Origin of the sequence: Clostridium polynesiense, from assembly GCF_000820705.1 — a bacterium.
GTDB classification, from domain to species: Bacteria; Bacillota; Clostridia; order Clostridiales; family Clostridiaceae; genus Clostridium_AA; species Clostridium_AA polynesiense.
This window is the reverse complement of record NZ_CCXI01000142.1, coordinates 1-57,671: the sequence shown is the minus strand read 5'-3', so window position 1 is coordinate 57,671 and position 57,671 is coordinate 1. Positions and strand designations below refer to the sequence as shown.

Here is a 57,671-nt window from a genome sequence, read left to right as displayed (position 1 = left end):
TGTTTTAAAAGGTGAAAATATGAAAATCGTATTAAATAAAAATGAAAATAAAAATAAAATAATAGCTTTTTTACTGTTAAGCTTGTTTCTTATCCTTCTTATTTATCTCAGCATAACTCTGGGCTTTCTTAAAACCACCTACAAGACCGTTATAGAGGCTCTTACCTCCTTTAATGGTTCTCAAGAACACATTATTATAATGACCTCCAGAATACCAAGAACCATAACAGCCTTTCTTGTAGGAGGGGCGTTGGGGCTTGCAGGACTGCTTATTCAGGCAATTACAAGGAATCCATTAGCTTCCCCCAGCATATTAGGAGTTAATTCTGGCGCGGTGTTTACTTTGGTTATTGCCATAATATTTCTGCCGGAAGCACCTATCACTATTATGATATTTATAGGCTTTCTAGGAGCTTTAGGAGCTGCATTTTTTGTTTATATACTTTCAGGAGGACTTAACGGAGATGTAAGACCAATGGAGTTAACTTTGGCGGGAACAGCACTATCTGCTCTTCTCTTTTCCCTAACACAGGGAATGCTGTACAAAAATGAAGCTGCTTTAGAAGAGGTTATGTATTGGATGATAGGCTCTGTAGAAGGCAAAAGCTTAGAGGTTATAGTGAACTATATACCTATCATTATTTTAATTATGATCCTTACGGTCTTTCTCGGTAAGAAGCTCAATGTGCTTTCCTTAGGTGAGGATATGGCCAAGGCCTTAGGTATTAATACCTTGTATTTAAAGGTTGTGATTATAATTTTTGTATCTGTGCTTTCAGGAGTATCCGTGGCTTTAGCAGGACCTATTGCCTTTATAGGACTTTTAACTCCCCATGTGGTAAAGAAAATGGTAGGTACTGATTATAGATGGCTCATTCCTTTTTCTATACTTACGGGAGCTTTAGTTCTTATATCCTCGGACATTTTATCGAGATTTATAATATTTCCAAAGGAAGTACCTGTGGGGGCTATAACAGCTCTTCTGGGAGGACCGTTCTTTATATATATAGCTAAGAGGGGGGATTGATTTTGAAGTTAAATAAAAGCTCCTTCGGAGTTTCGTGGATTTTAATCATTATAACTTTAATTATAATGCTTCTGTCCCTGTCTCTGGGAGAAATTATGGTGGGGCCTGTATCTATATTGAAAAGTATATTTGGAATAGAGCAGGGCTTTGCTGCGGTGGTTATAAATGAAATAAGATTACCAAGAACCCTTATTGCTTTTTTTGTAGGAGCCTCCCTATCCCTCTCAGGAGCAATACTTCAGGGGGTAATAAAAAACCCTTTAGCTTCACCTAATATTTTAGGTATTGTAGATGGTGGAGCGGTGGGGGCTTTGGTTTTCTTAACAATATTTACAGATCCTAAAAATAATTCTCTGACCACTTCAGTATTTTATATGCCTGCTTTTATATTTTTCTTTTCCTTTCTGGCTTTACTGCTTATTTATGGATTTGTAGGAAGGAGCTATTCCAGAAATAAAATAGTGATTATAGGCATAGGTGTTTCCGCAATATTTAAAGCTCTGACAAATATACTTATAGTTAACGGTCCTGTGGTATTTATAAAGGAATCCTCCATATGGATGACAGGAAGTATATATGGAGCAAACTGGAGTCAGGTAGTGCTCATATCTATATGGTTTCTAGTCTTTGGGGCATTAACCCTCTTAGCTGTAAAGGAGCTTAATGTCCATCAGCTGGAGGATGAAGTTATAAAGAGTCTTGGAAGCAATGTAAAAAGAAGCAGAATACTGCTTTTAAGCTTATCAGCTGCTTTAGGAGCAGGGGCTGTAACCATCGGAGGAGGTATATCCTTTGTAGGATTAATAGGACCTCATATATCGAGAAAGCTCTGTAATTCTAAATTTGAAAATATGATCCCAATATCTATATTAGTGGGAGGAATAATAACCTTGCTGGCAGATTTGACATCTAAATGGATGTTTTATCCTCAGGAGCTACCCATAGGAGTGTTTACTGCTGCTATAGGAGCACCATATTTTATATATCTGCTGATAAAAAACAGAAGGGGGCAGGTGTAAGAAGCTATGCTGGAATCAAAAAATTTAACCTTAGGTTATAGTGATAAAATAGTTTTAAAGGATATTGATGTAGAAATAGAAAAAGGAAAGATAACCGCTCTCATAGGAGCAAACGGCTGCGGAAAATCAACCTTTTTAAAGGCTATTTCCAGAATATTAACTCCTAAAAAGGGAGAAGTTCTGTTAAAGGGAGAAAATATATTTAACATATCCACCAAAGAGGTAGCTAGAAGGATGGCAATGCTTCCACAGAATACCTCGGCACCGGAGGATTTAACCATATATGATTTGGTTAAGCAGGGCAGATACCCCTATCACAGCTTATTATCCACATGGAAAACTCAGGATGAAGAAATCGTTCAGGAGGCTTTAAAAAGCATGGGTCTTTTAAAGATTAAGGATCAAAAGCTTGGGAAGCTATCCGGCGGGCAGCTTCAGAGGGCTTGGATTGCGTTAGCATTAGCACAAAACACTGAGTATTTGCTTTTAGACGAGCCTACAAACCATCTGGATATAAAATATCAGCTGGAGATTTTGTATCTCCTTAAAGAACTAAATGAGAAGGAAAAGAGGACTATCATCATAGTTCTCCACGACATAAACCACGCCTTGAAATTTGCTCATAATATAATAGCTTTTAAGGATGGTAAAATATTTGCAAAGGGCAACAAGGATAAGATAGTGGATGAGAATTTAATAGAAGAGGTCTTTGGAGTAAAGAGCAGCATAATTTTTTCTCCTTTAGGGGATAGTAGAATATGCATTCCATATATGAACTAGGTGCCAGGCACGTGACAAGTGACATAAGCTCAGCTTATGTCACTTGTCACGTGCCTGGCACCCATCCGTTGAAGAACGAAGTATAAGAGAGGGCCTTAATAAAATCTTGCTTATAGCTACGCCGTGAAGCAGATTATCAAGGAGAGAAAAAGCACTTTTACCTAAGTTTAATCTGTCCTGACGGATAGTTGTCAAAGGGGGATTTAGCTTCGAAGCTAAAGGAATATCGTCAAAGCCTACCACGCTTACTTCCTTTGGACATGAAACAGAGCTCAGCTTTAACTCATTAATTACTCCGCTGGCAATCATATCAGAGGCGCATACAATTGCAGTGGCTCCGCTTTTTAGAAATTTTGGGACATAATCCTTAGCGCAGTCAGGAACAAAGTAACCATAGGCTGTAAGGGCAGGATTTACCTTAAGCTTATGCTTTTTCATAGCTCTTTTAAAGGCAAAATAACGATCATTTGAAACCATGGAATTCTTGTCTCCATTTAAAAATGCAATTTTTTTATGCCCAAGATCTAGAAGATGGGAAATAACCATATCAATTGCCTCATAACTGTCAGTCCCAACATATCCTACAGAGGAATTAGGTACAAAGTTATCAAGGAGAACCGTAGGAACCTTAGTTTTTTTCAGCTGATGCATATAGTTATCCTGCATGGTAAATCCCAGTAGAAAGGCTCCGCTATACCCGTTTTTAAGCATAAATATATCGTAGTCTTCCGTAGACTGCATGATTGAATCTACAGGAATAACCGTTACCTCCCAATGTCTGCGGGCAGCGGCCTGTTTAAAACCTAAAACTATATTATAGCCAAACTGATTTGAATTTTCATAATCCATATTAGCAATGAGAATACAAAGCTTACGTTCGTTATTGGTTTTTAGTTTTTTTGACGCATAGCCCATTTCAATAGCGGTATTCAAAACAAGCTGACGCATATCATCACTGATGTCACTGGCATTATTTAATCCTTTTGATACAGTGCTTACAGCAACTCCTAATCTTTCTGCAATATCTTTTATTGTAGGCAATTAAAACACCTTCTAACTTAATTTTACTTTATAGCAGATTTAAAATTAAATAATATCTCTTAATAAATTATTCGAAAGTTATCGAAAATAATTTAACCGTTGAATTATATATATCAGCATAACCTATAGTATCTGTTTTTTCAATAGAAATATTGAGTAAATGAGTTTATTACATTGAAAATGTAAGTTTTTTAAAGAATTTTTTTTGTTTATATAATGCATTTGTGTTAAAAAATGTATTGACAGATATAGTAAATAATATTATGATTAAAATACATTATTCGAAAATTATCGAAAATTTCTTTGTAGAACAGGACGGTTGTTGTGATTATGGAAAGTAGTCGTTCGGCAGGTATATTACTTCCGGTAAGCAGCTTACCTTCACCTTATGGCGTTGGAAGTCTTGGAAAAGCCGCCTATTCCTTTATAGATTTTTTAAAAAAAGCAGGACAAAAATACTGGCAGGTGCTTCCTATTGGTCCTACAGGCTTTGGTGACAGTCCATACCAATCCTTCTCGGCCTTTGCAGGTAATCCATATTTTATAGATTTGGACTTTTTAGCAGAAGAGGGATTGCTTAAGCCTGATGAAATCATTGATTCAAAGGATAATGATGAATTTGTAAACTATGGCAGGCTTTATAAGGAACGGTTTTTAGTATTAAGGAAAGCAAGCTTGAGGTTTAATAAGGATACAGATGAATTTAAAGCCTTTAATGAAGAAAATTCCTCATGGCTTGAGGATTATGCGCTTTATATGGCGTTAAAAAATCATTTTGGACAAAAGGATATGCAATATTGGGATAGAGTCGCAAGGATGAGAGATCCGCAGACTATAGAAATGTATAAAAGTCTTCTTAAAAATGAAATCGATTTCTGGAAGTTTTGTCAATATGAATTCTATAAGCAGTGGATGGCGTTAAAGGAGTATGCAAATAAAAAGGGTATTGAAATTATAGGAGACATTCCTATATACGTATCGGGAGATAGTGCTGATGTATTTGCAAATCCTCAGTTGTTTTTACTGGACAAGGAAAGGAGACCAACCTGGGTTGCAGGGGTTCCTCCGGATTACTTTTCAGAAACGGGACAGCTTTGGGGAAATCCTATTTATGACTGGAAGGCTATGGAGGAGGATGACTTCCGCTGGTGGAAAATGAGGATAAGAAGCTGTGCAAAGCTTTATGATGTGATAAGAATAGATCATTTTATCGGAATTGCCCGTTATTATGCAATAAAGGCAGGAAGTGAAAACGCAGTTAAGGGCAGATGGAGAATAGGACCTGATATAAAGCTTATAAATGCCATTAATGAAGCCAAGGGAAAGGTGAAGATCATAGCAGAGGATTTAGGTGTTCTCCATCCCAGAGTAGAAAAGCTCCTTAAAAGGTCCGGATATCCGGGAATGAAGGTTTTGCTTTTTGCAGCAGAAAACACTGCGGAAAACAATCATATACTTTATAAGCATGGGAAGAATTCCATAGTGTATGTAGGCACCCATGATAATGATACTGCAAGGGGATTTTGTGACAGGGAAAGTGAAGAAAATCTAAGGTTCTTAATAGATTATTTTTCAGTATCCAATAAGGAAGAGCTTCCCAAGGCTCTGATTAAAGGAGCTTATGCCAGCGCTGCTGATACCGTTATCATACAGATGCAGGATTGGCTTTTGAAGGATAATTCAGCCAGAATGAATGTTCCATCCACCATAGGCTGTAATTGGCGATGGAGAGTACAAGCTAAGGATTTAACAGATAAGCTGGCTTTTGATATAAGAAAAACTTCAGAAATTTATGGAAGGATTAACGAGTAATTCTAATCCATAGCAGAAAATAAATCTTATAGGAAGGTAGCATGATGAATAGAATAACCTCTCAGAATATTGAAACCTTTTTACTTCAGAATTATGGAAAAAGCATAAAGACAGCTAGCACTATAGAGCTTTACAATGCTGTATCCCGTGTGGCCTTAGGATGTGTTGCAGACAAGATGTATAGCAACAGCGGCAAAAAGCGAGCGGGATACCTTTCCGCTGAGTATTTAGTTGGAAGAGTTATTTATGCAAATCTCTATAATATGGGAGAAATTGATACTGTAAGAAAGATTTTAGAAGAAAAAGGTATAGACCTTGAAAAATTCGAAGAAATTGAAGACTTAGCCCTGGGAAATGGCGGGCTTGGAAGACTAGCCGCTTGCTTTCTTGATTCCGCTGCCACCTGCAGCATTCCTCTTGATGGCTACGGGATAAGATACAGATATGGACTTTTTAAACAGAGTCTTGTAGATGGCTTTCAAACAGAAGGGGCAGATGACTGGCAGAGATTTGGAGATCCCTGGTCTATAAGACGGGAGGAGGATGTTGTAGAAATTGTATTTGGAGATCAGGAAGTGAAAGCAGTTCCTTATGATATGCCTATCATAGGCTACGGAGGGGATATGGTAAATACCTTAAGACTTTGGCAGAGTGAACCAAAGGTACCCTTTGATTTTATAGCCTTTAACGATGAGAAATACAGTGATGCTGTTAAGGAAAAGAACCGGGCAGAAGATATAAGCCGCATACTGTACCCAAAGGATGACACCTATGAAGGCAAAAAGCTGAGGCTCAAGCAGCAGTACCTTTTCTCCTCCGCTTCCCTTCAGGATATAGTGAGAAAGCTTAAAAGGGCAGGTCGTTCACCAAAGGATATAGGGGAGTATTATTCCTTACAGCTTAATGATACTCACCCGGTAGTTGCAATTCCGGAGCTTATAAGGATTTTGGTTGAAGAGGAGGAGTTATCCTTTTCCACTGCATTAAAGATAGCAGAAAAGGTTTTTGCCTATACAAATCACACTATAATGCCTGAAGCCTTGGAAAAATGGGATGTAAAACTATTTAAAGCAGTGCTTCCAAAGGTTTATCCCTATGTCAGGAAAATAAACTCATCCCTTAAAAATCAATTGAAAAAGCTTAATATTCCTCAGGAAGAGCTTAAAAAGTATTCCATCATTGAGGATAACAAAATATTTATGGCAAGGATGGCTATATATGCAACTCATTCCATAAACGGAGTAGCGCAGATTCATACAGAAATTCTAAAGAATACAGCCCTTCCGGAATGGTATAAGATATACCCCCAGCGCTTTAACAATAAGACAAACGGAATCACACAGAGAAGATGGCTGGCGCTGGCAAACCAGGAGCTAAGCAGCTTAATAAGCACTAAAATAGGAGAAGGCTGGATTACAGATCTTTCTCAATTAAAAGCCTTAGAAAAACTCAAGGGAGATGAGGAATTTCTTCATCAATTAAGGGAAGTAAAGCAGTTAAAGAAAAATCAGCTGGCAGCTTATATAGAAAAAAATGAAGGCATAAAAATTGATACAAGCTTTATATTTGATGTTCAGATTAAGAGGCTTCATGAATATAAAAGACAGCTGTTAAATGCTTTTTCCATTCTTGATACTTATTACGGAATAAAGGAGGGGAGAATTAAAGACTTTAAACCTACAGTTTATATATTTGGAGCAAAGGCGGCTCCGGGGTATTTTCGTGCCAAAGGAATCATAAAATTAATTAACGAAATATCCAGGCTAATCCGTGAGGATCCTGTGGTTAATAAATTTATGCAGGTAGTATTTATATCAAATTATAATGTTTCCTATGCAGAAAAGATTGTGCCTGCAGCAGATATTTCTGAGCAGATTTCTACAGCAGGAACAGAAGCCTCCGGTACAGGAAATATGAAGCTTATGCTGAACGGAGCACTGACTATTGGAACCTATGATGGTGCAAATGTAGAAATAGTACAGCAGGCAGGAGAGGAAAATAACTATATTTTTGGCGCAAGGGTTGAAGATATTGCAGAGATTGAAGCAAGCTATAATCCTAGTGCTTTAATAGAAAAAAATCCTCGGTTAAAGGTTGTAGTGGAAGCGCTGATAGATGGAACCTTAAGGGATGAAGGCACAGAGATGTTTCAAGAGCTATATGATTCTATCACAGAAGGAGCATCCTGGCATAAGCCGGACCATTACTACTTAATGCTTGATTTTATAGATTATTGTGACACCAGGCTTAGAGCAAATCAGGATTTTAAAGATCCCAGGCTCATTGCTGAAAAAAGCCTCATGAATATAGCTAATGCAGGAAGCTTTTCCAGCGACAGGACTATTAAGCAGTACGCGGAAGAAATCTGGCAGCTGGGTAATAAATAAAAGTAAAAAGTCAATTTTAAATAAGCTTTAATATGTACCTTGGTATATAAGATATTAAATTTATAGTGAAAAGGAGAATTATGATGAAAAAGACAAGAAGAGTTTTATCAGCTATATTAGCTGGAGTTATGGTTTTAGCATTTACCGCTTGTGGTAATGGTGAGAAAAAAGAGCCAGGAAAAGGCGGCGGAGCTAAGGAAACTGTTAATCTGAAGGTGTGGGGAGCCCAAGAGGATCAGCAGCTTTTAGGTGAATTAATCACAAGCTTCAAAGAAGCAAACAAAGAAAAGAATTACAATATCACCCTAGGTGTTGTAGGAGAAAATGATGCTAAAACAAAAATATTGGAGGATCCAGATGCAGCTCCTGACGTATTTGCCTTTGCAAACGATCAATTAGTTGATCTTGTAAAAGCCGGTGCACTGTATGAAATTACCCGTAATAAAGAAGCGGTAATAAGTGCAAACCTTCCTGCTACCGTTGAAGCTTCAACAGTTAACGGTAAATTATATGGTTATCCAATGACTGCGGATAATGGCTATTTCTTATATTATGATAAAAGCGTTATAAGCGAAGAGCAGGTTAAGACCTTAGATGGCATTTTAGCAGCAGCTAAAGGCAAAAATAAAAAGGTATTTATGGATGTTTCTAACGGCTGGTATATAGCTTCCTTCTTCTTAGGCGGCGGCGGTACCCTTAAAATCGATGCTGATGGAAAACAGATTGCAGACTTTAACAATGAAAAAGGATTAGCAGTAGCTGAGGCTATAAAAGCCTTCACAGCACACCCATCCTTCCTGACTGGAGATGATGCTGTATTAACAGGAGGTATGGGAGATACCATTGCTGCCGGTGTATCAGGAACCTGGAATGCTGATGCTATAAAAGCTAAATTAGGTAATAATTATGCAGCTGCGAAGCTTCCTACTTTTACCGTTAACGGAAAACAAACTCAAATGTTTACCTTCAGCGGAAGCAAGCTTGTGGGAGTAAGTAAAGGAACAAAGGCTCCTGTAGATGCTATGGCATTTGCAGAGTGGATCACAAATGAAGCAAGCCAGGCAAAGCGTTTTGCAAAAAGAGCTTTAGGACCTTCCAACAAAAAGGTTGCTGAAAGTGCTGAGGTTAAAGCTAATGTAGCATTGTCAGCTTTAGCTGCACAAATACCATTTTCACAGCCACAAAACAATGTTTTAGGTACTTATTGGGCTCCTGCAGAAGCTTTTGGCGCTCAAATGGAGGCAAAGGATTACTCAAAGACCCTTCAAGAGCAGTTAGATGCCATGGTTAAGGCAATCAAGGGATAAAAATTAATAATCATCTTAAATTGCGCAATAACTTTTGAAATAGGGGCAGGCTTTATAATCTGCTCCTATTTTAAAATTATAAGCTATGTGGGAAGAAGAAATAAGGGTTTGATATTTTGTAAAAAGGAGAGGTGGTAATGGATAACCGTAATTTGTATGAGATTAATTCTATAAAACCAGAAATGCACGGTGGATCAGATGGAGTTAAAAAATTTTCGGGGTTTTCTGCTTTGAAAAAACTTTGGGAAAAAACATGCTTGCTTTTTACTTATATCTTTGTGCAGATTAAGGAAATTACCTCTGCCTTTAGATTTGGGGGATTCAGAAGCAGGTTAAGCTTTATTATAATGGGCTTTGGAAATATGGTAAATGGTCAGCTTGTTAAAGGTATAATCTATTTAGCTTCACAGATAGGTTTTATTGCTTATTTTGCAGGTTTTGGGTGGAAGTACTTAAAAGATATTACTACCTTAGGAACTAATGTAACCGGTGAGGTTTTTAATGAAGAACTTCAGATTTATATGTACACTCATGGTGATAATTCCATGAAAATATTGTTGTTTAGTGTTTTGACTATTTTCATAACTCTGGTATTTATCTACTTATACTTTTCTTCTATAAAGTCCTCTTACAAGGGGTATGTTTTAATAAGGCAGGGGAAAAGACCCCTTACCTTTTTACAGGAGTTCAATGAATTAAAGGATAAAAAGTTTCACAAGACCCTTTTAGCAGCGCCTATCATAATGGTAACGGCCTTTACTATTTTACCTATAGTATTTATGGTTTTGATTGCCTTCACCAATTTTGATAAAAGCCATCAGCCTCCGGGAAATTTATTCACCTGGGTCGGATTAAATAATGTTATGGATTTAATGTTTAATGATCCCATGAAGTCCAGAACTTTTTTCGGGATATTGGGGTGGACCTTTGTTTGGGCAATCTTTGCAACCTTCAGCAATTATATTTTAGGTATGATTATTGCACTTATGATAAATAAAAAGGGTATTAAGTTTAAAAAAATGTGGCGTACGCTTTTTGTAATATCTATTGCAGTGCCTCAATTTGTTACCTTAATGCTCATGTCTCAGCTTTTGCAGGATCAGGGAGCGGTTAATACCTTTCTTAAATCCGTGGGGATAATCAATCAGAGCATTCCTTTTTTAACGGATGCAAACCTCGCACGAATTACTGTAATTGTTATAAATATGTGGGTTGGTATTCCCTATACTATATTAATTACCACAGGAATACTCATAAACATTCCTGAGGAGTTATATGAAAGTGCAAGGATTGACGGAGCTACTCCCGTTGATACCTTTTTAAAGATAACTATGCCCTATATGATATTTATAACTACTCCTTATTTAATCACTCAATTTGTTGGAAATATCAATAACTTTAATGTTATTTATCTTTTAAGCAGAGGAAATCCTCTGACTACAGATTATTTCCAGGCAGGAAAGACAGATCTTTTGATTACCTGGCTGTACAAGCAAACTGTAAATGAGCAGAACTACAATCTTGCCGCCACCATAGGTATTTTAACCTTTATCATCATGGCAGTAATGTCACTGCTGGTTTATAATACTTCAAACTCTGCCAGGAAGGAGGGGGAATTCCAATAATGAAAAGCTATAGCTTTAAAAAGAAATTGTCAAACGGATTAATATATTCAATTTTGTCCCTTCTATCTATAATATGGATTGCACCTATAATATGGCTTGTAATTATATCCTTTAGAGGAGATGATACGGGACCTTATCCTTCAAAGGTTCTTCCCCAGTCCTTTACCCTGGATAATTATATTAAGCTGTTTACAGAAACCAGTCTTTTTAATTATCCAAGGTGGTATTTAAATACCATAACTGTAGCGATATTTTCCTGTATTATAAGCACTATTTTAGTCCTGATGATCGGCTATGCCTTCAGCAGGCTTAGATTCCCTTCAAGAACAAAGCTTATGAATATAGGATTGATTTTAGGGATGTTTCCAGGTTTTATGACAATGATAGCTATTTATCATGTACTAAAGCTTATTGGTCTCGACCAGTCCCTCATTGCATTGATTTTAGTATATTCAGGAGGTTCCTGCCTCTCGTACTTTATTGCAAAGGGCTTTTTTGATACTATTCCTCTTGCTTTAGATGAAGCGGCAACAATAGATGGAGCTACTAAGTCTCAGATTTTTTGGAAGATAACACTGCCTATTTCCAAGCCCATAGTGGTTTATACAGTGTTAACCTCCTTCATTGCTCCTTGGATAGACTTTATCTTTGTCAGCGTTATCATGAGGGATAATTATAATAACTATACTCTTGCCTTGGGATTATTCCAGATGATATCCAGGGAAAATATCTCTAAGTACTTTACCCAATTTACTGCAGGGGCTGTGTTGGTAGCCATCCCTATAACCCTTTTGTTTGTTAAAATGCAGAAATACTATGTGGAGGGGGTTACCGGAGGTTCTGTTAAAGGATGATATAAAGGCTGTGACGCTATAAGTTGCAGCCTATGATTTTATAGTTGAAGGAAAGGTAAGATTTTCATGGTGAAGAAAAAGAAAAGTATCATAAGGATAACCTATACTGCACTGCTTTTTATTATTTTTTTAACCTCCTGTTCACCAAAGACATATAATTATCCTGCGGATAGTTACAGGACTTATTATGAAGTGTTTTTAAGAAGCTTTTATGATTCAAATAATGATGGAATAGGAGACATAAGTGGATTGATAGGGAAGCTTGATTATATTGGAGGCAGCAAAGGAGGGAATAATTCCTTAGGCTGTAGCGGTATATGGCTTATGCCCATTATGCCATCTCCAAGCTACCATAAATACGATGTGACAGATTATTATAACATTGATCCTATTTACGGAACTATGGAGGATTTTAATAGGTTGATTAAAGAAAGTAAGGAAAAAAATATTTCCTTAATAATAGATTTAGTTTTAAACCACACGTCGATAATGCATCCTTGGTTTCAATCTGCAGCTAAAAGCATAGGTATTCCTCCCTGCGGCAATGAGGTATGCTCTGTAAAGGAGCTCTGCAGGGAGCATAATCCTTACTGCGGTTATTATAACTTCAGTTCAGAATCTAAAAAGAATTATGTTAAAACACCCCTTTATTCTGATTGGTATTATGAATGTGCCTTTGATAAGAATATGCCGGATTTGAATCTTGATAATCCTGCTTTAAGGAAGGATATTACAGACATCATGAAATTTTGGCTTGATAAAGGGGTTTCCGGTTTCCGCCTTGATGCCACTACCCATTATTATGATCAAAATACTTCAAAAAACGTGGAGTTTTTAAGCTGGTTGAATAAAGAAGCAAAAAAGTATAATCCTGAAGTTTATATAGTAGGTGAGGCATGGACAAGTAATAATGTGGTTTTAGATATGTATGAAAGTAAAATACAAAGTTTTTTCAATTTTGATTTTGCAAAAAATGACGGACTTTTTGTCAGTGCTGCCCGTTCCGGTATGGGCACAGGGGTAGCAGAAAAGCTTGCTGATCAGCAGAAGGAAGCTGCTTCTAAAAATGAAGCTGCCATTGATGCTTTATTTTTATCAAACCATGATCAGGCAAGGAGTGCAGGCACCTTAAGCAATAATGAGAGCTTTATGAAGATAGCGGCAGCTTTATATATACTTGCTCCGGGAAACTCTTTTATTTATTATGGTGAAGAAATAGGAACCCTGGGTTCAGGAAAAGATGAAAATAAAAGGCTTGCAATGCTCTGGAGCAATAGTAATAAAACCGGAATTCCTCATAATCCTTCTAATGCTGATTACAGTAAGAAACCGGAATTTGGAGTAGAGGAACAGTTAAAGGATAAAAGCTCACTTCTAAGACACTATATGAAGCTTATTTCAATAAAAAACAATTATCCTGCCATAGCCAGAGGAGTAATTACTCCTATTGAGTCTAAGGAGGAGATAGTAGCTTTTTCTGTTTTATATAAGGAGGAGAAGCTTGGAATATTTCATAATGTTTCTGATAAGGAGATAATAGTGGAAATACCGGAAGGGTATTCTAAGGTAAAGCTTTTAGAGTCTGTAGCTTCAGAGGGTAAAAAGGTTGCTTTTAAAAATAAAACGGTTAAAATGCCACCCTACTCATCTGCAATACTTGACTTAAAGAATGAAAATTAATTTGTGCACCTTAGAAAACTTTAGATTTATTCTATGATAGAAATTATAAAGCCTCTATTGATTTATTTGCTTTAATATGATATGATACAAAAGGTTAATATGTATTGATATTTATAGTTCACACATTTCTAAGGATTATATTTTCGAACATATAATCCTTAGAAATGTGTGAACTTTTCTTTTATAAGGATAAGGATCAGCATGTTAAAGTAATTTTTTTGGAGGTATTTTTTATGAATCAAGGAACAGTTAAATGGTTTAATGCAGAGAAAGGTTTTGGCTTTATCGAAGTTGAAGGCGGAAAGGACGTATTCGTTCACTTTTCAGCAATAGCTGGAGATGGCTTCAAGTCACTTCAAGAAGGTCAAAAAGTTAGCTTTGATATAGTTGAAGGACAAAGAGGAGAGCAAGCTGCTAACGTAGTTGTTCTATAAGAATTAAAAAAGCTGTTGAGTTAACTCAACAGCTTTTTTTCATCCAAATTTTTATCTAATAAATCGCTGGCCTGACTGCTGGAGATATCCTTAATTAAAGCTATCTCTCCCACTAAAAGTTTTTTTGCTTTTTCTAAAAGCTGCTTTTCTGTGGAGCTTAATGGCTTTTTATCATTTAAAATCATTAAGTCTTTTATTACCTCAGCATTCTTTTTGAAAGAGCCTGACTTGATCTTGTCAGAAAAAAGCTGATTGCGCTGTCTTGTAGGCGGGAGGATTTCAGAAAAAGATTCCTTGTTATTTAAAATGGAAAAAATATTTTTCAAGTCATCTTCATCGCTTATACGCCTTAAATCTGAACCATCAATTTTTTCTTTAGGAATCATAATTTTCATGCTATTGCTTATTATTTTTACTATATAATATTGCTTCATGCTTCCTAAAAACTCTTTTTCTTCTAAGGATTCTATAATTCCAGCTCCATGAACAGGGTAAACAACCTTATCACCAATATTAAACAAACTATCCGCCTCCTGAGTTTATAACTTCACTGCTTTATTGTATCATAATAATTGTTTTTTTGCAAAAATAATATCATACCACAGAAAATATATTGGTGTCAATAAAAAAATAAAAGAGATTTCTTATATATAAATATTACAATTAAGGTGATTATATGTTTAAAAATTTTGCCTTATTAATAATTTTATAGAAAATAAATGTTAAAATTTATAAAAAAGTACAGCTGTTATTAATAAATTGTTGACCTTTTGGTATCTTACGTGTTAATATATAATAAATTTTAAAATATCTTTATAAATTTAAGTATGAAGTAACTTATTTTAATACAACTTTTATCCATAGGAGATTTGTTTATGAAAAATCTATCTTTAAATTCAGCTAAAAAATTAAATAATTCATTCTTTAGCTTTAGCTTTTTTAGATAGGTTTGTATTTATGATTAACTAAGTATCATAGATGCAAACCCTGAAGGAAAACTTCAAGTTTTGTATCTATGATGGCTAAAGTAAATTTGTTATGCAGTTAATGGTCGCGTAGATATCACTATGCGGCTTTATTTTATTTTCCTAGGTAAATAATTAAGGTCGCTGGTGAAAAACTGTGCGGCCTTTTAATTTTATTAAGGGGGAAGAAAAATGAAAGAAAAAATTAACGTAAAAGGTTCAAAGGTGAGAGAGCAGTTTTCAGGAAAGTTAGGTCTTGTTCTAGCTTGTGTAGGAGCTGCCGTTGGTTTAGGAAACATATGGATGTTTCCCTATAAGCTTGGTCAATATGGAGGCGCTGCTTTTTTAATACCTTATTTCATCTTTGTATTTATTTTGGGTACAGCAGGAATTATGGTAGAAATGGCCTTCGGGAGATATTATAAAAAAGGCTCTATGAGTGGTATAAGGCTGGCGTTTAAAGAAAAAAACATAAGAGGCGGCAGTATATTAAGTGCTGTACCTACTCTTGGTCTTGCAGGAATATTTGTATTTTATACTGTAGTTGTAGGATGGGTTTTAAAGTATTTCACAGTTAGTTTATCAGGACAGTTATACAAAATTGATACCGAAGTATTTTTCAATACCTTTACAGGGAGCAATGAAAGCATATTATGGCATGGGGCCGCTGTGCTGCTTACCGTGTTTATAGTTACAGCAGGAGTTTCAAAGGGAATTGAGAAAATTAATAAGATAATGATGCCCTGCTTATTTATAATATTTATACTTCTGGCATTAAGATCACTTTCCCTTCCTGGGGCTGTTGAGGGGGTTAAGTATCTTTTATATCCTAAATGGGAGCTTTTATTATCACCTAAAACCTGGATAATGGCTTTGGGACAAGCTTTCTTTACCGTTTCTCTAACAGGCTGTGCATTGGTTGTATATGGAAGCTATGCAGATGAAAAGGTGGATTTACCCTCTGCAGCTATACAAACAGCTTTATTCGATACCCTTGCAGCTATATTAGCGGCCTTTGTAATAATCCCTGCAGTATTTGCTTATGGGTTAGATCCTGGTGCAGGTCCTGCACTGCTTTTTGTCACAGTTCCAAGCATATTTAAGGCCATGCCTATGGGAGCATTAATAAGTGCGTTATTCTTTTTAAGCATCATCTTTGCCTCTTTATCCTCCTGTATTGTAATGCTGGAAGGACCAGTGGAGGCGGCTATGAGCGAATTAAACCTAAATAGAAAAAAGGCAGCGGTTATTATAGCGGTCATATGCTTTTTAATAGGGATACCTATGGATTTAAATACAGAATTATTCAGCAAATTCTCCGATTTTATAACTATATATATAACCCCAATAGGAGCTTTAATAGTTGCAGTTACCTTCTTTTATATTGTAAATCCTAAAACCGCTTTGAAGGAAATAAACGTAGGAGCAGGATGGTCTGTAGGAAACTATTTTATTCCTTTTATTAAATACGGTTTTACCTTAATAACTTTAGCAGTGATAGTATTAGGAGTAATTTATGGAGGTATAGGTTAGGAATAAGGATTATAGTATATTAAAAAACATTTTAATAAAAAATATTAATATGTATTATTAATGATGAGAATAATAAATAAAGCATAAACTTAAAGGATTGATAAATATATTGATGGTTAAGTAAATATTTTCCTTATGATTCCTTTAATAATTGATAGTTTTTCAATAAAAAATCTGAGATATGAACCAATTATTATTTATTAACAAATTTATAATCTTAAATTTGCCATATATAAAATGCTTTATATGGAATTATTATAGTAAATAGTGATAATATATAGATATCTATGATGATACCAAATTCACTGTAAAGTATATGGATGTTTCCATAGCTGTAATTAAAACTATAGTTTAAAAGAAAGGATGTAGATTATATGAATTACAGAGAATCTTATGATAGTTGGTTAAACAATCAGTATTTTGATGAAAAAACAAGAGAAGAGCTTTTATCCATTAAAGAGGATGAAAAGGAAATAGAGGATAGGTTTTATAAGGATTTAGAATTTGGAACTGCGGGACTTAGAGGTAAAATAGGAGCAGGAACAAACAGAATGAACATATATATAATATCCAGAGCTACTCAAGGGCTTGCAGATTTTATAGTGGAAAAAGGACAAAAGTATATGGACATGGGGGTAGCTATAGCCTACGACTCCAGACATTTTTCAAAGGAATTTGCTAAAAGAGCGGCTTTAGTGTTGGCAGGAAATAACGTAAAGGCCTATCTCTTTGAGAGCCTAAGACCAACCCCAGTGCTGTCCTTTACCGTAGGACATCTTAAAACTGCATCAGGTATAGTGGTAACTGCCAGTCACAATCCAAAGGAGTATAACGGATACAAGGTATACTGGGAGGATGCAGCTCAAATAGGTCAGGAATATGCTGACGCTATAACAGAAAAAATATTAAGCATCAAAAATTTTGAAGATATTAAGATTATGGATGAGCAGGAAGCCTTGGATAAAGGACTCCTTAATATACTGGGCTCAGAAATAGATGATATATATGTATCTAAGGTGAAAGAATTAGCACTTAGAGATGATATAGATAAGGATATAAAGGTAGTATATACTCCTTTAAATGGAACAGGAAATAAGCTGGTTAGAAGAGTTCTTAAGGAAAGAGGCTTCAGCAACATAACTGTGGTTCCTGAACAGGAAAACCCTGATCCTAACTTTACCACAGCACCTTTTCCAAATCCTGAGGATCCAAGGGCCTTTGAATACGCTGAAAGACTGGGACAGGAAATAGGAGCAGATTTACTTTTGGCTACTGACCCGGATTGCGACAGATTAGCAATAATGGTTAGAGATGAAGATGGAAAGTATATTGCCTTTAACGGAAATCAAACAGGAGCTATATTAGTTAAATATATAGTTGAAGGAAGAAAAGAAACAGGAAGACTTCCTGAAAATTCATTTATAGTTAAATCAATAGTTACAGGAGATTTAGGTAGAGCTATAGCAGAAAAACATGGAGTTAAAACCTACGATGCATTAACAGGCTTTAAAAATATCTGCGGAGTAGCTAACGCCCTTGAAAAGAGTGGAAATAATAAATTTATATTTGGATACGAAGAAAGTATAGGATATGTAACAGGAGACTTTGTAAAGGATAAGGATGGAGTTATATCTTCAATGATGCTCTGTGAAGCTGCTGCATATTATAAAAAGCAGGGAAAAACACTTATAGATGTACTGGAAGAAATCTATAAAGAGTTCGGTTATTACAGAGAAAAGCAAATATCTTTAGTATTGGAAGGAATCGAAGGCAGCAGAAGAATAGGCAGGATGATGGAGGTTTACAGGAATGAATATCCTATGAAGGTAGGAGATTTGAAGCTTGTTAAATATGTGGATTACAAAACCGGCAAAGGAACCGATGTGATAACCGGTGAAGCTTCTGACGTGGAAATTCCCTCCTCTAATGTTCTTGAATTTACTTTAGAAGACGGTTCATGGTATTCTGTAAGACCTTCCGGTACAGAACCAAAAATTAAGCTTTATCTATACTCAAAAGCTGAAACAGCACAGGAAGCAGAACAAAAGATTGCTTCCATGGAAGAGGTTGTTCTGACAAAACTAAAATCCGTAGAATAATTTAAAAGATGGTGCCAGGCACCTGACAAGTGACATTGTCAGGTGCCTGGCACTTGACATTTTTTCATTCAAACTTGATTAAATGAGGATGTTATTGGTAAAATAATATTTAGTAAAAAAAGAAAAGGTAGGAATTGATTAATGGCATCTATTATTTTATTAGTGGTTATATATTTAGCTTTTGTGAGCTTAGGGCTTCCCGATGGAGTCTTTGGTGTTGCCTGGCCGGACATTCGTATGAATTTTTCCATGCCAATTGAAACTGCAGGTCTGGTTACTGTTTTACTTATGAGCTTTTCTGCATTGTCCAGCTTTTCCAGCGGGAAAGTTTTACATAGATTTGGAACTGCAAAGGTTACCTTGATAAGCTGTTTAATGACAGGGTTAGCCCTTTTGGGTTATTCCAAAGCACCCACCTTTGCATGGTTAATAGTATTTACCATACCTCTTGGATTGGGACAAGGTGCCGTGGATTCCGGCTTAAATAATTATGTAGCCAATAATTACTCCTCCAGGCATATGAACTGGCTTCACTGCTGCTGGGGAGTAGGAGCCTCTTTAGGACCATTTATAATGACAAAGATACTTGCTTCCGGCAGAGTATGGCAGAGCGGGTATTCTGTGATTTCTATGATTCAGCTTTCCTTAGCCTTTATATTTTTATTAGGATTAAAGCTTTGGAAAGAAGAAAAGAGGGATTTAATAGAGGAGGATACATCTCAAAATAAAAGCGGTATCTCTATTTTGAAATCTATTTCTCCCTGGCTTGGAATATTAATGTTCTTTATATATGCAGGTACTGAATATTCCGTAGGCTTATGGGCGAATAGTATGCTGGTAGAGTCAAGAGGAATACCTAAGGAAACTGCAGGGTACTGGATATCATATTATTACGGAGCTCTCATGACAGGCAGGTTTTTAACAGGGGTAGTGGTGAATAAATTAGGGAACAGAGCTTTAATCAGAATAGGTCTAATAATTGCCGCTTTAGGCGGAATATTAGTTTATATCCCTAACTTGCCTTTTATAACTATGATAGGACTTATGCTGATAGGCTTAGGCTTTGCCCCTATATATCCCTGTATGATGCACGAAACTCCAAGAAGATTTGACGAAGCAACCACAAAAGCTCTTATTGGATATCAGGTAGGAGCAGCATGCTTAGGAGGATCTATATTATCTGCCTTATTAGGAGTAATATTCTCAAAGACCTCTCTGGAATTTTTAGCTCCAAGTTTAACTATGCTTCTTATTGCTATGATAGGCATAAGTGAGTGGCTTAACAGAAGGACAAAAAAGATCATTTACAATTAATTGAAAAGATGGTATCATATATCTAATATGAGAGTGTATCTAGGGTTCCGACCTTGAAATATTATTAGAGAGCAATAATAAGCCTAATTCTAATAAGCTATTAAGGTGTCAGGTCCAAGCGATACAGGATAATCATCTACACTTTTAGGAAAAAAGCCTAAAGGACGAGTCTCAATTAAGAGATTTGTTCCGGGGCTTTATTTTTTTATAAAAAATTCTTGTTTATACAGTATTTATTAATGCAGGAGGGGATTATATGAGCATTATTGAGGTTAATAATCTAAACAAGGTATTCAGGGTTAAGACTAAAGAGGAGGGCTTTCGTGGAAGTATAAAATCTATACTTTCACCTAGATATAGAGAGATAAATGCAGTTAATAATATATCCTTTCAGGTGGAAAAGGGTGAAATTCTGGCCTTTATAGGACCAAACGGAGCAGGGAAGTCCACTACAATTAAAATGATGACAGGCATTTTATATCCATCCTCCGGAGAAATTGTGGTTTTAGGGATGAATCCTTCAAAAGACAGAAAGAAGCTGTCCTATAAAATAGGAACGGTTTTTGGACAAAAGTCTCAGCTGTGGTTTCATCTGCCTCCTTTAGACAGCTTCAATCTTTTAGGAAATATCTATGAAATGGACAAAAACACACTGAGGAAGAGGATAGACCAGCTAAAAGAAATCTTCGAAATACAAGAGCTCATGGACATTCCTGTTCGAAAGCTATCTCTAGGTCAGAGGATAAGATGTGAGATAGCAGCCTCAATACTTCATGAGCCTGAAATTATATTCCTGGATGAGCCTACCATAGGGCTGGATGTAGTGGTGAAGCAGAAGATAAGAGAGCTTATTCTCCTTCTTAATAAGGAAGAAAAAACTACTATATTCTTAACCTCTCATGATTCCGGAGACATAGAGCAGCTATGTAAAAGAGCCATAATTATAAATCATGGAGAGGTAGTTTTAAATGAAGCTATAAAAAAGCTGAAATACGATTACCTCAAGGAAAAAATTATTCACATTAAATATAATGAGGCTGTGGATATAAGCAACTGTTCTGTGGATATTATAAAAAATAAAGGGAATGCATTAAAAGTTAGGGTAGATACCTCTAAGGAGGATATGGATGAAGTTTTGACTAAGCTAATTAAATGCGGAAAGGTAAAGGATATAACCATATCAGAGCCACCAATGGAGGAGGTAATATCACAGATTTATAAACAGGCTAAAGGCGGTGGGGAATATGCAGTTAATTCGTAAATACAGTGAGGTTACTAAAATAACTCTGTCAAACAGCCTGGTGTATTTTTGGGACTTTCTTAGTAAAAATATGTTTTTTGCATTTATAGTTTTTGTTTATTTAATGCTTTGGAAAAGTATTTATTCGCAGAAAGGGAGCCTGGTAGGAGGCTTTACTTTAAATCAGATGATATGGTATCTGGTGGTAACGGAGCTTGTAACTCTATCACGGACAGATATTCATATTCAGGTAAACGAGGATGTTAAAAGCGGAAGTATAGCATATCTTTTAAACAAACCCTATAATTATGTACTTTACTGCTTTTCTTATTTTATAGGTGAAGTAGGGGTAAAGCTTTTAACTAATTCAATTATTGGTATTGCTATAGGCTTTATCTATGTAGGAAGTTTAGAGGGCTTTAACATCATTAATCTTCCCTTTATATTTTTATCCCTGGCTACAGGCTGCATCATACATTTTTTAATTTATATGATATTGTCCTTAAGTGCCTTCTGGTTTGAAGAGAACTCAGCTTTCTTCTGGATTTACTCAAAGCTTATATTTACCTTGGGAGGGATGCTTATGCCTATAGAGCTTTTTCCTGACTGGCTTCAGCAAATAGCAAGATATCTTCCCTTTGCCTATGTAACCTACATTCCAGCAAAGCTTACAGTGAATTTTTCCTTTTCAGATTTCATCAGCGGATTTTCTGTACAGCTTCTTTATTTAATAATATTCTTTGCAGCTGCAATGCTGTTATTTAGAAAGGGGGTAAGGAATTTAAATGTTAATGGAGGTTAGCAAAAGTCTCAGACTTATATTTTACTATTTTAAGTTTAATATATCCGCAGTAATGGAATATAGGATAAGTTTTCTTATTCAAAGCTTTGGGATGATACTGAATAATGCATCTTTTATCTTTTTCTGGTGGATACTTTTTAATAATATAAATATAATTGGAGGTTACGGATTTAAGGATGTAATGATGCTTTGGGCTATTACATCAACAAGCTATGGACTTGCTTTTGTAACCTTTGGAAATATACCTCATATAACCAGTATGATTCTAAAGGGTGAGCTGGATACCTATCTTCTTCAGCCAAGAGATCCTCTCATCAATATTATCTGTTCTAAAACCATAATATCAGGCTGGGGAGATTTCCTCTATGGAATAATACTGTCTTTTATAGTTAGAGGCTTTGATATAAGGGGATTTATATTATTTCTTCTGTTTTGCCTCACAGGTGCCCTGATGTTTTCTGCAGTGCTTGTGACTGTTCATGCTTTAAGCTTTCATATAGGAAGCGCTCAGGGGATTGGTCAGCTGGTTACAGAATTTCTCATAACCTTCAGCATATATCCTGAAGGGATATTTACCGGCATAACTAAATACATTTTGTATACAGCTATTCCTGTAGCTTTTATGGTATATATTCCTTCAGAAGTTATAGGAAAGTTTGACTTGATAAGGATTTTACAGGTTTTTGCTATGTGTCTTTTGTGGATTATATTAGCTTATATCGCTTTTTATAAAGGACTTAAAAAATATGAATCCGGTAACTTAATAATTAATAGAATATAAAAATGTCACTTGTCAGGTGCCTGGCACCTGACAAATGACATTTTTCAGTTTAAAATATTTTTCCAGGGTTTAATATGCCCTTAGGATCAAAGGTGGATTTGATGCCTCGCATGAGGTTAAGTGTCACAGGGTCTAAATGCTTGCTCTAAATAAGGTTTTTTTGCAATTCCTATACCGTGCTCTCCGGACACCTGTCCTCTAAGCTCTCTCTGCTTTTCATACATATCCTCCATCACAGCCTCCAGCTTTTCTTTCCAGGCTTCTTCATCTAAGCTGTCTTTTAATATATATACATGGAGGTTTCCATCTCCTGCATGACCGAAGCTTCTAAGACGGATATTATGTTTTTCCTCCAGGTCATGGATATATTTTATAAAATCAGCAACCTTGTTTCTGGGGACAACCACGTCTACTTCGTCCATTTCCGAGGTATCTGCCTTTATAGCCTCAAGGAAAACTCCTCTGGCACTCCATATAGCTTCTTCTCTCTGCTTTATATTAGAAATATATACATCTAAGGCACCTTTATGGAGACAAAGCTTAGCTACATCCTCATAATCCTTTTCTATATCCTCAATGCTGCTGCCGTCAAATTTTAAGAGTAGATAAGCATCGGAGCTGTTATCGGGAAATCTTTTGCCTAAGAATTTCTCTGCTGCAACTATAACCTCTCTCTGCATGAATTCAATAGCGGTAGGAATTGATTTAGATTTTATGATCTCAGGCACTGTGCTTATAGCCATATCTAAATTCGGGAAGGGCACTAAAAGGCTCATGACCTTTTTAGGGAGGGGAAGAAGCTTTAAAACTGCCTTGGTCACTATTCCTAAGGTACCCTCAGAGCCTACCATTAAATCTTTTAAAGGATAGCCTGAGCTGTTTTTAACTATTTTTCCCCCTAGTTCTATTAATTCTCCCGTAGGCAGCACTACCTCAAGGCCTCTTACATAATCTCTTGTTACACCGTATTTTACTGCTCTCATTCCTCCTGCGTTGGTGCTTATATTTCCACCTATAGTTGCGGTTTTTTCACCGGGATCCGGAGGGTAAAACAAGTTAAATTTCTCTACGTATTTTCCTATATCCATGAGCAGTACACCGGGCTCTACCGTCAAAGTGAGATTTTCTTTATCGACTTCCAGGATTTTATTCATTTTAGTAAGATCTAATAAAATTCCTCCGTAGAGGGGAACTGCCGAGCCTACAAGTCCTGTACCCGCACCTCTTGGGGTTACAGGAATGCTGTTTTCATAGGCATACTTCATAATCTCTGAAACTTCCTCAGCAGACAGCACCTGAATTACTATTTCCGGCATAACCTTTACAGCACTCAATTCATCATGGCTGTAATCTTCATTTATATTTTCTCCATAATAAACTCTTTCTTTATCTTTTACTATGGAAAGTATCGCTTCTATATCATTTTTATCAAGCTTTTTATAATTCATAGAGCTAAACCTCCTCCTGTCCCTTTATAAGCTTTATAAGGTGGGGGACTACCTCGTATATATCACCTATGATTCCATAGTGAGCAACCTTGAATATTGGAGCCTTTTCATCGGTATTAACAGCAATTATATAATCTGCCTTATTCATTCCAATGGTAAACTGGATGGCACCGGATATTCCTAAGGTTATAATAAGCTTAGGCTTCACTATCTTACCGCTTACTCCTATTTGTCTGCTGGCATCTGCCCAGCCCATTTCCGTTAAGGGTCTTGTGACTGCCAGCTGAGCGCCTAAAGCCTCAGCAAGCTCCTCAGCCATTTTTATATCCTTCTGATTTTTGATGCCTCTTCCTATGGCTACCAATACATCAGCTTCTGTTATGCCTATTTCCTTATGCTTCTTTGAAACCTCTAGTATATTAATCCCTGAAGTTAAATCCTTAGGAGAGCGGAAGGTTAGTTTACCGGAAGGATTTTCTGATTTATCTGCTGCAGGAAAAACCTGAGGCTTTATTGTAGCCATCTGAGGCCTTTTATTAGTTATTATTTCTGCCATTATACTACCGCCGTAGGCCGGTCTTATCTGAAGCAATTCTCCCTTTTCATTTATATCTAAAGAAGTACAGTCAGCAGATAATCCTGTTTTAAATCGTGCTGCGATTCTTGATGCAAGCATTTTCCCTGCAGCGCTGGAGGCAGATAGTATAATTGAAGGTTTTACATAATGTATAAAATCCTCTAATGCTGACGCATAGGGTTCAGGTCTGAAATGCTGAAGCTCTGTATCTTCATATATAAAAACTTCATCCACACTGTAGTATAGAAGCTCTTCCGCAGAAGCTTTTATGGAGCTCCCGATAAAAACAGCATAGAGCTTTTCATTAGCCTTCTCAGATAATTCCTTTGCCTTAGCAATAAGTTCTAAGGTAACGGAATTGATATCTCCATTATTGTGATCTACGATTACAGCAATGCCCTTCCAGAAATTTTTATTCTTTAAATTATTATCCGTTAGCTTATCCATATCTAATACCCCCTATACATGCTTAAGCTCTTTAAGCTTGGTGTATATATTTTCTGCTAAGCCTATAGAAGCGCCCGACCAAATTTCCTTACCGGAATCTACTCCCTCGGGAAAAATCCTTTTAAGCTGAAGAGGGGAGCCCTCAGGAGAAAGCTTCTTTTCATTTAAAGCTTTAGTTTTCTCGGAGAAATTCTCAGCGGGATATAGCTTGGAGATATTGGTGGGGGAGCCTTTTAACCCATAGTTATATTCATTCTTGTCCTCAAGCTCCTCAAGATATATCCTCTTTATTTCTCTATCATTAGTTTGCAGCTTTTTTCTAAAGGAAAGCAGCCTGGGTTCTGCTATGCTTTCATCTACACTAAGTATGCAGGGGGTTTTTATCTCTGCCTGAATCAAGGAATCCTCCATATCAGCCTCCACGGTAAGGGAATCTTCTTTAATATTAATTATCCTTCTTATATTAGTAAGGCATGGAATGTTAAGTATTTCGGCTAATTCAGAAGCTAAATGGGAAGTTCCGCTGTCTGTGGATTTTTTTCCGCAGAGAATCACGGTACTTTCAGTAAACCTTTTTATAGCCTGAGATAATATATAAGCGGTTACGTATACATCAGAACCGTTAAACCTTTTATCAGATACTAAGAATCCTTCATCAGCACCCATCATATAAGCTTCTTTTATAATTTGATGAGAATGCTCTTCTCCTAAGGTTATAACAGATATTTTTCCTGAAACTGATTCTTTTATCTGCAGCGCTGTTTCTAGAGCATAAAGATCGTAAGGATTTATCTGAGAACTGATTTCATCTCTTATTAAAGTTCCGGTGTTTTCCTTTACTTTTACTTCAGTGCTATCCGGAACTTGTTTAATACAAACGGTTATATTCATAAAAAATTCCTCCGTTATAAAATTCTTCAATTGGTATGACCAATATATTCTTATTTAAATTGTACCTCTATTATTAATATATTTCTGTTAGGATTATATGAACAATATTACCAAAATATTAAATAATTATTACTAAATAGTAAAAATTATTAATTGAGCAGTTCTCTTAAGGAATTGAGTGACTTTTTTTAGATTTAACCGTAGTAATATATGCACTAATAAAGGAGAAAATAAGAATATTATAAGTTTTATTGTAATTTAATTAATTTAAAAAAGAGCTTCATTTGATATATAATTAGTAGATGAGGAAGGAGTAGTGAAGGTGAAAAAATACATAGCATTTATATCTGCAACTATAATAGTTCTAGGAGTTATGTTGTACTCAACAAAAAACGAATATATTTTTAAGATTTTTGGTACAAGCAGTGTGGAGGAAAATTCTGAAAAACAGGAAAAGGACTCAAAGGACAGCAATAAGGAAGGCGGAGTTCTAAAAAATATATCCGGTATATTTAATAAATATGTTAAGGATGATTCTGAGGATAAGGGTGAAAGTCCTTCTGCAGAGATCGAGGAAGAGAATGATAATAATTCTGAAGATAAATATAAATATTCTCAAGGAATACTTCTGGTTAACAGAAAAAATAAATTGGATAAAGATTTTATACCTAAGGAGTTAGTGGTTCCTAAGGTTAAATTTAAATCCTCTGCAGATCCCTTAGTAAAAAAGATGGAAAAAGAGGCAGCAGAGGCCTTAGAAAGAATGTTTAATGCCGCTCGGGAGGAAGGAATAACCCTTTTGGGGGTATCAGGATACAGAAGCTATAAAATACAGGAAAGTGTTTACAATAATAAGGTTAAAAAATCAGGAAAAAGCTATGCTGATAAATATGTGGCACAGCCAGGTACCAGTGAACATCAGTCAGGGTTATCCATGGATATGGTGTCAACGGAACATACTGCTTTAGATACTGCTTTTGAAAATACTAAAGCCTTCAAATGGCTTGATGCCAATGCTCATAAATACGGGTTTATATTAAGATATCCTAAGGGAAAAGAAAAAGTAACCGGCTATAATTACGAACCATGGCATTACAGATATGTAGGAGTTAATGCCAGTGAAGAAATAAAGAATTATGGTATAACCCTTGAGGAGTATATGGAGAATTAAAAACACAAGATTATCATTTTACTTGCCTCTATAGATAGGTAGCAATTAAGCTTCTATCTACTTTAGAGGCAGTTATTGGTGATTCCTGTGTTTTTATTGTTTTAGAAGGCTTTATAATGAGCTACCACTGACCAAAGTGCTCCTCAGAACAGCCAAGAAGTCTGTCTATAGATATGTTTTCTCCCTCATCAGTTATTATAGTGCCTGAAAAATAACCTACCATTTGATGTACCTCTGATTTTATAAGTACAAGATTCGTTTTTGCAATCCTTTCAAAAAAAGGTGTGAATTTTAAATCTACTTTATCTGTTATACTGGTTTTTATACTCCAGCGCTCCATAAAGTTTTGGGGGTTATATTCAAACACCATATCTTCACTTATCTTTGTAAGCCTTCCATCCACCACTAAAGCATTTTCAGTCATACCGGTATTATCTGTCCACTTTCCTCCCAGATTTAAACCTATAGATCTTCCGTTTATAATTCCTGAAGCATTTGCCCAATTCCATTTCACTTTATAGGGCCATATACCCCTTCCAAAATCCATGCAAGCAAAGGTGTTGCTCTGCTCAAAGTCATAGGTGCTTTGACCCACCTTTAAATATCCCTCTACAGGAAGACATTCATGCTTAGAGGTAAACTGAAAATGCTTTTTATCCCAAGGGACAACTACATTTAAGGTTTCGTGATTTTCAGGATATATAACCCTGAAATCTGCCTCCATTTTTTCACCGTTAAAATCTCTGCATTCTGCAGTAATGTGAGTTATTCCGTTATCTTCAATAAATTTAATCCTTAGCTTAGGATTATCAAATTCTACAGAGGCGTGAACAGCTTCAGGCATGCTACAGTCCTTTCCAAATGGTGAAATCACCGTTTTTTCAATGAATTTATGGGTTTTGAAATCCAAAAAATAGGCAAATATCATTCCAGCATAGTCTATATTAGAGATAGTAACAGAAAACAGACAATCTTTACCGGTTACGCACCAATAATTCCATTTCTTTTTTCTGAGAAATCTCCCGGAAAGATTACAGTTTATTAAAGGATGTCTCGCCCATACAATGCTGTTCTGAAGCAATTCTCCTTTACTGTTGCATAAGTTTATTTCTTTAGTAATTTCCTTTTCAGTCAGCAGCTCTTTAGATAAATTCATGCTATCACCCTCCTCCATTATCCTTTTATATATTTAATTATAAGACTTTAAAGGAGTTTCATATATATAAATTTTATTTTTCAATGTAAAATATTTGTATAAATATAAATTTCTGAAACTAATTGTCTATATGTTCAGTCTAATGATTATAAAGGGTAAGCAGTTAAGTGCAGGGGAGGTTCTTATATGGATGTGGAGGAGATGGTTAAGGCTTCTAAAATGGGTGATAGTAAAGCCTTTTTTCAGCTTATCTCATACAATAAAGAAAAGTTATATAAGATAATATACAGCTATTTGAAAAATGAGCAGGATACCTTAGAGGGAATTCAGGAGGTAACCTGCAGGGCATATACCAAGCTCAGCAGCTTAAAAAAGGAAGAGCACTTTAATACCTGGTTGATTAGAATAGCAATAAATTATTGTATAGATGAAAATAAAAAGAAAAAGAAAATCATTTTTATAGATGGAGGAGAAGAAGGCCTCCAAAATATAACAACTGAGGATATAGAAAGCATTGATAAGGAATGTATAAATAGGATTGTAATAGAGGCAGCTATAGAAAAAATTAAGCCCAAATATAAGACACCTATAATATTAAAGTATTTTCACGATATGACCACTGCTGATATTTCAAAGATATTAAAAATACCTGAGGGTACCGTAAAAGTCAGAGTAAGAAGAGGCCTTGAGCAGCTTAAATCTCTATTAAGTGAAGGTGGTGAAGAGATTGTCATATAGAGAGGAAAATTATTTAAAGGAAATATCAAAGGATATAAATAGTATAAATCCTCCGGATAATATTGATGAATATATTAAAAGAGGATTGGACACGGGGATAAATAAGAGAAGACATAGAAAAGTCAGAAGGATTTCCTTCACTGCGGCGGTATTTATGTGTGTATTATTCGTTATATCTATCAGAACCTCTACAGTCTTTGCCTCCTATGTAAGAAGAATACCAGGTTTTAATCGAATTGTGGATCTGATTAATTACGATAAGGGAATAAAGGATGCTTTAAATAATGGATTTATAGAAAATATCGATCAATCTGTAGAGCATGACAATCTTATATTTACTATTAATGACATAATAATTGATAACTCCAAGGCTGTAGTTTTCTACACCATTGAAAATAAGGGAAACCACAGATATGTAACTATAGATGAAATGATAATCCAAGGTGAAGGAGAAGAAATAGTAGCTTCTTCCGGAATAGTAAAGGTTGTAGACAGGGATATGATTAAGTTTAACAAAATAGAAAATACAGTGGATTTTCATTTTAAAGATGCTGCTAAAATACCGGGAAAATTAAGGATTGATGTGACCTTGGAGGAAATAGCTGAAAAATATGGAGGTGAAGCTGAAGTACTGCCTTATATATGGAATTTTGAAATTTCACTGGACAATAAAAAGCTTCAGGATATGAGTAAAATCTATGAAATAAACAAAGCAGCAGAGATAGAGGGACAAAAGATCTTCTTTGAAAGCTTAGTTGTTACTCCCATGCAAGCAGCTTTAAAAATTCACTATGATAAAAGCAATACAAAACAGATACTACATTTTGACGATATAGAGATTGTGGACGAAGTAGGGGAGGTAAGAAGGCCTATTGTAAACGGAAAATCGGGGGTTAAAATAGATGATTACAATGAGATAATATATTTTCAAAGTAATTATTTCAGAGACTCCAAGGAGCTTTATATTAGAGGAAAAAGCTTAAGGGCTGTAGATAAGGATAAGCTCTATCTAAAAGTGGATTTAGATAAGAAAGAGCTCCTAACTGCTCCTGATGGCAATATAAAGATGAAATCATTTATCAGGTGGGAAGACAGATTAATCTTAGAATTTGATTTTAAAATAGACTCTGAAATAGAGAAAACCAGAACTTACGGTTTTATTTATAACGAAATAACTGATAGTAACGGAGTTTCTTATACTATTGGTGAGAGTACTAGCTCTCAAGATTCAGATAATACTGTTAATATAAGGAGTGATATTAAGATTAATAAAGATATCAAAGGCCCAATATATTTAAAGCTTCATAATTATCCTCAAAGAATATTAGAGGAATTCAAAGTTAAGATTAAGTAAATTAAACAACTATATAAAAGACCTTTTAGTTTGACATTTTATACAGTAAAACTACTATATTTATATCATTGTTAAAATTATCTTTAAATCCTTGTAAATTCCTTGACTTTACAAGGGTTTTTTATTGTATAATTTTATACAGTTATTAAAATATAACTAATTACTGATTTTTGAAAATTTAGAAGATGATGTTAATTAAAGTTTCTATAATAGGTATGTAGATTATAGATAATAATATAACATTAAATAATAAGAGGTGACAAATTTGAGTTCTTACATTGACTTAAAGGATGTAAAAAAGATATACAAAATGGGAGAAGTGGAAATAAAGGCAGTAGATGGAGTTACTTTTTCCATAGATAAAGGTGAATTTGTAATAGTTGTAGGTGCTAGCGGAGCAGGAAAAAGTACAATTTTAAATATTTTAGGCGGCATGGACTCTGCTAGCAGCGGAAAAATAATAGTAGATGGTAATGAGGTGAGCGGATACAGCTCAAAGCAGCTAACCACCTATAGAAGATATGATATCGGATTTGTTTTTCAGTTCTATAATTTAATTCAAAATCTAACAGCCTTGGAAAACGTGGAACTGGCTACGCAGATAGGAAAGGAACCTTTAGATCCGGAAACTATTTTGAAGCAGGTGGGGTTATCCGAAAGAAGAGATAACTTTCCTGCACAGCTTTCCGGAGGAGAGCAGCAGAGGGTAGCTATAGCAAGAGCTCTGGCAAAGAAGCCTAAGCTTTTACTCTGCGATGAGCCTACCGGGGCTTTGGATTATAATACCGGTAAATCTATCTTAAAGCTGCTTCAGGATACCTGCAGAAACCTGGGCATGACTGTGGTGGTGATAACCCATAATTCTGCTATTGCTCCCATGGCAGATAAGGTTATAAAAATTAAAAACGGAAAAGTGGATGATATCACAATAAACCAAAATCCAACTCCAGTAGAAAGAATAGAGTGGTAACATGAAAAACTCTTTAATTAAAGATACCTTTAGAGAAATAAAGGGGAGCCTCAGTAGATTTTTAGCTATTTTTGCGATAGTTGCCCTGGGAGTAGCTTTTTTTTCGGGAGTTAAGGCTACAGGACCTAACATGAAGGCTACAGGAGATAGATATTTTGATGAATACAGATTTATGGATATACATCTTTTATCCACCTTAGGTTTTACCGATAAGGATGTGGAGGCTGTAAAAAATCTGCAGGAAACTCAGGGAGTGTTTCCTACTTACTCTATGGATGGCCTTGTAAACATTGAAAATAAAGATCAGGGGATAAAGGTTTTTGCTCTTCCTTTAGATAAACTGGATTCTAAGGATGAAGATTTTATAAACCGACCAAGGCTTATAGAGGGCAGGCTGCCTGAAAAGTCAGGAGAGGCAGTGGTTGAAAAAGGAAAAATATTAAGCAATGGTTTGTCTATAGGTGACAAGATCAAGATAAAATCAGGAACTGATAAAGACATTGAGGAAAGCCTTAAGACTAATGAATTTACAATAGTAGGAGTGGTGGAGTCACCTTATTATATTTCTTATGAAAGAGGAAGAACCTCTATAGGAAACGGTAAGATAAGCGCTTATATAATGATACCTCAGGAGGACTTTAATATTCCGGCTTATACGGATATATTTATAACTTCTAATAATGCCAGAAAAGAGGCAAGTTACAGTGAAGAATATAAAAATATAATTAATCCTGTAAAGGATAAGCTGGAGGCTTTAGGTGATGAAAGAAAAGAAATAAGATATGAAGAAATAATGGCTGAAGCGCAGAAGGAGCTTTCAAAGGCAAAGAAGGATTTAGCTGAAGGTGAGGAAACTCAGAAAAAAGAGCTTAAAGAGGCAGAGGATAAGCTTCAGGATGGAAGAAATAAAATAGCTCAGGGAGAAAAGGCTTTAAAGGAAAATCGTCAGAGATTTAAAAATATTATTACAGATGCTGAAAATAAGCTTAATCAAGGATACAAAGATCTTCAGCAGGGTGAGAAAAAATATGAGGAACAGTATTCTGCGTTTTTAGAAAATAAATCCAGAGCGGAAAAAGAATTTGCAGCTGCGGAAAAACAGATTGCCGAAGGGGAAAGTCAGTTAACAAGTGCGCAGCAAAAGATAAATGACCTTAAATATATTTTGGAAAACAATAAAAGTTTAACAGAAGCTGAAAGACAGATGCTGCAGCAGCAAATAGCGGCAGGAGAAGCAGCTATTTCTAAAGAAAGAGCACATATTGAAGCTTCTAAGAAGCAGCTTCAGGGGAAAAAGCAGGAGCTGAAAGCAGGGGGACTGAAACTTCAGGAGGCAAAGAGGACTCTGGGAGCATCTAAAGTAAAACTTGAACAGGAATCAGAAAAACTGGAAGCTTCAAAGAAAAAGGCAGAGGATGAATTCAGTGCGGCAGAAAGGAAGATTGAAAGCTCTAAAGCAGAATTGAAAAAGGGCGAAGAAGAGTATGAAAAAGGGAAAAGGGAATCGGATGAAAAACTTGCTGATGCAAGAAACAAGATTGCTGATGCCGAAGAGGATATAAATAGCATTGAAAAACCAAAGTGGTATGTACTTGATAGAAATACTAACTTTGGATATGTAGAATATGGCAATGCAGCAGATAGGATGGATGCTATTTCAAAGGTGTTTCCTGTGTTCTTCTTCCTCATAGCAGCTTTAGTTTCTCTTACTACTATGACCAGAATGGTAGATGAGCAGAGGATTTATATAGGAACTTATAAAGCTATGGGATACGGAAAAGCAGCCATTGCTTCAAAATATCTCATTTATGCATTGCTTGCCAGTCTAACCGGTGGACTTGTAGGAGTGCTTATAGGAGTACAGGTATTCCCAAGAGTTATATTTAATGCATTCAGGATGATGTATATACTCCCTGAATTTGTAGTAGAGTTTGATGGACCTTCTGTAGCATTAGCTATCGCCGGCTCCGTATTAACAACTCTTGCAGCAACGTGGTTTGCCTGCTATAAGGAGCTTATGGCTGCCCCTGCTCTCCTTATGAGACCAAAGGCTCCTAAATCAGGAAAAAGAATTTTCCTTGAGAGAATAAAACCCTTGTGGTCAAGGTTAAGCTTTACTCATAAAGTTACTGCAAGAAACATATTTAGATATAAAAAGAGATTTATAATGACCATACTGGGTATAGGAGGTTGTACAGCACTTCTTTTGGTAGGATTTGGACTTAAAGATTCTATTGTTTCAATAACCTCCAAGCAGTTTGAAGAGATATTTAAATACCAGCTTATTATAGATTTAAAGGATTCAATAAATTCAGGTAAAAATGCAGAGTTTATTAATTCTCTATCTCAAGAACACAGAATTACAGATCATATGTTTATGAGAGAAGAGAATATAAAGATGGATGCAGGTGGTGAAGAAAAAAGCGTTTCCTTAATGGTTCCAAAGGATACTAAAACTCTTGAAGACTTTATTTCTTTAAGGGGAAGAGTTAATCAGGATAAATTGCACCTTACTGACGAAGGAGTAATTTTAACAGAAAAGCTTTCAAAAGGCCTTAATGTAAAGATAGGAGATAAGGTATCCATAAGAGGAGAAGAGGATGAAAGGTATGAAGCAGAGATAATAGGTATTACAGAAAACTATGCCGGACATTATGCTTATATGACCCCTGTGCTTTATGAGAAACTCTATGGAAAAAAGCCGGAATTCCATAAAATAATGGCGAAAACTTCAGAGAGCAGTTCTGATTTTGAAAATAAGCTTTCTGAGGATCTTCTTACTCATCAGGAGGTAAGTTCACTATCCTTTACCACTGAAATAAACAGAACCTTCAGCGATGTTACCAGGAGCTTGAACTACGTGATTATAGTACTTATAGTATCAGCGGGAGCGCTGGCTTTTATAGTGCTTTACAATCTTACTAACATAAATGTAAGTGAAAGGCTCAGGGAGATTGCCACTATTAAGGTTTTAGGTTTTTATGATAAAGAAGTATCCGCTTATGTGTACAGGGAAAATATCATACTTACCATGCTGGGAGCTTTAGTGGGCCTCGTTTTAGGAATATTCCTTCACCAGTTTATTGTAGTTACCTCAGAGGTGGAAAATCTGATGTTTGGAAGAGAAATAAAAGCTATGAGCTATGTATATTCCTTTATATTAACTATGATCTTTGCAGGTATTGTTAATTTGGTAATGTATCATAAGCTTAAGAAAATAAAAATGGTAGAATCCTTGAAATCAGTAGATTAAAAGAAAGGTGCCAGGCACGTGACAAGTGACAAACTTTAAAGTTTGTCACTTGTCACGTGCCTGGCACCTATATTTTTCTAAAATGTTAACAATTATTTTTAAATAATTATTATTGAAAATATACTTCCTATTTTCTCAACATTTTAGTAAAATTTAGGTAATGATATTATCAAAATCGGCGTCCGGGAGGTATGACATGGAAATAATGAGTCTTTCACAAATACTGGATAGATCCATAGATGTTTTAAGAAAAAAACTAAAGACATTGGTATTATTCAATTTAGCTTACAGCATTATTGTGGGGGTAATAGCTTTTATATCAATAATGTTAGGTGCTGTTATATTTGGAGTAGTATTATCTTTATCACCTTCTGATTTTTTTATGGTGCTTTTTATATCCTTACTTATACTAGTAGCTTCAACTTTTGCAGTATCCATTTATGTTGGGATGATCAGCATATCTGCTGAGGAATTTACAGGGTATAAGGTTACGGTGCAAAAGGCTATTTCACTTTCTTTTAAAGCCCTTCCTAAGATATTTCTTATTTTAATCATGGTAGGGATTTCTCTTTTGCCTGCTATAGGAGTCTTTTGGTTCATAATAAAATCCATCGTAGAAAGCTTTGAAACCAATTATTATTTAAATATTGCCCTCATTAATGCATCGTGGATTCCTCTTCTAGGGGTACCCTTGCTTTTAATGATTGCTGTCTCTGCTGTGATGCTTATATATTTTTCGCTGTTTTCATTTTCCTTCCATGCAGGGGTTATAGAAGGTAAAGGTGCTTTTTCAGCTATTAAAAAGAGTATAATGCTGGTAAGAAAAAATTTCTGGAGAATAGTTTTATATAATTTTGTATTTGTTATAACTGTTGCAGGTATAAGATATTCCCTTCAAGCTGTAGTAAGTTTAATAATTGGTATTGTATTTTTATTAGGAAAATTGTTTAATGCAAATTCTGATTTTAAAGTACTTTTGGGAGGATTATTTGGTATATTATCAGGACCTATTAATATTATGACATGGCTCATAGTGACACCTATAGGAGGGATTTTTACCACCATGCTTTATTACAATCAGAGATTTAAAATAGAGGGGCTGGATTTAGAATTGAGGATAAAAAAATTACGAGATACCATGAAAGGAAATAGTTAAGTGAGATTATTGAGTTTAATTATTACTTCGCCAACCGAGTTTGAAAATTCAATACAGAATATATTAAATAAGCCTGAATACAGCCACTTAGTAAGGGATTCAGAAACTTTAATGGATAAATTTCGAAGAACTTTGATGAGAAAAATTGTTGATTTCATGCAGAAGCATTTTTCAGGTGCAAATTTTTCTCCGGAAGCTCCAGAGATGTTATCGGATATCTTTATGATTATAGGAATAATTCTTTTAGTGGCATTGATTATTTTTGTAGTGATGAAAACTAATAAAGTACTTAAAAATAGAAATAAGCTTCAAGAGATTCTGGGAGAAAGAATTGACGAAGCTGCAACTCCTCAAAGCTTAAAAAACAAGGCTTCTACCCTTAAGGAAAAAGGTGAATACAGGGAAGCTATAAGGATGGATTTCATTGCTTTGCTGTTTTTACTACATGAAAAAAGCCTGCTGTATTTAGATGAGACAAAAACCAATGAAGAAATTTATAAATATCTGATGAAAGAAAATTTCTTTAAGCTTAAAGAAATAAAAGAGCTTATGAACATTTTTAATTTCATCTGGTACGGAAATAAAGCCTGCACTCAGGACATGTATAATTCCTGGAACTCAAAGACAGAGCTTTTATGGAATGAGGTGATGACTGTTGAAAAAAAAGCTTAGCAAAGAACTTATAGCCTTATTCATACTCATGCCAATATTCCTCATAGGAGCATTTATATTAAGCAGCAGAATGGAGGACAATCTACCGAATTATTCTGTAATAAATAATACAAAAGGTGGATACAGCGTGTTTTTCCAAGGATTGAAGGAATTAAAGTACCCTGTAGAAAGGACATTAAAGCCTGTAGGCTCCATTGAGACTCAAAGCATTCAGATTATAGCTGACTATGGGCAATTCGATATTAATTCTCCGGAAATAATGCAGTGGATTAAAAAGGGAGGAAAAATAATATATTTGACCTCAAGGAATCTAGAAAATACAGAATATAAGCTTGCTTCTAAAGAGGAAAAGGGGACTGCTCAATATACTTATTTTAAAGGTAAGGTAGTCACTTTCAATCCTTCTTATTTTACTAATAAAACTTTGACCAAGAATACTTCAGATGCTTACAAATTAGTTAAGGAACTTGATAAGAGTACTTATAAAAGAATATACTTTAACGAATATTTTATATATCTGCCTAATGAAGGGAAATCCCTGTGGGGCAGCATCCCTTTTGCCATGAAGATTATAGTTTATCAGCTGGTATTAGCTATAATGGCTCTATATTACTATAAAGGAAAAAGGTTCGGAAAGCCTATACCTCTTTATGAGGAAACGGAGAGGACAGAAAATGAGTACCTTTATAATACAGCTTCTATTTACAGCAGGGCTGACTGCTGGGATATTATAACTGAAAACTACTATACAGGGTTACTGAAGGAAATTAAAGCTAATCATGAAACCTGGTTAGAAAAGTGGGAGAATGAAGGACTTCCTATGTTGAAAGAAGCTAAAAAGGTTTATGAGTTTATGAATAGGATGGATAAAAATAAAAAATGCAACGGAAGGGAATGCCTTCAGATAATAAATATAATAGAAGAGCTTAACAATGCTATAGCAAAAAGGAGAGATTCATATTGGAAAACCTGGAAAACAATAAAGTGATAAATATAGTGGAGGGTATAAATAGAGAGCTTAGAAAGGTAATTGTAGAGCAGGATGAGCTGATAGAGCAATCTATTATAAGCCTTATAAGCGGTGGACATGTACTTATAGAAGGCGTACCGGGGCTTGCTAAAACCCTGATGATTAAAACTCTGGCAAAAACCCTGGACTTAGATTTTAAAAGGATACAATTTACACCGGATCTTATGCCGGCAGATGTTACCGGTACAAAGATATTTAATATGCAGACAAGGGAATTTGAGCTCACAAAAGGACCGGTTTTTACAAACTTCCTATTAGCAGATGAAATTAACCGTACACCGCCTAAAACACAAGCAGGATTATTAGAAGCTATGGCAGAAAACACTGTATCTATAGACGGAGAAATGATAGACCTGCCATCGCCTTATATGGTATTTGCTACACAAAACCCTTTAGAGTATGAGGGAACTTATCCTCTTCCTGAGGCATTAATAGACAGATTTCTTATGAAGATAGTAATAGATTATCCTTCATTAAAAGCTGAAAATGAGGTTTTAAAACGTCATAATCAAGGTTTTTCCAGTACAGATTTAGATAAATGCGGTATACAGTCTCTGTTTACTCCCGAGGATATTTTAAGAAGCAGGGAAGAAGTTCAGAAAGTACAGATAGAAGAGGCTTTAATTGAATATATTGTTAATATAATCGCGGAAACCAGAAATAATCCTACTATAGATATAGGAAGCTCTCCCAGAGGATCTATAGCATTAATGCAATGTGCTAAGGGAGCGGCGGCCTACAGCGGCAGGGATTATGTAATTCCTGAGGATATAAAGAAGATGGCTATTCCTACTCTAAGGCATAGGATAATATTAAAGCCTGAATTAGAGCTTGAGGGTATTAAAGCAGATCAGGTTCTTAAGGATATACTTGCAAAAATAAAAGTACCTAGATAGAGAGTAGAGTGATATATTTGAGTATTACAAAACGTTTTATATACTTACTGCTCTTTGGAGCGGTGATTCTTACATTTTCCTTAATATTAGATAATTCCTTTATATTCTTTATACTCTACAATGCTATAGCTTTTATGCTGCTTATAACGGATTATTTAATATCAAAGGAAAACGGAAGAATATTTATAGAAAGAACAGGCCATGATTCCTTATCTTTATATGAAAATGAAAAAATATCCTTTGAGGTTTATAACAAGAGTGAAAGAGAGCTTTATATAGAGCTTAAAGATGAAATACCGGAACATCATTTTAAATTTAAGGAAAGCATAATGAGTGGAAAGGTTCCCCCTCATAATAAAAGTATATTCAGTTATGAAGTGATGCCTACAAAGCGAGGTGCTTTTACCTTCAGGAAGGTTCATGCAAGATATCAGGGAAAGCTGAAGCTCTGCATGATAAATTCTAAGATCAGGATTCCCAGAGAATTTAAGGTTTATCCTAATATGAAGAATTTAAGAAAATACAGGCTAGGCATAACTAATAACCGTTCCTTTAAGCAGGGGCAGCGAAACTTGAGGATGCTGGGAAGAGGTACTTCCTTTGAAAGCTTAAGAGAATATACTGCAGGAGATGAGTACAGGAAAATAAACTGGAAAGCTACAGCCAGAGGAAATAAGCCTATTGTTAATCAGTATGAGCCGGAAAAAAATCAGCATGTTCATATATTTATAGATACACGAAGACCCATGAGCTATACTTTGAAGGGATACAGAAAGCTGGATATGGTAGTAAATACTGCTCTGGTGCTCTCTGATGTAGTTAATCAAAATGGTGATGAGTCAGGGCTGCTGCTTTTTAACAGGGAAGTTAACAGTATGATAATGCCGGGGAAAGGGCCGGAACATAGAAATAAGATATTAGAAGCACTTTATCATATAGATCACACCAATGAGACTTCAAATTATGAAGATGCTTTTTTCTACTTTAAAAGAAAAGAAAGACATAGAAGCATAATCTTCTTATTTACGGATTTTGATACCCTGGAGGAAGCTGAATATATTCTTAAAGTTCTACCAATGGTTTCAAAAAACAATATAGTTGTAATAGTGCTTATAAAAAATGAAAGCCTTGAAGCTATAAGCGGTGAGAAAGCTTCCACCAAGGAAGAAATATTCAATAAAGGTGTTGCTTTAGAGCTTTTGGATGAACGGCAGAAAATAATATCCCTCCTAAACAGAAAAGGGATTCTATGCATTGAATGTCCGGCAGAAAAGCTTGAATATACCGTGGTAAACAGATATATTCAAGTTAAAAACAGAACCTATATGTAAAAACTTCCGCAGAAAAAAACTGCTTGGCAAAATATTTTTCTGCCAAGCAGTAAATTTATTATATTGATTTTGATTTCTTATATGGAATATAAAAATACAGTGCAAGTATAACTGCAGTTAAGAATGCAAAGATAAGTTTAAAGGCTTCACTTATATTAAGAGGAGTGAAGAAACCTTCAATAATACCTGCAATTATAAGCATAAATACTATTCCTGCAATGAGAGAAACAGCTTTTTTGGAACTCTTAATAAGAGCGTGCTTTCTTGAAAGCTCACCTGGAACCAGTATACTTCTTCCGATAATGAGACCTGCAGCACCGGCAATGAAGATAGCTGTAAGCTCTATGACGCCATGGGGAAGAATAAGGGACCAAAAATTTACTGGATCTCCGTACATGTAAATAACTGCGGTAAAGGTGCCTAACATCGCTCCATTCATAAGTAAAACATAAATAGTACCTATACCTAAGGTTATCCCAAAAACAAAAGCTTTTATGGCTACGGTTATATTATTAACCATAATGTAGCTGGACATTAAAGGATAATTCCAGTTTCCAGCTCCTCCTTTTGCACCTTGTTTTAATCCTTCTACTAAATTTTCAGGAAGAAAGATATAAGCATTGGTTATATCATTTATTACCATTATAAGGGTTATTAAGAAACCTAATGCAAATATCGCTGTGGAGGCATAGATATAAGCTTTATTTTCCTTAAGAAGTTTGGGAAAACCTGTGTATATATAATTTAAAATTTCCTTTGGGTTAAATTTTTTTACAGCATATACTTGATTATGACATTTACCAACCAGGGAATTTAAATAGCCGGTAACCTTATCCTGAGGATAATGGGTTCTTGCATAAGCTAAATGATGGCTTGAAAGTCTAAAGATGTGAAGAAATCTTTTTATTTCAGTGGAGGAAAAGGACTTGATTCCCTTATTGTTTATCTTAGAAGAAAACATCTCTAGTTCTTTCCATATATTTGAGTTTTTTTGAATAAATTGTTCTTCTTTCAATATCTTCACCTCATGTTAATTTTACCAAATAAAATTGCTTTGTGCATAGACAAAATGGAGTGATATTTATGAAAAAAATAAGAATTATTACACCGGAAAATATCGAAATTGAATATACCCTTGCAGACTTAGGCTCCAGGGTGGCTGCTGCGGCCATAGATATGATAATTAAAGATTTAATTGTGATGGTCATGGTTATTGGACTCTTACTTTCCCTATATTATAATCCTTCTCTTTGGGAGGAGCATTATGGGTGGATTTTAGGAATAGCCTTTATAGTTTATGCCATAATTTCCTATGGATATTTCATGTATGCAGAGCTTAAAATGAATGGAAGAACTCCTGGGAAAAAGTTTCTGAAGCTTAGAACCATAAGAAACAGCGGAGAACCTATCACCTTTAAGCATTCAGCTCTCAGAAATCTATTTAAGATTACCATAGACAGCTACGGAATAGGAATTGCTTTTATATTTTTTAACAAGGAGCATAAAAGGATAGGTGATCTTGTAGCCTCTACTATGGTTATTATGGAGGATGAAAAAGATATGCCTATTACCTTGGAAAGCCTTCAAAATTCTAAAGAGCACTACAGCTATTACATTACTGAGGAAGAGGACAGGCTTTTAAGGGAATATTTTGAAAGGAAAAGCACTTTAGAGGATTATACAAAGGTAAGGGAGGAAATGAAAAGCTACTTTACTGAAAAGTTTCAGAATCTAGGGATTCTGGAGGAGTGGCAGGAATTTATCAATAGGATTTAAAAAATGGTGCCAGGCACGTGACAAGTGACAAATGCCACGTCCTGGCACCATTTTTCTAATGTAATTTTAATCTTTTACTAATTTTACTGTAATAATCCCTTACTATAATAAAGACATAAGATAAATAAAAAACTTGGAGGGATGATTAATGGTAACAATAGAGCAGATTGATGAGTTGAGAAAAAGAGTTGATGTAACCTATGAAGAGGCTAAAGCTGCTTTAGAGCAGACAAATGGAGATGTACTTGAGGCTGTCATATATTTAGAAAAAAACCATAAGTATAAGAAAGATGACAATTTTAAAGAATCTAAAGAAAATTTTGAAGACAGCTTTTCTAAGTCTGTAGGAAGATTTATAAATTACTGTAAAAAGGTTTTAAAGAAGGGCAACAGCAACCACATATTAATTGAAAAAAATGATAATATAATTTTGAGATTATCTCTTACGATATTTGTATTGGTTTTAGTGCTTGTACCGTATATGTCTATTCCCCTTCTTATAATAGCATTATTTACAGGACATAAATTTTCTTTTCAGGGGAAGGATGTTGAAAAGACTCAAGCAAATGAAGCTTTGAGAAAAATGTCCGAAGCTGCTGAAAATATAAAAGCAGAAGCTTCTAAGTAATAAAGTCTCTGCTATGACATGAAGAAATTCTATAGAAGGATACAGGGTTATAATGAATCTTTAAATAAAGAGCATCTGCAATTCAGAAGATAATATCACTGTTTTGCAGATGTTTTTTTAATGTATGGTGGCTAGGGAGTTAAAGTAATCCGTATTCTCATTTATTAAACTTAATTATAATAGTACTTGTAATTTAATTGTCTAAAATAGATTTTAGTTATTTTTTATATTTATAGGTTTTTTAGTTTATAATCAAGTTATACCATTTAAATAAAAAGGCGGGAGGCTATGGTATGAATGAAAATATACTTATTGTTGAGGATGAAATTAAAATAGCCAGATTTCTTGAGCTAGAACTGAATTATGAGGGGTATAAGGCTGAAAAGGTACATGATGGAAGAGAAGCTCTTATGAAAATAAAAAATAATAATTATGATCTTGTTCTTCTTGATATAATGCTGCCTTCATTAAACGGGATAGAAGTTCTTAGAAGGGTAAGACAGTTTTCAGATATTCCTATAATCATGCTTACCGCTAAGGATGAAACCATGGATAAGGTTGCAGGCTTGGATATGGGAGCTAATGATTATGTAACAAAGCCCTTTGAGATAGAGGAGCTGTTAGCAAGAATAAGAGCACTGTTAAAGAGAAATACTCAGATTTCCAATGGGAAGGGAAAAACAGAAAACCTTAATTATGGCGCTCTTCATATGGATGCAGATATGCATATAGTCACCTATAATAGGGATATAATTGAATTGACAAAGAAGGAATTTGATCTTCTTCACTATCTCCTTTTAAATAAAAACAGGGTATTAACCAGAGAAAAAATACTGGAAACTGTCTGGGGCTATGATTACCTGGGAGATACCAATGTAGTGGATGTTTATATAAGATATTTAAGAAGCAAGCTTGATGATAGATATAATGTAAAGATTATTCAAACCATAAGAGGGGTTGGATATGTGGTAAGAGATGAGTAAAAATAGAAAAGAGCAGAAAAATAAGAAATTGGAAGATATGGAGTTTTTAAAATACATCATAAAAAAGGGTAAGGACTTTCTTAAAGAAATTTATAAAAGATATTTAACTAAATTAAGATTTTCAATAGTCCTTAAATTGAATTTAATGTACTCCTTAAGATTTTTGAGCATTATGTTCTCGGTTAATATAGCAATTTTAATAGTTTATGGATATATGAGCTTTAATAGGATAGAAAATACTATGAACCAAAGCTTTAAGGAAATAGAGGCTGTAAAGGTAACTGAAAGCTATATACCCAATGAAAAGCTTAATATGATAAGCAGTGTTAGCGGATTAAACCTTAGGATTTATAATTCTGAGGGAGTTAAAATATTTAACAGCATGGATTTTGATCAAAACGGCAATGATTATTCACCTAAGGTCATTGCACGATTTAATGAAAATCGTTCTTTAGAAAATGATGAAATACCCTTTTCCGTGAACAATTTAGTGAGCTTTCAAAAGATTAATGACGGAGTTATGAAGCTGAATTATGCATATGAAAAAACAATTTATACTTCTGAAGGTGATATTGATGTGAAGCTTGCTTTTCCCTTATACGGAGAAATAAGAAACTTAGTTAAAATATTTATTATACTTTTAGTTGCTGAGTTACTATCCATACTTCTTTCTCTGGAAGCAAGCGCTAAAAGGAGCAGAAGGATATTAAGACCAATAGACGAGATGATTAGTACTGTAAAAAATATCACCATTAACAAAATAGATACCAGACTGAATACAGGGGGGACCCAGGATGAGCTTAAAGATTTAGCTATGACCTTTAATGATATGCTGAACAGGCTTCAGAGAGCCTACGAGGTGCAAAATCAGTTTGTATCAGATGCCTCTCATGAGTTAAGGACGCCTATAGCAGTTATTCAAGGTTATGCCAATATGCTTCAAAGGTGGGGGAAGGAAGATGAAAAGGTACTTGAAGAGTCTATAGAAGCTATAAAGACGGAATCGGATAATATGAAGGATTTAGTAGAGAAGCTTCTTTTCCTTGCTCGGGGAGATAAAAATACTCAAAGTATAAATATGAATGAGTTTCCTTTAAATGAGCTTATAGAGGAAGTGCTTAAAGATACAAGGCTAATTGATGAGAATCATGAGATTCAGTGCTTTAGAAATAAAAAAATTAATCTTTATGCTGATCCTAAACTTATAAAGCAATGCTTGAGAATATTTATAGATAACAGTATAAAATATACACCTGATGGAGGTGTAATAAGCATTTCTTCCTATGAAGAGGGAGGAGAAGCTGTTCTAGCTATAAAAGATACCGGAATAGGTATTGATGAAAAGGATCTGCCAAATATATTTAACAGATTTTACAGAGCGGATAAATCCAGAGCAAAGCAGACAGGAGGAACAGGCTTAGGCTTATCCATAGCAAAATGGATAGTGATGAAGCATAAAGGCAGTATACAGGTAGACAGCGCTTTGAATAAAGGAACCAAAGTCATAATAAGACTGCCTATTATTAAGATATCCGGTAAGGAAAATTCCTCAAAGAGGTAAATAAAATAAAGCTGAGATGCGGTGTTAATAATTCTCTTTTCTCATGAGACTGACTGAATGTTGAATGAAAAAAGGAAGATATTTATATTGACTATTAATAATATCTCTTTTATAATTAAGAATTGTTGGTTTAAATTATAAATAAAAACATAGTAATGTATGTAATTAAAGCAGATGGGCGGCTTATAACCCATGTGCTTTTTATTTTGCAAAAGGTTCGATTAAGCTTTTTTAAGTTACTGGCTGTAATAAGCCTGATTATACATAAATACAATACTTACACATAGGAGGAATTTATGAAGAAATTATTTGGCGATAAGAAATTTTTCTTAACAATATTTACGTTGGTTATCCCTATAACTCTTCAAAACTTAATAAGTTCATCACTTAACATGATAGATAACATGATGATAGGAAGATTGGGAGAAAGCGAAATAGCAGCAGTAGGACTTGTGAATCAGTATTTCTTTATATTTATGCTGGTGCTTTCGGGAATAAATGCAGGGACAGGAATATTTATGTCTCAGTTCTGGGGAAGAAAAGATAAAGGCAGCATAAAAAAAGTACTGGGTCTGGGCTTGGTCCTTGGGACTATTACTTCTTTAATTTTTACAACGGTAGCGTTATTAGCACCTCAACTGATAATGAGAATATTTACTCAGGAAGTCCAGGTTATAAACCTAGGAGTACAGTATCTTAGAATAATTGCTGTAACCTTTATGCTCACTAATATAACACAAGCTTATTCCACAGCATTAAGGTGTACAGGCATTGCAAAGCCACCTATGGTAGCAAGTCTTATAGGAGTATTGGTAAATGCATCTTTAAACTGGGTGTTTATATTTGGAATGATGGGGGCTCCAGCTATGGGAGTTGCAGGAGCTGCACTGGCAACCAGCATAGCAAGGCTTATAGAAACGGCCTTCGTAGTAGGATATACCTATCTTTATAAGACAACTGCAGCAGCTAAATTAAAGGAAATGCTTTCTTTTAATATGGAATTTGTGAAAATGTATTTTAGGACTTCATCTTCAGTTATTATAAATGAAATAGTCTGGGCTTTAGGAATAACTACTTATTCTGTGATATACGCAAGGATTGGAATAAGTGCAGTGGCAAGCATGCAGATAGCAACCACCATCAATAATATGTTTATGGTAATGGGTATAGGACTAGCTACTGCTGCATCAATAATGGTAGGAAATAAAATAGGAGCAGGAGAAGAGGAGGAAGCTATATCTTATGCTACAAAACTGGGAATCTTAGCTCCCATTGTTGGAATCTTAGCTGGAGCATCCCTTTGGATATGTGCTCCCTTTGTAATGAAAGCCTTCAATGTAAATGCTGATACCTATAGTGCTACAATCTCAGTGCTGAAAATAATGTCGGCTTTTGCCCCTTTAAGATTCTTTAATGTACTTATGATAGTTGGTGTATTTAGGGGAGGCGGAGATACTACCTACTCTATGCTGGTACAGCTTGGTACTGTGTGGTGCTTTTCCGTACCGGTAGGCTTTATATCTGCGGTTTATTTAAAATTCAATCTGCCTCAGGTGTTCTTTATAATATGCTTAGAGGAATTAGTTAAGGTCGTTTTTGAAGCTAAAAGACTTCGTTCTAAAAAGTGGATTAGAAATGTTGTTGAAGATTTAGATTTGGCTGCAGTTTAAATCACTGATTTAAAAAGTGCTGTCTTAAATTAAGTTTTAAGACAGCACTTTTTTGTAAGATTCTTTAATCAAGCTTTATATGGCAGTAGCCGTTTGGGTTTTTCTTAAGATATTTCTGGTGGTATTCTTCAGCTTTATAATAATTTTTTAATGGTTCAATTTCCGTTACCACTTTTTTTTCATAGGATTTCTGTATGTTATCCCTGCTTTTTACTATTATATCTCTATCCCTTTCGTCTAGGTAATATATCCCTGTTCTATACTGGCTTCCAACATCAGGACCCTGCCTGTTTAATACTGTAGGATCAACTATTCCCCAATATTCTTCCAGGAGATCTTCCAAGGAAAGAAGATTTTCATCATATTTTATATATACAGCCTCAGCAAAACCTGTGTTTAAATTACATACCTGTTCATAAGTAGGGTTTTCAGTCCTTCCGTTAGCGTATCCTACCTCTGTTTCTGCAACACCCTTTATTCTTGAAAGGAATTCCTCCACTCCCCAAAAGCAACCGCCGGCCAATACTATTTCCTTCATGATATCACCATCCTTTATAATCTAAAATCAATGTTATATACAAAGTTTAATTCAAATCACAGATTAATTCCAGTATATTTTGAATTATATATATTGATAAATAAATAACTAAACATTAAAAGAAATGGTAAAAAATATAATAGAAATAATATAGTTTATACGAAAAAAACTACTTTTAATATAATTTTCGCAATTTTATTACATGGAAATATGTGTTTTTTTAAGTTTATATTGACAAAAAAATAACGAGTGCCTATACTGTATTTATGGATATAAAAAACTATTTAATAATACAAGCAGGGGGTATATTCAATGTTAAAAGGTAAAGTTGCAATTGTTACTGGGGGAACTAGAGGAATAGGTTATGCTATAGTTAAAAAATATCTTGAAAATGGAGCAAAGGTGGCTTTATGCGGTACAAGAGAAGAAACCGTTAATAATGCGTTAAACTCATTAAAAGAAGAAAATCCCAGCTATGAGGTAAGTGGTTTCTGCCCTGATATTACAAAACCAGAAGAAGTATCAAAAATGTTTGAAAAGGTTATCGAAAAGTACGGAAAAGTTGATATTTTAGTGAATAATGCAGGTATATCTCAAAGAGAGGATATCTATAGTTATAATGTTTCAGATTTTGAATGGATTATGGACTTAAATGTAAATGCAGTATTTGTTTGTTCGCAGGCTGCAGCTAAGGTTATGAAAAAGCAGGGTGGCGGTGTTATAATTAACACAAGCTCTATGGTTAGTATTTATGGACAGCCTTCTGGAGTAGGTTATCCAGCCTCCAAATTTGCTGTAAATGGATTGACAAAATCCCTTGCAAGAGAGCTTGCTAAAGATAATATTCGTGTAAATGCTGTTGCCCCTGGTGTTACAAGAACGGATATGGTAGCAGAGCTTCCTGCTGAGGTTATAAAACCTGTAATAGCAACAATTCCTCTTGGAAGAGTAGGGGAACCTGAAGAGGTTGCAGATGCATTCTTATTTTTAGGAAGCGAAATGTCAAGCTATATTACAGGGGTTATACTATCTGTAGATGGTGCAGCTAGAAGCTAATAGTCTATATTGTGTAAATAAAAGGTTCTTTCAAAGATTTTATAGATCTTTGAAAGAACCTTTTTATAATTTACTTTGAATTAGACCTTTAACCATTGAAGGAAGTAAATCTAATTCTTCTTTGGATAAATCTTTTGTTTGGATCATAGGGTGGATATACATTTCCACATCCTCTGGTTTTATTTTATTTCCGTTCTGCTCCATGAGTTTATAAGAGCCTTTAATGGTAACAGGGACTATTGGAACCTTGGATTTTGTAGCAAGTTTAAAGCTTCCTGCCTTGAATTCTCCCAAAGTATCTCCCTTACTTCTTGTACCTTCAGGAAATATCACCATGGAATGTCCGCTTTTTAATATCTTTACTCCCTGAGCAATGGCTTCAGCAGATTTTCTTAAGCTGCTTCTGTCCATAAATACACAGTGCATATATTCCATCCATGTACGCAGTATAGGTATTTTTTTCATTTCTATTTTTGCAATATAACCTTTAGGGACATCTACATAACTCATTAAAAGTGCAATATCAAAGTTACCCTGATGGTTGCTCATAAAAAGTACAGTTTCATCCTTTGGAAGATTTTCTTCTCCAAAAACCTTAATTCTTGCACCGCTTAATTTAACCTGTGACATTGCCCAGTTAGAGGTGGTTTTATGTATATATGCTTCCATTTCATCTTTTTTACCGGAACGCTCTAAAGCTTTTACCTTATAAAGCTTTGGAAGGGTAAATAATAAGCTTATAGCAAAATGGGTATACCAGATAATAGTTCTAAACATGTTAACCTCCTGATTATAAATATGTTTAAATTATAGTATAAATCCTAAATTAGTTAAAGAGCTGAGATGATAAGAAACTGTATAATTTTTAGTACATAATAATAGAATTATAGTATAATATAGAATATCAATATTAAGGGAAAAGAGTGGCTTTATAATAGTTATAGCTTCTATGAAGCCATATATATCCTAAGGAGGAGTAATATGGATAGATATGATTTTGATTTTAATGGTAAATTGTACAGCCTTACTGAGGAAAGTGCTGCAGCCTTTATAAATGATGATGAAAAACCTGTGGAAGGTCTTGATATAAAAGAGGTTTTAAGGCTGTTAAAGGAAAATACTGAGGTGAAATTTGACAAAGCGTACTATGAAGAACCCTGTGAAAGCTGCAGAGCTGATATAGAAAATAAGCCCAAGTACTTTGAGTTTTTAGAATTCTATTTTTATGTATTTACAAAGGACAACAAGTACATAATAAGCAGCTTATCAAAGGAATATGAAAGCACTTCATATAACAAGCTTTTAAAGCAGGGTAAGGTTGATAACAGCTATATAGTAAGCATAATAGTATGTAAACACTGCGGAGATTATTCTGTGCAGATAGAACAGTGTGCTGTTTAATAAGGATACATATATAATTTCATACCGCTAGGAGGGATGGGAATGAAGTTTAAATTGTACTTAATGAGTCTGTTATGTGCAGTATCCCTGTTCTTTTTAGGGCATACCGCTTATGCTGAGGAATTAGTTGTAAATGAACAGAGGATTTATGCTGAAATTATGAATGACGGCTCATTAAGGGTAAATGATGATACGGTTTTTGACATATCAGGATATTATAATGGAATGTTTAGAGATATATCTTATGATAAAGCTAAAAGTATAAAAATCCTTAGAGTGCAGGAGGCTGTTGATCCTCAGAAACCAGGAAGTGAAATGCTTAATTACAGTAAGGTAGGTAAGGCTAAGGAAGGTGATTCCGAGGTTTATACCCTTGAAGATGATAAAAAGAATAATATAAGAGTTAAGATATTTTCACCTTCAAAGAATACTGTAAAAGGCTTCAGAGTTTCTTATGAATTAAAGGGAGCGGTTAATAAATACAAAGATACTTCTGAATTTTATTGGAAGTTTATAGGCAAGAATAATGAAACTCCTATAAGAAGATTGGAAATATACTTGAGATTTCCTAACGGTGCATTAAAGGAAAATATTAAAGTGTTTGGGCATGGCCCTTTAAATGGAAATGTTAAAATTTTAGATGACAGAACTGCTTTGTTTACTGTGGACAATTTGAAAAGCAACACCTTTGTAGAGGTAAGGGCTCTTTTTCCGCCGGAATTATTAAGCGGGGTACCTGCTTCTAACGAAGAAAAGTTAAGCAGTATCCTGCAGGAAGAGCAGGGATATACAGAAAAGGCAAATAAAAAGATTAAAGTTAATAATACCTTTATTAATCTTAGTAAAATAGCTCCTATTGCAGTGATAATAATAAATGCCTTTATACTTGCTTTTATAATTTATCAGATAAGAAAAGGAAAATATAATGAATATGCTAAAGAAGTGATAAATATAGAAAGATATAATCCTGTGCTTTTAAGCTTTTATTCAGAGAGTTATGCAGGTAAAATATCTAATGTGCTGCTGGCTCAGCTGTTGGATTTTGTGCGAAGGGGACATTTAACCATTGAAGAATTAAAGGATGCCAATGATTCGAGATTTTTAAAAACTCATAAGGAGGAGCAGCTTCTTCCTCATGAAGAGTATATAATGAAGTGGTTTATAGAGGATATAGGAGATGGAAATGGAGTAACCTTAACGGAAATAGAGAACTATTCAAAGGATAATAAAGAGGAAAATTCAAAGAAAGCTTATGAATGGATTAATCTAATTCGCAAGGAAGTTGCTAATCTCGATTACAGGGATAAGGGTAAATTTAAGATTAAAGCAACAGTTTTGGTTGTGGAAATATTATTTTATATAATATCTATATTATCACTGGTTTTGGGAAATGTTTTATATGGTATTTTAAGTCTGGTAATTTCCATTATAACATCAATCTCTGCAGCCCTTATGAAGACCAGAAATGAGGAAGGGCAGATAGCTTATGAAAATTATAAATTTATAAAGGATAAGCTAAAAGGCTTTGATGAAAAGGAAGCAAAAGAGCTAATGGATAATATGGAATTAGGAGAAATTTACCTTGTGTATTCAGCTCTATTCAACCTTAAGGATAATTTTATGAGTAAAATGAAATTAAATATAGGAGATAATTATAATCCCGCTAATTATCAGAGTTATTATCTATGGAGTAGCTATCATTTATATGATGGAAACTTTGATTTGAATTCTACCTTGGATAATTCTTTTTCCTCCTATGATACCAATTTAGGTTCAGGAGGAAGCTTCAGCGGAGGAAGCAGCGGAGTCAGCAGCGGCGGAGGAGGAGGCTCCGGTGGATTTTAAATAATGCCTGGAAGAAATTTTACATTCTTCCAGGCATTTTTTTTACCAATCTCCAGAGGAGCCGCCTCCGCCTGAAGAACCTCCTCCGAAGCCTCCAAAGCCTCCTCCGGATCCTCCAAAGCCGCCGCCTCCGCCACGTCTTCCTCCTCTGCCGCCCCAAAAGGACTGCCAGAATAATATATTCAGCAGAGTTCTTATAATTCTGCCTCGATTAAAAAATATGTCTATAAGCAGGATACCGAATATAATGTAAGCCGGTATGCTTGTTCCTTTATCTCCTCCCTTTTCAGGGATTGAGATTTTTATATTCTTTTCCAGCTTTACATCGTATTCCTTCGCTATGCTGTCTGCAAAGACAGAGTAAGCATTTTTAATACCTTCATCATAATTTCCCTTCTGGAATTCAGGTTTAGCGATTTCGTTCATAACCCGGGAGGAGTAGGTGTCTGTTACTGCTCCTTCAAGGCCTCTTCCAACCTCAACTCGCCACTTCCGGTCTTTAACAGCAACTACCATCAAAAGTCCGTTATCTTTACCCTTTTGACCTATTCCCCAGGCTCTAAAGAGATCGTTGGCATAAGATTCTCTATCTCTATTTCCGAAGGAGTCGATTATAACCACTACAGATTGAGCTGATGTTTTATCTTCCAGCTCTTTTCCTACTGATATTAAATACTCTGCAGTAGAATTACTTAATGTACCGGAATAATCATTAACATATTTTGAGGCTGTAGGCTTAGGCATTGCCGTTTCAGCTCTTACAGGAATAAATCCTGATACCAGAAGAAGTATAATGAAGGCGGATAGCTTTATCTTACCGCCGATATTCAATGAGGAGTTGGATTTTTTTAATGATTTAGCCATTTTTATTTGGTAAAGTCTACTTTAGGAACTTCTTTAGATCCTTCAGCAGCCTTATAATATGGTTTTTCATCGAAATTAAACATACCGGCAATAATTGTGGTTGGGAATCTTCTAACCTTAGTGTTATATGCATCCACCGCAGTATTGTAATCCTGCCTTGCTATGGCGATTCTATTTTCAGTTCCTTCTAAATTTACTGTGAGATCTTTAAAATTCTGACTTGATTTTAAGTCAGGATATCTTTCCACTACTACTAATAATCTTGATAAAGCAGAGGACAGCTCAGCATCTGCATTTGCTGTATCCTGAATGTTTTGAGCACCTGCCAGTTTACTTCTGGCATTAGCTATGTCTGTAAATATTTCCTTTTCCTGTGATGCATATCGCTCTACTGTCCTTACAAGGTTTGGTATGAGATCAGAGCGCCTTTGAAGCTGTGTATCTATATTGGATTCAGCTTTTTTTACATTTTGATCTAAAGAAACTAGACTGTTATAACTGCCTATAATAGGAAGTATTAATGCAGCTAATACAGCTATAACTATAAGTACGGTTTTTAAAGTTTTATTCATGTTATCCCTCCTGTCATTATTATATAATTATATGAAAAATAATAATTCTGTATAATTATTTTTAGTGAATAAATTATTTTTATAAAATATTTGATATAGATTATAACATATTTATTTGTAGAAAATATGTCGGATATACATTATTAATAACTTGCTAACAAAAATAAATGAAGCTGAATAATTTTTGTTAATGTGATATTAATAAAGCCATGCATTATAGAAAATGAGATTTCTACTTATGCACGGCTTTTGAATTGTTTAGGACTTTTATGCCTTATATAGCAGTCCATTTATTTTTATTATACTAATTTATTCCATGAGTTTAACTTTATACCTTTGCATACTCTGCCCTTGCTTCAGAAAAAGCCTTAATATTCAAATCTAAGGTTTTTGGAGGCACGAAACCTTTTATTACTTCTATCCAGGTTTCCACACTAAAAGGAAGATAATTAGAAAGTGTTCCTAGAAGATATATATTGGAAACTTTGATATTACCTAAAGCTTTAGCTCTTTCTTTGGCTTGTACATATATAACTTCTAATCCTTTTTCTTTGATAATTTTGGAGATGTCCTCGGGATATTCTTCCTTTTCTAGCAGTACTCTGTTAGGAAAGACTATATCTTCGCTTAAAATTACTTTTCCTTTAGGTGATAACATATGACACCATCTTAATCCCTCAAGCTGCTCCATTGCTAAAAGTACATCCGCCTCGCCTTTAGGGATAGAAGCTGAATAAACCTTTTCTCCAAACCTAACACTTCCCCAAACCATACCGCCTCTCTGAGAAAGACCTATAACATCACTGGTTTTAATATCATAGCCCTCTTTAAAAGCAGCTTCTGCGATTACTCCGGTGGCTAAAACTAAACCCTGTCCACCAACTCCGCTTATCAATATATTAGTGATACTCATAATCAATACCTCCTTATGCTTCGCCTGTGCTTCGCTTTATGGCGCCTACAGGGCAAACCTGTGAGCATACCGAGCAGCCAACGCACATATCCGGGTCTATATAGGAATTCTTTTTGGTCTTTCCTTCATAAAGCTTCATAGAAATAGGAGGACAGTTTGTCTGTATGCAGCTTCTGCAGCCTATACAGGTGTTTTCATCCACATAAAAATGCGGTTCTTTGATTTTGAAATTTAAAGCACAGGGCCTCGTAGCTACAATAACAGACAGTCCTTCACGCTTCATGGCATCAGTTATAGCTGCTTTGGTTTCTTTATATTTAAATTGGTCAACCACAGTGATGTCTTTTATTCCAAAGGATTCTATAACTTCATGGACACTGACACCGTGGTTTTCATATTCTTTAAAGTATTTACTGGTGGTTGGAGTCACCTGACCGCCCGTCATAGCTGTGGTCCTGTTATCCATAACTATTACCGTTATATTTTCTCCGGAAGAGGCTAACTGGAGGAAGCCTGTCATACCGGAGTGGAAGAAAGTACCGTCACCTATGGTCGCTACAATAGGTTTTTTGTTTCCAGACATGCTTTGGGCTTTAGCAACACCTAGAGCCATACCTAAAGAAGCACCCATGCTTATATTGGTTTTGTGGACTTCAAAGGGTTCCAGTATACCTAAAGAGTAGCAGCCTATATCTCCTATTACTGTGGCTTTTATCTTTTTTAAAATATGGAATATAGGTCTATGAGGACATCCTGCACAGAGCATAGGAGTTCTTGGTACAGAGGTATCCTGAAGGATCTCTTCTTTTTTGAAGGAGTAAATTCCAGCTTCCATAAGTCCGTTCTTTATAACCTCTATGGATATTTCTCCTGTAAAGGGGAAGTATTTTTTACCTTCTGCTTGTATATTATTTATTTTAAGCTCTTCTTCTATAAAACCTAAAGTTTCTTCTATGACTAGAACTTTCTCGTAGTTTGAACTGAGCTTTCTGACATAATCTATTGGCAGAGGCCATACCATAGCCAGTTTTAAAATATCTACCTGTGCATCTACTTCTTTTAAATTTTCATAACACATGCTGCTGGTTATAACAAGCACAGAGGAATTTTTTCTTTCTAAGGTGTTTTTACTATAAGTGTTATTATAATTCTGCAGCTTTTCCATTCTGTCCTTCATGAAATGCTGCGCTGAATTTGCGTAGGGAGGGAGCATACAGTATCTTGACTGATCTTCTTCAAATCCGCTTATTGGAGCTTCTTTCCTTTCTCCAAGTTCCACTATTCCGCGGCAATGGCATAATCTGCTGGTAAGCCTGAGAAGCACAGGAGTATTGAACTCTTCGCTTATCCTTAAACCGTCTATTACGTAATCTTTCACTTCTTGAGGGGTTGATGGATCAAGTACAGGGATATTGGCATATTTACCCCAAAATCTGCTGTCTTGTTCATTTTGTGATGAAGACAGACCGGGATCATCTCCTACTACAAGGAGAAATCCTCCTTTAGTTTTTATTTGAGTAAAGGTCATAAAGGGATCAGAAGCGATATTTATCCCTACGTGTTTCATTGAAACTAAGGATCGTGCTCCGGCTACACTTCCACCTATGGCAATTTCCATTGCAACCTTTTCGTTGGTACCCCATTCTGCATAGATATCCTCATATGTCTTCATACTTTCAAGTATTGAAACTGTGGGGGAGCCTGGATAGCTGGAAGCTATAGTTCCGCCGGCTTCCCAAAAGCCTCTGCTTACTGCTTCGTTTCCGGTCATTACAACTTTTTCCAAAATCGCACCTCCTGATTATAAATTTCATAATATTAGCAATATTATAACACTAATTTTGGATAAAATGGTAAATAAATATTAATAAATAATTTGTATTTATTTATAGAGAAAGATTAAAGAAGTTAAATATAGTGTATAATCAATACAAAGGAGGAATGAACGTGGCAAGAAAAAGTACCAGAAACAATAAGCTTCTTTTTAACTCAAAGGATATAACTTCTCCTAAGGTTTATTCAATATTAGTGAATTTAGTTAACGAAGATAGAGAAGATTTAGCTGAAGAAGTATTGAAGGTGGATTACCTTTTACAATATGCAAGTACCTGTATCAAGCAAAAAGATAATTCTGAAGCCAGAGAAACCTTAGAAAAGGCATGGACAAGAATTGAAAATATTAAAAGCCAGGGATTTGAAGTGGAACATTTAGAGCATTTGTATAGCGGCGTTGAGGGAAAATGCAGAAAATAATGAACTGGATATAATAACCCCTGCATTATTTCATTTAAATAAATGTAATAATGCAGGGGTATTTTTTTAAAGATATATTATACTGCCATCTCATATATATTAAGCAGCGGATTATTGTTATTTATAAGTCCTTGATAGTAAACCTCTTTGTTATTTATTTTAAATAAATCTGCAGGCCTCATAAGCTCAGGAGATTTATCAAAATGGCATATTTTGCTTCTTATGAGCAGCTCGGATACAAATTGAGTACAGAAATAATGATTTTTTCTTTTAATGGGCATATTTAATAGTACTCCAAATAATCCAATAAAATTATATCTGTATTGATCCTGGTTTTTTAAAAACCCTTCCAAGGTTTCCTTTAAATTATAATATTGCTCTTCTGTAATTTTAACTTTATAAATAAGACATTCACTTTGAGAAAACTTTTTATATACTCCTTTGTGTATATTTTCTTTCACCAAGCCTCCGGAAAAAGGGTTGTCCGGATTGATCCTTCCAAAGGAGTACATTTCCTCAAAAGTAGGGTCAAAACTTAGGGACGTGTGAACATATTTAGTGTCAGAAAAAAGATTAATTGCTTGTGATAGCCAGGTGCCGGTTTTGGAAAAAACCAGATATATATTCTTATAATTCATTTTTAATTCTATCTCCTTGATTATTAATACTAAACAGCTGTGTTAACTATTATTTTAGGGTGAAATACTTAAAGTAAGATTAAGATAATATTATTTTTTTCTTAAATCTGGAAGATTATTTTTATCTATATATGACCACTTTATATGATTTTGTCCAAAATGTAAAGAAAAAACCAGGGGTGTTAACAAATTGTGTATATATGTATATATATTAATAAAGGTAAAGAATATTTAAGAAATTGTTTAAATAATCAGATAATAATGAATATTGACAAAATTAAAAAGGGGTGGTATCATTTAATCAAATATAAGAAAGCTTTCTTATTTAAATTTTTACAAAACAATTAGAAGAAAGAGGTGAGTCCGCCTAAACATTTAATAGGAGTATAAGACCATTATTACTGTATTAAGAAAGTAGGTTGACATACAATAATTAAATATTTAAACATTAACTCATGCCCTAGGCATAAAGAGGTTTTTTGTAAACAGATTTTCAAGTAATTCAATGATCGCTGCCGTAGCAGCGGGCGAGGAGCCACAAATACGATTACCTAATAACAGAAAAATCTGGTTTACAGCAAGTTAGTTAATAAACAATTATTAACATGAATGTTTTAGGAAAATTTATATACAATTAAGGAGAAACGACTTTGGAGGAAACATTTATCAAGGATAGAAGCTGAAATACTTAATTCTTTTTGAATTATAATATTTTGGCTTCTATTTTTTTGTTTTCAAATAAATGTACTGAATATGGAATATAGGTTGAAGCGTAAAATGTAAAGAGACCTTGGATTATAATGAAAATAATTAATAAGTTGTTAATCATCTTAATAGGAAAAATTTTGTATTATTGTTATATAGATATTAATTTAAAATGGGAGGTAAAAATATATGAATTATATATTCCCTAATAACTTTTTGTGGGGTGCAGCTTCATCGGCGCCTCAAACAGAAGGAATGTCTCTGCAGGGTGGGAAAGCCCCAACTATTTGGGATTATTGGTACTCTACTGAGCCTCAAGTTTTTTTGAAAATGTGGGTCCTGAACATACTTCTAACTTCTATAAGATGTATGAGGAGGATATACAAAATATGAAATATTTAAATTTTAATTCCTACAGAACCTCCATTTCCTGGGCCAGGCTTCTGCCGGATGGGAAAAATATAAATAGTGAAGCTGT

At 34.9% G+C, this 57,671-nt stretch carries 50 protein-coding genes and 1 pseudogene; 37 read left to right on the top strand and 14 right to left on the bottom strand.

Annotated elements, in window-relative coordinates:
* Positions 1–19: 19 nt before the first annotated feature.
* The 3 genes from TA89_RS14635 to TA89_RS14625 are packed head-to-tail and all read left to right on the top strand — an operon-like array spanning position 20 to position 2,826.
* Positions 20–1,027: a FecCD family ABC transporter permease gene (locus tag TA89_RS14635; RefSeq protein ID WP_040214463.1), complete on the top strand. Its 1,008-nt coding sequence runs from the start codon at positions 20–22 to the stop codon at positions 1,025–1,027.
* A 2-nt stretch (positions 1,028–1,029) separates the two neighbouring features.
* The gene (locus tag TA89_RS14630; protein WP_242850162.1) at positions 1,030–2,046 is read left to right on the top strand and encodes a FecCD family ABC transporter permease; all 1,017 of its coding nucleotides are present in this window, start codon (positions 1,030–1,032) and stop codon (positions 2,044–2,046) included.
* Between the two features lie 6 nt (positions 2,047–2,052).
* Complete coding sequence (locus TA89_RS14625; protein ID WP_040214460.1) at positions 2,053–2,826, top strand: ABC transporter ATP-binding protein; 774 nt, start codon at positions 2,053–2,055, stop codon at positions 2,824–2,826.
* A 39-nt stretch (positions 2,827–2,865) separates the two neighbouring features.
* Here TA89_RS14625 and TA89_RS14620 read toward each other — a convergent pair whose 3' ends face one another.
* Positions 2,866–3,867, bottom strand: coding sequence for a LacI family DNA-binding transcriptional regulator (locus TA89_RS14620; RefSeq protein WP_040214458.1), 1,002 nt, complete (start codon positions 3,865–3,867; stop codon positions 2,866–2,868).
* Between the two features lie 330 nt (positions 3,868–4,197).
* Between TA89_RS14620 and malQ the strand changes: the two genes are divergently transcribed.
* From malQ to TA89_RS14585, 7 genes are all read left to right on the top strand, one after another.
* On the top strand, positions 4,198–5,679 hold the full coding sequence (malQ, locus tag TA89_RS14615) for a 4-alpha-glucanotransferase (protein WP_040214640.1): 1,482 nt from the start codon (positions 4,198–4,200) through the stop codon (positions 5,677–5,679).
* 44 nt (positions 5,680–5,723) lie between these two features.
* Entirely contained in the window at positions 5,724–8,066 is a 2,343-nt protein-coding gene (locus TA89_RS14610; RefSeq protein WP_040214457.1) for a glycogen/starch/alpha-glucan phosphorylase, read from the top strand.
* An 83-nt stretch (positions 8,067–8,149) separates the two neighbouring features.
* Complete coding sequence (locus tag TA89_RS14605) at positions 8,150–9,373, top strand: extracellular solute-binding protein (protein WP_040214455.1); 1,224 nt, start codon at positions 8,150–8,152, stop codon at positions 9,371–9,373.
* Between the two features lie 137 nt (positions 9,374–9,510).
* Positions 9,511–10,998: a carbohydrate ABC transporter permease gene (locus TA89_RS14600; RefSeq protein ID WP_242850161.1), complete on the top strand. Its 1,488-nt coding sequence runs from the start codon at positions 9,511–9,513 to the stop codon at positions 10,996–10,998.
* Positions 10,998–11,852 (top strand): sugar ABC transporter permease, encoded by an 855-nt coding sequence (locus TA89_RS14595; RefSeq protein ID WP_040214453.1) that lies wholly within the window; start codon positions 10,998–11,000, stop codon positions 11,850–11,852. Before TA89_RS14600 ends, TA89_RS14595 begins: the two co-directional genes overlap by 1 nt.
* Before the next feature lie 66 nt (positions 11,853–11,918).
* Positions 11,919–13,532 (top strand): alpha-amylase family glycosyl hydrolase, encoded by a 1,614-nt coding sequence (locus tag TA89_RS14590; RefSeq protein ID WP_052447532.1) that lies wholly within the window; start codon positions 11,919–11,921, stop codon positions 13,530–13,532.
* 233 nt (positions 13,533–13,765) lie between these two features.
* Positions 13,766–13,966, top strand: a complete 201-nt coding sequence (locus TA89_RS14585) for a cold-shock protein (protein WP_040214452.1) — start codon at positions 13,766–13,768, stop codon at positions 13,964–13,966.
* A gap of 20 nt (positions 13,967–13,986) precedes the next feature.
* Here TA89_RS14585 and TA89_RS14580 read toward each other — a convergent pair whose 3' ends face one another.
* Positions 13,987–14,487, bottom strand: a complete 501-nt coding sequence (locus TA89_RS14580) for a CarD family transcriptional regulator (protein WP_040214450.1) — start codon at positions 14,485–14,487, stop codon at positions 13,987–13,989.
* Between the two features lie 636 nt (positions 14,488–15,123).
* Between TA89_RS14580 and TA89_RS14575 the strand changes: the two genes are divergently transcribed.
* The 6 genes from TA89_RS14575 (at position 15,124) to TA89_RS14550 (ending at position 22,700) form a co-directional block, all read left to right on the top strand.
* A complete protein-coding gene (locus TA89_RS14575; protein WP_040214448.1) occupies positions 15,124–16,464 on the top strand; it encodes a sodium-dependent transporter in 1,341 nt (446 codons plus the stop codon).
* 374 nt (positions 16,465–16,838) lie between these two features.
* Positions 16,839–18,563: a phospho-sugar mutase gene (locus TA89_RS14570; RefSeq protein ID WP_040214447.1), complete on the top strand. Its 1,725-nt coding sequence runs from the start codon at positions 16,839–16,841 to the stop codon at positions 18,561–18,563.
* Between the two features lie 141 nt (positions 18,564–18,704).
* Positions 18,705–19,877: an MFS transporter gene (locus TA89_RS14565; protein WP_040214445.1), complete on the top strand. Its 1,173-nt coding sequence runs from the start codon at positions 18,705–18,707 to the stop codon at positions 19,875–19,877.
* 256 nt (positions 19,878–20,133) lie between these two features.
* Positions 20,134–21,138 carry an ABC transporter ATP-binding protein gene (locus TA89_RS14560; RefSeq protein ID WP_040214444.1) on the top strand — a complete coding sequence of 335 codons (1,005 nt, stop codon included), beginning with the start codon at positions 20,134–20,136 and terminating at the stop codon, positions 21,136–21,138.
* On the top strand, positions 21,122–21,919 hold the full coding sequence (locus tag TA89_RS14555) for an ABC transporter permease (RefSeq protein ID WP_040214442.1): 798 nt from the start codon (positions 21,122–21,124) through the stop codon (positions 21,917–21,919). The genes TA89_RS14560 and TA89_RS14555 overlap by 17 nt, the downstream gene beginning before the upstream one ends.
* Complete coding sequence (locus TA89_RS14550; RefSeq protein WP_040214441.1) at positions 21,903–22,700, top strand: ABC transporter permease; 798 nt, start codon at positions 21,903–21,905, stop codon at positions 22,698–22,700. The genes TA89_RS14555 and TA89_RS14550 overlap by 17 nt, the downstream gene beginning before the upstream one ends.
* Before the next feature lie 49 nt (positions 22,701–22,749).
* Here the strand turns inward: TA89_RS14550 and TA89_RS14545 are convergent.
* The 3 genes and pseudogenes from TA89_RS14545 to TA89_RS18370 form a co-directional block, all read right to left on the bottom strand.
* Positions 22,750–24,148, bottom strand: a pseudogene (locus TA89_RS14545) (FAD-binding oxidoreductase).
* 4 nt (positions 24,149–24,152) lie between these two features.
* Positions 24,153–25,172 carry an electron transfer flavoprotein subunit alpha/FixB family protein gene (locus tag TA89_RS18375; protein WP_147590142.1) on the bottom strand — a complete coding sequence of 340 codons (1,020 nt, stop codon included), beginning with the start codon at positions 25,170–25,172 and terminating at the stop codon, positions 24,153–24,155.
* 12 nt (positions 25,173–25,184) lie between these two features.
* A complete protein-coding gene (locus tag TA89_RS18370; RefSeq protein WP_040214440.1) occupies positions 25,185–26,063 on the bottom strand; it encodes an electron transfer flavoprotein subunit beta/FixA family protein in 879 nt (292 codons plus the stop codon).
* 322 nt (positions 26,064–26,385) lie between these two features.
* On the opposite strand from TA89_RS18370, the gene TA89_RS14530 reads away from it, so the two are divergent.
* A complete protein-coding gene (locus tag TA89_RS14530; protein WP_052447531.1) occupies positions 26,386–27,234 on the top strand; it encodes a M15 family metallopeptidase in 849 nt (282 codons plus the stop codon).
* A gap of 121 nt (positions 27,235–27,355) precedes the next feature.
* Here the strand turns inward: TA89_RS14530 and TA89_RS14525 are convergent, their stop codons facing one another.
* The gene (locus TA89_RS14525) at positions 27,356–28,390 is read right to left on the bottom strand and encodes a DUF2804 domain-containing protein (RefSeq protein ID WP_052447530.1); all 1,035 of its coding nucleotides are present in this window, start codon (positions 28,388–28,390) and stop codon (positions 27,356–27,358) included.
* Between the two features lie 186 nt (positions 28,391–28,576).
* Between TA89_RS14525 and TA89_RS14520 the strand changes: the two genes are divergently transcribed.
* From TA89_RS14520 to TA89_RS14480, 9 genes are all read left to right on the top strand, one after another.
* Positions 28,577–29,128, top strand: coding sequence for a sigma-70 family RNA polymerase sigma factor (locus TA89_RS14520; protein WP_040214439.1), 552 nt, complete (start codon positions 28,577–28,579; stop codon positions 29,126–29,128).
* The gene (locus TA89_RS14515) at positions 29,118–30,482 is read left to right on the top strand and encodes a DUF4179 domain-containing protein (protein WP_040214437.1); all 1,365 of its coding nucleotides are present in this window, start codon (positions 29,118–29,120) and stop codon (positions 30,480–30,482) included. Before TA89_RS14520 ends, TA89_RS14515 begins: the two co-directional genes overlap by 11 nt.
* Before the next feature lie 265 nt (positions 30,483–30,747).
* On the top strand, positions 30,748–31,452 hold the full coding sequence (locus TA89_RS14510) for an ABC transporter ATP-binding protein (RefSeq protein WP_040214435.1): 705 nt from the start codon (positions 30,748–30,750) through the stop codon (positions 31,450–31,452).
* Position 31,453: 1 nt separating this feature from the next.
* On the top strand, positions 31,454–34,705 hold the full coding sequence (locus tag TA89_RS14505) for an ABC transporter permease (protein ID WP_040214432.1): 3,252 nt from the start codon (positions 31,454–31,456) through the stop codon (positions 34,703–34,705).
* A 196-nt stretch (positions 34,706–34,901) separates the two neighbouring features.
* Complete coding sequence (locus TA89_RS14500) at positions 34,902–35,861, top strand: glycerophosphoryl diester phosphodiesterase membrane domain-containing protein (protein ID WP_040214431.1); 960 nt, start codon at positions 34,902–34,904, stop codon at positions 35,859–35,861.
* Positions 35,862–36,533 (top strand): hypothetical protein, encoded by a 672-nt coding sequence (locus TA89_RS14495; protein ID WP_040214430.1) that lies wholly within the window; start codon positions 35,862–35,864, stop codon positions 36,531–36,533.
* Complete coding sequence (locus tag TA89_RS14490) at positions 36,517–37,521, top strand: hypothetical protein (RefSeq protein ID WP_040214427.1); 1,005 nt, start codon at positions 36,517–36,519, stop codon at positions 37,519–37,521. The genes TA89_RS14495 and TA89_RS14490 overlap by 17 nt, the downstream gene beginning before the upstream one ends.
* Positions 37,494–38,459, top strand: coding sequence for an AAA family ATPase (locus tag TA89_RS14485; protein WP_052447529.1), 966 nt, complete (start codon positions 37,494–37,496; stop codon positions 38,457–38,459). Before TA89_RS14490 ends, TA89_RS14485 begins: the two co-directional genes overlap by 28 nt.
* A gap of 17 nt (positions 38,460–38,476) precedes the next feature.
* Positions 38,477–39,790 (top strand): DUF58 domain-containing protein, encoded by a 1,314-nt coding sequence (locus TA89_RS14480; protein WP_040214426.1) that lies wholly within the window; start codon positions 38,477–38,479, stop codon positions 39,788–39,790.
* Between the two features lie 58 nt (positions 39,791–39,848).
* Here TA89_RS14480 and TA89_RS14475 read toward each other — a convergent pair whose 3' ends face one another.
* Positions 39,849–40,805, bottom strand: coding sequence for a stage II sporulation protein M (locus TA89_RS14475; protein ID WP_052447528.1), 957 nt, complete (start codon positions 40,803–40,805; stop codon positions 39,849–39,851).
* 68 nt (positions 40,806–40,873) lie between these two features.
* Between TA89_RS14475 and TA89_RS14470 the strand changes: the two genes are divergently transcribed.
* The 5 genes from TA89_RS14470 (at position 40,874) to TA89_RS14450 (ending at position 46,408) form a co-directional block, all read left to right on the top strand.
* Positions 40,874–41,566, top strand: coding sequence for an RDD family protein (locus TA89_RS14470; protein ID WP_040214424.1), 693 nt, complete (start codon positions 40,874–40,876; stop codon positions 41,564–41,566).
* 148 nt (positions 41,567–41,714) lie between these two features.
* Positions 41,715–42,194 (top strand): DUF4342 domain-containing protein, encoded by a 480-nt coding sequence (locus tag TA89_RS14465; RefSeq protein WP_040214422.1) that lies wholly within the window; start codon positions 41,715–41,717, stop codon positions 42,192–42,194.
* 293 nt (positions 42,195–42,487) lie between these two features.
* The gene (locus TA89_RS14460; RefSeq protein ID WP_040214421.1) at positions 42,488–43,177 is read left to right on the top strand and encodes a response regulator transcription factor; all 690 of its coding nucleotides are present in this window, start codon (positions 42,488–42,490) and stop codon (positions 43,175–43,177) included.
* Positions 43,170–44,738 carry a sensor histidine kinase gene (locus TA89_RS14455; RefSeq protein ID WP_040214420.1) on the top strand — a complete coding sequence of 523 codons (1,569 nt, stop codon included), beginning with the start codon at positions 43,170–43,172 and terminating at the stop codon, positions 44,736–44,738. Before TA89_RS14460 ends, TA89_RS14455 begins: the two co-directional genes overlap by 8 nt.
* A gap of 296 nt (positions 44,739–45,034) precedes the next feature.
* A complete protein-coding gene (locus TA89_RS14450; protein WP_040214419.1) occupies positions 45,035–46,408 on the top strand; it encodes an MATE family efflux transporter in 1,374 nt (457 codons plus the stop codon).
* A 64-nt stretch (positions 46,409–46,472) separates the two neighbouring features.
* Here the strand turns inward: TA89_RS14450 and msrA are convergent, their stop codons facing one another.
* Complete coding sequence (msrA, locus tag TA89_RS14445; protein ID WP_040214417.1) at positions 46,473–46,946, bottom strand: peptide-methionine (S)-S-oxide reductase MsrA; 474 nt, start codon at positions 46,944–46,946, stop codon at positions 46,473–46,475.
* Between the two features lie 312 nt (positions 46,947–47,258).
* On the opposite strand from msrA, the gene TA89_RS14440 reads away from it, so the two are divergent.
* Complete coding sequence (locus TA89_RS14440; RefSeq protein WP_040214415.1) at positions 47,259–48,002, top strand: SDR family NAD(P)-dependent oxidoreductase; 744 nt, start codon at positions 47,259–47,261, stop codon at positions 48,000–48,002.
* A gap of 63 nt (positions 48,003–48,065) precedes the next feature.
* Here TA89_RS14440 and TA89_RS14435 read toward each other — a convergent pair whose 3' ends face one another.
* Positions 48,066–48,779 carry a lysophospholipid acyltransferase family protein gene (locus TA89_RS14435; protein WP_040214413.1) on the bottom strand — a complete coding sequence of 238 codons (714 nt, stop codon included), beginning with the start codon at positions 48,777–48,779 and terminating at the stop codon, positions 48,066–48,068.
* Between the two features lie 204 nt (positions 48,780–48,983).
* On the opposite strand from TA89_RS14435, the gene TA89_RS14430 reads away from it, so the two are divergent.
* Complete coding sequence (locus TA89_RS14430; RefSeq protein WP_040214411.1) at positions 48,984–49,403, top strand: DUF3785 family protein; 420 nt, start codon at positions 48,984–48,986, stop codon at positions 49,401–49,403.
* A gap of 42 nt (positions 49,404–49,445) precedes the next feature.
* Positions 49,446–51,248 (top strand): DUF2207 domain-containing protein, encoded by a 1,803-nt coding sequence (locus tag TA89_RS14425; protein WP_040214409.1) that lies wholly within the window; start codon positions 49,446–49,448, stop codon positions 51,246–51,248.
* Positions 51,249–51,290: 42 nt separating this feature from the next.
* Here the strand turns inward: TA89_RS14425 and TA89_RS14420 are convergent, their stop codons facing one another.
* The 4 genes from TA89_RS14420 to TA89_RS14405 form a co-directional block, all read right to left on the bottom strand.
* Positions 51,291–52,112: a TPM domain-containing protein gene (locus TA89_RS14420; protein ID WP_040214408.1), complete on the bottom strand. Its 822-nt coding sequence runs from the start codon at positions 52,110–52,112 to the stop codon at positions 51,291–51,293.
* Positions 52,113–52,114: 2 nt separating this feature from the next.
* The gene (locus TA89_RS14415; protein WP_040214406.1) at positions 52,115–52,684 is read right to left on the bottom strand and encodes a LemA family protein; all 570 of its coding nucleotides are present in this window, start codon (positions 52,682–52,684) and stop codon (positions 52,115–52,117) included.
* Between the two features lie 328 nt (positions 52,685–53,012).
* The gene (locus TA89_RS14410) at positions 53,013–53,597 is read right to left on the bottom strand and encodes an indolepyruvate oxidoreductase subunit beta (protein ID WP_040214403.1); all 585 of its coding nucleotides are present in this window, start codon (positions 53,595–53,597) and stop codon (positions 53,013–53,015) included.
* A gap of 13 nt (positions 53,598–53,610) precedes the next feature.
* Positions 53,611–55,383, bottom strand: coding sequence for a thiamine pyrophosphate-dependent enzyme (locus TA89_RS14405; RefSeq protein WP_341350010.1), 1,773 nt, complete (start codon positions 55,381–55,383; stop codon positions 53,611–53,613).
* Positions 55,384–55,544: 161 nt separating this feature from the next.
* On the opposite strand from TA89_RS14405, the gene TA89_RS14400 reads away from it, so the two are divergent.
* Positions 55,545–55,850, top strand: coding sequence for a hypothetical protein (locus tag TA89_RS14400; RefSeq protein ID WP_040214399.1), 306 nt, complete (start codon positions 55,545–55,547; stop codon positions 55,848–55,850).
* A gap of 77 nt (positions 55,851–55,927) precedes the next feature.
* Here the strand turns inward: TA89_RS14400 and TA89_RS14395 are convergent, their stop codons facing one another.
* Complete coding sequence (locus TA89_RS14395) at positions 55,928–56,488, bottom strand: hypothetical protein (RefSeq protein ID WP_040214396.1); 561 nt, start codon at positions 56,486–56,488, stop codon at positions 55,928–55,930.
* An 894-nt stretch (positions 56,489–57,382) separates the two neighbouring features.
* Here TA89_RS14395 and TA89_RS19320 point away from each other — a divergent pair.
* Positions 57,383–57,586: a family 1 glycosylhydrolase gene (locus TA89_RS19320; RefSeq protein ID WP_040214394.1), complete on the top strand. Its 204-nt coding sequence runs from the start codon at positions 57,383–57,385 to the stop codon at positions 57,584–57,586.
* Positions 57,526–57,671, top strand: a 146-nt coding sequence (locus TA89_RS19315) for a family 1 glycosylhydrolase (RefSeq protein ID WP_423219506.1), incomplete at its 3' end; no start/stop codon positions are given. The genes TA89_RS19320 and TA89_RS19315, both read left to right, overlap by 61 nt.

Coding starts and splice junctions, on each gene's coding strand:
- TA89_RS14635 (WP_040214463.1), top strand. CDS start 20: ATGAAAATCGTATTAAATAAAAATGAAAATAAAAATAAAATAATAGCT.
- TA89_RS14625 (WP_040214460.1), top strand. CDS start 2,053: ATGCTGGAATCAAAAAATTTAACCTTAGGTTATAGTGATAAAATAGTT.
- malQ (WP_040214640.1), top strand. CDS start 4,198: ATGGAAAGTAGTCGTTCGGCAGGTATATTACTTCCGGTAAGCAGCTTA.
- TA89_RS14610 (WP_040214457.1), top strand. CDS start 5,724: ATGAATAGAATAACCTCTCAGAATATTGAAACCTTTTTACTTCAGAAT.
- TA89_RS14605 (WP_040214455.1), top strand. CDS start 8,150: ATGAAAAAGACAAGAAGAGTTTTATCAGCTATATTAGCTGGAGTTATG.
- TA89_RS14600 (WP_242850161.1), top strand. CDS start 9,511: ATGGATAACCGTAATTTGTATGAGATTAATTCTATAAAACCAGAAATG.
- TA89_RS14595 (WP_040214453.1), top strand. CDS start 10,998: ATGAAAAGCTATAGCTTTAAAAAGAAATTGTCAAACGGATTAATATAT.
- TA89_RS14590 (WP_052447532.1), top strand. CDS start 11,919: ATGGTGAAGAAAAAGAAAAGTATCATAAGGATAACCTATACTGCACTG.
- TA89_RS14585 (WP_040214452.1), top strand. CDS start 13,766: ATGAATCAAGGAACAGTTAAATGGTTTAATGCAGAGAAAGGTTTTGGC.
- TA89_RS14575 (WP_040214448.1), top strand. CDS start 15,124: ATGAAAGAAAAAATTAACGTAAAAGGTTCAAAGGTGAGAGAGCAGTTT.
- TA89_RS14570 (WP_040214447.1), top strand. CDS start 16,839: ATGAATTACAGAGAATCTTATGATAGTTGGTTAAACAATCAGTATTTT.
- TA89_RS14565 (WP_040214445.1), top strand. CDS start 18,705: ATGGCATCTATTATTTTATTAGTGGTTATATATTTAGCTTTTGTGAGC.
- TA89_RS14560 (WP_040214444.1), top strand. CDS start 20,134: ATGAGCATTATTGAGGTTAATAATCTAAACAAGGTATTCAGGGTTAAG.
- TA89_RS14555 (WP_040214442.1), top strand. CDS start 21,122: ATGCAGTTAATTCGTAAATACAGTGAGGTTACTAAAATAACTCTGTCA.
- TA89_RS14550 (WP_040214441.1), top strand. CDS start 21,903: ATGTTAATGGAGGTTAGCAAAAGTCTCAGACTTATATTTTACTATTTT.
- TA89_RS18375 (WP_147590142.1), bottom strand. CDS start 25,172: ATGGATAAGCTAACGGATAATAATTTAAAGAATAAAAATTTCTGGAAG.
- TA89_RS18370 (WP_040214440.1), bottom strand. CDS start 26,063: ATGAATATAACCGTTTGTATTAAACAAGTTCCGGATAGCACTGAAGTA.
- TA89_RS14525 (WP_052447530.1), bottom strand. CDS start 28,390: ATGAATTTATCTAAAGAGCTGCTGACTGAAAAGGAAATTACTAAAGAA.
- TA89_RS14520 (WP_040214439.1), top strand. CDS start 28,577: ATGGATGTGGAGGAGATGGTTAAGGCTTCTAAAATGGGTGATAGTAAA.
- TA89_RS14505 (WP_040214432.1), top strand. CDS start 31,454: ATGAAAAACTCTTTAATTAAAGATACCTTTAGAGAAATAAAGGGGAGC.
- TA89_RS14500 (WP_040214431.1), top strand. CDS start 34,902: ATGGAAATAATGAGTCTTTCACAAATACTGGATAGATCCATAGATGTT.
- TA89_RS14470 (WP_040214424.1), top strand. CDS start 40,874: ATGAAAAAAATAAGAATTATTACACCGGAAAATATCGAAATTGAATAT.
- TA89_RS14465 (WP_040214422.1), top strand. CDS start 41,715: ATGGTAACAATAGAGCAGATTGATGAGTTGAGAAAAAGAGTTGATGTA.
- TA89_RS14460 (WP_040214421.1), top strand. CDS start 42,488: ATGAATGAAAATATACTTATTGTTGAGGATGAAATTAAAATAGCCAGA.
- TA89_RS14455 (WP_040214420.1), top strand. CDS start 43,170: ATGAGTAAAAATAGAAAAGAGCAGAAAAATAAGAAATTGGAAGATATG.
- TA89_RS14450 (WP_040214419.1), top strand. CDS start 45,035: ATGAAGAAATTATTTGGCGATAAGAAATTTTTCTTAACAATATTTACG.
- msrA (WP_040214417.1), bottom strand. CDS start 46,946: ATGAAGGAAATAGTATTGGCCGGCGGTTGCTTTTGGGGAGTGGAGGAA.
- TA89_RS14440 (WP_040214415.1), top strand. CDS start 47,259: ATGTTAAAAGGTAAAGTTGCAATTGTTACTGGGGGAACTAGAGGAATA.
- TA89_RS14435 (WP_040214413.1), bottom strand. CDS start 48,779: ATGTTTAGAACTATTATCTGGTATACCCATTTTGCTATAAGCTTATTA.
- TA89_RS14430 (WP_040214411.1), top strand. CDS start 48,984: ATGGATAGATATGATTTTGATTTTAATGGTAAATTGTACAGCCTTACT.
- TA89_RS14425 (WP_040214409.1), top strand. CDS start 49,446: ATGAAGTTTAAATTGTACTTAATGAGTCTGTTATGTGCAGTATCCCTG.
- TA89_RS14420 (WP_040214408.1), bottom strand. CDS start 52,112: ATGGCTAAATCATTAAAAAAATCCAACTCCTCATTGAATATCGGCGGT.
- TA89_RS14415 (WP_040214406.1), bottom strand. CDS start 52,684: ATGAATAAAACTTTAAAAACCGTACTTATAGTTATAGCTGTATTAGCT.
- TA89_RS14410 (WP_040214403.1), bottom strand. CDS start 53,597: ATGAGTATCACTAATATATTGATAAGCGGAGTTGGTGGACAGGGTTTA.
- TA89_RS14395 (WP_040214396.1), bottom strand. CDS start 56,488: ATGAATTATAAGAATATATATCTGGTTTTTTCCAAAACCGGCACCTGG.
- TA89_RS19320 (WP_040214394.1), top strand. CDS start 57,383: ATGAATTATATATTCCCTAATAACTTTTTGTGGGGTGCAGCTTCATCG.